Source organism: Nostoc sp. (assembly GCF_036917135.1).
Taxonomy (GTDB): domain Bacteria; phylum Cyanobacteriota; class Cyanobacteriia; order Cyanobacteriales; family Nostocaceae; genus Nostoc.
Map to the genome: position 1 here is coordinate 1 of NZ_JBALEA010000002.1, position 57,671 is coordinate 57,671.

Below are 57,671 nucleotides of genomic sequence, written 5' to 3' on the forward strand. Positions count from 1 at the left end.
TACTTATTACTTATTACTTATTACTTATTACTTATTACTTATTACTTATTACTTATTACTTATTACTTATTACTTATTACTTATTACTTATTACTCATTACTTATTACTTATTACTTATTACTCATTACTCATTACTCTTCAGAAATCTCAGTATCTTGAGACCTGAGAAGCTTAATCCAGCTTCCGTCACTGGTTAGTTACACAAGAAATACAATCTTAGTTATTGACTATTGATTAATTCCTGCAATTCTTCCCTTACAGATAAAGGCTGATACCCCAATGCAAATGCTTTGGAACTATCTAAAGAAACATCTGCTGGTCTAGGTGCTGCCATTTTCACATCTTGTTGTCGGCAGGATTTAAGTCTGCTAGCGGGGAGTTGAAATACTTCCACTAATATCTGTCCGAAATCATAACGCGAAATCCGCTCTTTGCCACCTAAATGAATGATGCCGTTAACTTTTTCTAATGCTAATAAAAGTCCTTTGGCGGCAGTTGTTCCACTTACGGGCGTGCGAAATTCATCGATAAATAAACTTAGTTCTTCTTCGGCTTCTAAAGTTTGAATAAATGGCTGAATAAAGCTTTTAGCTGTGGGTGTTGCTGCACCAAACATTAAGGGCATCCGACAGACTGCGGTCATGGGATACCTTTCTAGCATATCTGCTTCTGCGATCGCTTTCTGCTCACCGTAAAGATTGACAGGACACACGGCATCTGTTTCTTGATAGGGGGCATTTAAGCCATCAAAAACTAAGTCGGTTGAGGTAAAAGCACAAGGAATAGAATTATCTGCACAAAGTCCGGCAATATTGCAGGATGCGATGACGTTAATTGCGTGTGATTCTTTGGGGTTCGTTTGACAAAAATTTGGTTGCGAATGTGCAGCAGTATGAATAACTGCTTCTGGGTTGACATCATTAAAGATACGTTTCAATTCCTGAAAATTTGTTAAGTTTGCTTTTAACATTTTCATATCAGGAATCTCTAAAGGATGGGATAAATAAGTGCCATAAATCTCCCATTCTGGTTTGGCAAGCTGGCAAAGATGCCATCCTAAAAAACCACTTGCTCCGGTGATTAACAATTTTTTCATGTCTAATCGTAAACCGCTCAAGAAAAAATCCTTGCTACAGCAAGTTTATATTTTACACTGAGTGGTAATGACAAAATACTATTGCAGTAATTCCTGAAACTGCTTTTCACTACGCACTTTGTTAAAGTCGGGGTCAGTTTTTGCTAATTTTTTATATTTATCAGGAACAAGCTTGATTGCTTTGTCTAGATTCTCAATTGCTAATTCTAGATTGCTTTGTAAAGCATAAGAGCAAGCTTTGTTGTAATATGCTTGGTGCAAATCCGGCTTAATGGCGATCGCTCTATTATAAGATGCGATCGCATCTTGGTAGCGGTGCAGCTTTGTCAGAGCAATGCCTCGGTTAATTAAGGCTTCGTATTTGTCGGGTTTGATGGCGATGGCTTTGTTGTAAGATGCGATCGCGTCTTGGTAGCGTTGCAACGATGTTAAGGCGATGCCACGGTTATACCAGGCTTCATCTTTGTCGGGTTTGATGGCGATGGCTTTGTCGTAAGATGCGATCGCGTCTTGGTAGCGTTGCAACGATGTTAAGGCTATACCACGGTTAATCCAAGCTTCTGGATTCTCAACTTTGATGGCGATCGCTTTATCATAAGCTTTTATGGCATCTTCATAATGTTGTCCATCTAATAAATGATTGCCTTGATGAAAGAAATCTTCTGCTTTTTGGGTAGCCTTTGCTTCTATGAAAAGTTGGGTTACATTATTTTCTTGGACGACTTGTGTAGTATTTTCTATCGATGAGTTTGCCCCACTACTACAGCCAAATGCGAAGAAAACTATTAAGTTAGATGCAACGAAGCAGCGCCGAAAAACCATGCTGTACCTACAAAACTTATAAAATGATGTTAAAGTCCGTTTGTTTTTTGAGTATTATCAAAATACACTAGTTTTCAGCCATTAATTTACTTAATTTTTTCAGAAAGAACTTTGTTGACAACCCACAGATGCTTATTAAAATAAAGCGTACATTACAGTATCATACTAAATATACACAAAGCAATTGCTTAGGGTCTATTTCAGCACAAACTGGTTAGAGCCGGACATAAATAGAATTGCTATGACATAGGATATATCGCAAGTCAGATGTAAAATCATGGCAGTCAATGGACACTAAAATAAAAAGGACATTGATTTGTGATTGTCAACGCTACACCTTATGGTTGGAAGGTTATTTACCATCGCGCCCATGCTTTGTTAGCCGCTCAACTGGCAGGACACTGGAAACGTCAAGATGCGCCAGTACGGTTATATGAAACAATAGCTGCAATTTCTCATCATGATGACCTAGAAAAAGAGTGGGAGGAGGACAGCCTTACCGAAGCAGGAGCGCCAAAGGACTTCACCCTCAACACAGATAACGATCAAAATAACGGTTTTCAGAAATTAGCTAATTTGGCAAAGAATGCTCGCTACCGGGGACGCTGGGTGGCTCTATTAATTTCCATGCACATCAGCCGTTTAAATGAGCCAAGCCGGGGTAAGTCTCCAGCATTTGATGACTTCCTAGATGAGCAACTTCAAAATCAGCAACATTGGCGCTCCGAACTGGGGATTAAAAAAGATGAAGTTGATTCAGCCTATGCATTTATGCAATGGTGCGATCGCCTTTCCCTCATTCTTTGTCAGCAGGAACTACCTGCCGATGAGCGGTTTTTAGAAATTAGCAAGGGGCCTGATGGTGAGCGCTACGACATCATGCAGCGCCGTGATCAGTTGGTTACTGTCAAACCTTGGCCGTTTCAGGAAAAACAATTTACGGTCAACGTTGAAGCCTGTGACATATTGCAGGTAAAATTTGAAAGTAACGCCGAACTGACTCAAGCACTTCAATCAGCCCCTATCAAAGTGCTGGAATGGACATTTGTTAAGAGCTAGATGCATTTAGCAACCTGGTGCAAAAGGGAGCATCCCAATGCAAGCTTAAATCTTTTTCCTCACCCCCAGCCTCTCTCCGATCTTTGGGAGAGGGGAAACATAATTCTAGTTCCCCTTCTCCCATCTTTGGGAGAAGGGGTTAGGGGATGAGGGCTATCAAGGTTTTTGCACATTTGGGATGCTCTCGGTGCAAAAGCTATGAAACTGAGGTTTACGAGTCCTGATGCCTAAAGCCCCCGTGCTTCTAGCCGGGGGATATAAGCGAACAGGCTGAATAAATTCAGCCATGATGTGGATCATTAATATATTCCAAGACTTTCTGAGTGTTAACTTTTCCTGTAGTGTCAAACATATATGAATTTTAATTAACGAGGGTGCGTTCTGAGACTTTCTTCAGGCTTTAACTTTAATCTAAACAGATTTTTACGTAACATTTACTTTTATAGAGTTTAATTTAGATTAGTTTTAATGCAGACAGCAACTAAATATAATATTTCATTAATTCCTAGCGAATTAAATTAGGTAAAGTTCTGCATTAGTCTGCGTTTACTTTGCGCTCCTCTGCGTTTACAGCTATTTTCAGGTAAATAGACCACGCGGTAGGGGCACAGCATGCTGTGCCCCTACGACAGATGTGGTTCAAATACATGAAAACTGCTGTAAAAATGTGACAATTTTACGCAAAGTTGTACTAAAACTAAATTTCAACTAAAAGCATTGTTGCAAATAGAATCTAAAGGATTGTAACCATGAAAAAAAGTTTCTTTGCACTAGCATTAACCCTATCAGTGCTTCCTAATTATACATCAATTAATCCGGCAACTGCACAATCAACTCCTGTTGAATCAACTGTTTCAATACGATCATTTAATTTTCCTACCTTCTATATTCGTCATCGCAATTTCCTTGGCGAAATTAGTCCGATTTCAAATTCTCTAGACAGAGCAGACGCAAGATTTACAGTAAAGTCTGGGTTAGCGTCTTCTGACTGTGTTTCATTTGAATCCTCAAATTTCCCTGGATACTACTTAAGACATCAGAATTTTAGAATTAGATTAGATGCTAATGACAATACTGCGCTGTTCAGAAATGATGCAACCTTTTGTATAAAACCAGGTTTAGCAAGTTTAACAAATGTTTCTTTTAGCTCATATAATTTTCCTACTTACTATATACGCCACAAAAACTTTGAGCTATATATTGACCCGTACAGCACTGATATTGTGTTTTTAAATGATGCCACTTTTACATTAGTAGCACCGTTCAATCCCTAGTTAGAGTAGCTATAGCAATCCTGTCTGAGTTGTGAAAATTACTGTTTTTAACTAACCACAGTGGCACAGAGACAAGAATCAACAGAAATATTTCACAAATGATTTAGGATTGCTATATAAGCTTAACTAATGCCAAACACCGACTCGACAGTTGATTTAATGGAATCCCGCGCATCCTTCAAAGTTTGGCTAATGGGATGTTTTGCTTGCAAAAACACACGCGCACAATTGCGTCCCGGCATTCCCGAAATGGAACCACCTGGATGAGTCCCCGCACCAGTCAAAAATAGATTATCAATTGGCGTTTTGTAGTTCGCTATTTCTGGCAAGGGACGGAAAAAGATCATCTGATCTAGGGTCATGTCAATATGGTAATAATTCCCTTTGTACGCACCTAATCTTTCTCCTAGTTCTGCTGGACTTTCTACACGACGGGCGATAGTTGCACTCTTAACATTTGGTGCGTAGTCTGCCAACTTATCAATTACTCTATCTGCAACTTTGTTTTTCAATTCATCTGTCCAACCAGTACCTTTTAAACCAGTGCCTTCTGCGCCGGCAATTTGATAAGGGGCAAAAAACTCAATCCATAGCGTGTGCTTACCTGGTGGTGCTAATGTGGGGTCTAAATAACTAGGCATCACCAAATACATTGATGGGTCAGCATCAGGAATCTCTCCCAAGGTACATTTGCTATGAGCCTGTTCTACATGAGCCACGGAATCTGCAATCAAGATAGAACCGACGAGATATTCATCTTTGTGATCGTGGTTTGGAAAGTGCAATGGTTCGTCTAAAGCCAAATCTATCTTGAGGATGGTTTCGTTGTTGTTAACGATGCGGCGTTCTAATCTTTCCCATAAATCTTGATCGGCTCCATCAACATCGCTTTTATCTGTCATTTGTAAGAACAAGCGCTTGGCATCAATATTAGAAATAACCCCGTATTTAGCGCGATATTCTTTACCACCAGCAACCCGCACACCGACAGCTTTTCCATCATCAATTAAAACTTTTTCAACGTGCTGATCTGTGAGAATAACGCCACCTTTACTTGTGACTAAATTCACCAAAGCTTGCACTAGTGCGCCAGTTCCGCCGCGAGGTCTGGCCATCCCCGGATTATGACGCATTGCCATCATAATTGCACCAATAGCAAGGGTTTTTTGTGATGGCGGCGCACCCAGTTCTGATGCTAGTCTGGCTAGTGGCGCTTTCAGAAATTCCTCATCAAACCACTCGTTAACTAAATCTTCAGCGCTGGTTAACATGGTGCGAATGAAGTCCAGCGTTTTACTTGGAGAACCAATAACCGAAAATAAATCTTTCAGTTTTGTGATGTCATAGTTACCAAGGATGTCTATAATTGACTTTGGCGGTGCATTGAACATCGGAATCATTGCACCTAGCGATCGCTGCCAAAAGTCTACAAATTCTGCATATTTTCTGGCGTCGCGTTCACTATAACGAGCAATTTCTGCACAAGTCTTTTCCACTGACTTATGTGCTAAGAAATACTTGCCATCAGGATGAGGACAGAAAACAACTGGGTCGCACTCCAAATAATGCAAGCCGTATTTTTCTAGTTCTAATTCTTCAACAACTGGCCCTAAGTGAATAAATTCATGGTCAATAGCACACAAATTAAATTTAAACCCTGGAGCTTCTTGGGGTAAACACTCTTCAGTTGTTGCTGCACCACCTGGTACAGAACGCTTTTCTAGTAACAGAACGCTATAACCAGCTTTGAGCAAATAAGCCGCACAAACTAGTCCATTGTGTCCAGCACCGATTAGCACAACATCATACTCTTGCATAGTTGTAATTTAGAAACAAGTATCTTTAACAAATCTTACAAACGTTTTACTAAATTTACATCACTCCCTAGTTACAAAAATTATCATTCATTCCTGTCAATACTACTAAGGAGATAATATATCTGACGATGATGGTATTTGCTTCATTTGAGTTTCTACCATAACTATTAAACTACCAATTTCTACTTTTATATCTTTAATAGAAAACGTTATATCCTCCCATTTAAAATATGGTAGATTCATCAATTCTTTAGCTTTTTGCATGAATGCTGTAACTAATTCTATTGAAATCCCCTCTCCTTCAGTGCAGTTAAAACTCTCCAGCATTGCGGGTTGTGAATGAGTACGTGGGCGGGCGATCGCAGTGTAAGCTAAAGTGCGAGTATTTCCCATTTCCTTTAACAGCACTTTTCCCCTACATTCTATTTTGCCATCACCAGGTAAAAATACCTGAATTTGCTGCGGCTGAAAACTGACAATTTCACCATCTACATTCAACTCCAAGTTTTCTATCTGACTGCGAACAAAGTCTGATGCCAAGGCACGGTTAATATCTACTTCTGTGAGTATAATCCGAGCTATAGCATTTACCGGCTGATTGAGTTCTATTTGACCAAAAAGAGCGCTGAAGGGATTGATGGCAATACTATCGGTTTGCAGTTTGATTTCGTGTACGCGAATGCCTTCTTGGATCACTAATCCTTGACCTGCAATTGAAACTCCATCCGCCTGTCCCTGAGCTATTTTCAACAAATCTGTTTTTACATCTATTTCGATTTTTTCGACTTCATCTAGCTTTTCGGATATTCTTTTTTCAGCTTCCTGGGATATAAATTTCTCTTCCAATCGATGCTCATCAGGCATGATTTTGTAATCTCCTAAATGTCCTCTTACTCGTAACTGTAAAGGCTAATTCTGGAGAGTAAATCTATATTGGGGTATAGGTAATTTGTGATTTATAAATAAGACTGCGATCGTTATGCAGCGATTGCAAACTCTTTTAATTAATTATTCATTAAGTTTAAAATCTATCTAAATAGATATAGCGCTTCTCGTTTATATGCAATAGATTTTGATCTCACTCCAAACCTTTCTCCTAAAAGGAGAGCTTTGAATCTTACTCCCCTTCCCTTCCATTGTTCTCTCCTCTATCTCGTTCCCATGCAGAGCATGGGAATGTCCCTCGTTGGGGCTGCTGCCTCCGGTCTGGCATTGAGTCAGAGACTCAATGAATGCATTCCCAGTCGGAGACTGGGAACGAGGAATAGATGGAAGTTGAAAATTTGCGAAACGCAACCATCAAACAGTGCTTGTCTGTAAAACAGAAGACTTCACCTGACGTTGACTGGTGACAATCATCTGAATGGGACGATCTGGCCCTGTGACCAAACCACGGCGTTTAGGTCGCACGTCACCATTATTAACTAGTTCTAATTCCCTGCTAGAAAGGATTTTAGCAAGTGCTAGCTTCATTTCCAACTGGGCAAATGCTAAACCAATACAGCGCCTTGCACCACCTCCAAAGGGCAAGTATTCATAAGGAGAAAATTGCCGTTCTAAAAAGCGTTCTGGTTTAAACTGCTTAGGTTCCGGGTATAAATCTTCTCTTTGGTGGGTCAAATAAATTGAACCAATAACGCTTGTATCTGGTTCAAGTTCGTAGCCACCCAGAGATAGAGGTATTCTGACTACTCTGGGAAAGGTCAGCATCGCTACTGGGTAAATTCGCAAGGTTTCGGAACAAACAGCGTTGAGGTAGGGTAATTTAAAAATGGCGCTAGGGTCAGGGTTATCACCCAGGCCATCTAGTTCTTGCAGTAACTTTTGGCGTACTGATGGTATTTTGTGAATCCAGTAAAATGCCCATGCGATCGCTGTTGCTGTGGTTTCGTGGCCTGCTAACAACAGAGTCATTAATTCATCGCGTAACTCTTCATCGGTCATGGGTTGACCTGCTTCATCTCTAGCAGCCATGAGTAAGCTGAGGATATCTGTGCGTGATGGATCTGGTTGTTCTCGACGTTCCTGAATTTCTTCGTATATAAGTTTGTCAGCATCCTGCTGTCGGCGCATCTGCTTTCCCCAGAAATTAATCGGGCCAAAATCCCTTTGCAAAGCTGGAAAATAAAGCAAAGCGACACTTAACACAGAACTTCCTTTTTCCAGCATTTCACCCAAAAAATGCTGTAATTTTTCGGCGCGTGGCCCTTCATCTAGCCCAAAGACAGCTTGCATAATCACCCGCAGGGTAATAGCTTGGGCAGCAGACCGGATATTAAAGGGTTGCCCTATCTGGTATTGGCTAATGACTTTCTCGGTAATATCACTAATTATTTGACTATAGCTTCGCATTCTTTCACCGTGAAAGGGTGGCAATAACAACTGCCGTTGGCGTTGGTGTTCCGCACCACTGATGGTCATCACAGAACCTTTACCAAGTAAAGATTCAAACACCCGATTTCTATCACCAGGTGCTTCTAACGCCTTGGTATCGTTTGTCAAAATCTGTTCTAGCACTTCCGGGTTACTGACAAATATCAATGGCGGAGATTTGCTTACTAACCTGACAGTGAACATGTCCCCATATCTTTCGGCACAAGTTTCCATAAATGACATGGGGCTGGTAATCCAGCGTAGCATCTGTAAAAGTGCTGGGCTTTGGGGGCCATTTGGTAATTTCATAAAATTCTTTTGTTACTTTATGTATTGTTTCTACTTTAACTAACTGAAACTCATAAATTTTTGTTGATTGAAGTTACTTATACTGAGGTTGCAAAAAAGCAATAAACTGTTACAACCTGAAAGATGTAAAATTTTGGTTAAATTCAACGAGCATCTACAGTTTCACCTCATCGTCACAAGGTACTCAGCATGACTGCAATCTTCCCAAAGGCATCTTCAGCGCTTCCCGATTTTTCTGAAGGGATTCAATATTTTGGTAAAGCGTTACCAGATTTTGAAACTTTTGGTGCAACACCTGCTATAGAGTCGGGCAAAATCGCGATCGCATCTCCCACAGAACCGAATGCTGTATATCAAACTTTACTGGCTGCCGATGCCTTACGCTACCTGACTTTGCAAGTTACCGGCAGTAAGGCTTCTGGACATCCCGGCGGATTCGCTAGCCAAGCAGAAGCTTACGCATCTCTTGTCATGCTGGGATACAAGAACATTATTACCGAAGTGGGACACCACGCCCCCGGATTTTATAGTGCCATGTTCTTGGATCGTTCCCTAGAGGACATGGGAATTTTTACAGTCCAAGAATTGCGCGATCGCTTCCGAGAAAAGCACGGATTATTAGGACACCTTTCTGGTTTCATCCCTGGTATTCTCGCACCTGCGGGGCCTTTGGGACAAGGGCAACACTTTGCAATGGCGGCTGCACTGTTGCACAAAGATAAGTTATTCCCCTTTACAGTTGGGGATGGTGGATTGGGTGAGCCTTATATTGTAAGTGCGATCGCGCATTTCCATACAGCTTATCCTGCTGTCACCAACTTCTTACCGGTGTTGGTGTGGAACGGTTACAGCCAAGAACATCACAGCATGGTTTCCCTCAAAACCAACGAACAGATGCAAGCATATTGGCAAGGTAACGGTTTTGATGAAGTGGTGTTAGTGGATGCCAAAGATTTCGACGATCAAAACCAGCCAGGGGATTATGTTGATAGTACCGCCTTTTCTTTTGAGAAACGCCTAGCATTTACCCAAGCAGTACTTTCGGGTGTAGATAAAGCAGCGCGTTTTGCACTGGGTGGTAAACTTACCGTCTTCATTATTAAACAACTCAAAGGTGCAGGAGTCCATGCGCGGGGTGCAAAATCTCACAACCTCTATCCTAAAGATACGCTGGATGCAGCCCATATTATTAGTGCATTGCAAACCCGTGCTTTGTCTGCGGAAGCTTGGCAATTAGTCAGAACAAATGCCGAACGTGCAGGTGGTGGGCCAGCAGCAAAAACTGTAGTTACAGAATTTGAATTACCATTACCAGAATTAGGCGAATTACCTTTAGAAGAATATGCAGTTGGAGGTGAACCCAAAGTTTCCACAACAGCAATGGGACGGTTGGTAGGAATAGTTGGAAATAAAGATCAGAATTTCCTTGTTACCAACGCCGATGGTAATGAAGCATCAGGAATTGCCAACATCAACCAAGCATTAAAGATTATCCACCCCACAACCGACGACTTATATTTTCAAGCACCAAACGGACAAGTTTACGAACCATTGAGTGAAGATGCTTGTGCCGGTTTAGCTGCCGGTTTAGCGTTAATGGGTGCGAGAACTTTGTGGTGTTCTTACGAATCTTTTGCCATCAACGGATTACCAATTTGGCAAACTGTGACTCAAGCAATGGCAGAATTGCGCCGTCAAACTCCCTCGACTATTACTTTATTCACAGCAGGCGCATTAGAGCAAGGGCGCAACGGTTGGACTCACCAACGTCCAGAAATTGAAGCTTACTTTGCTTCGTTGATGCGAAATGGAAATGTTTTTCCATTATTTCCGCCTGATGCTAATAGTATTCAAGCTTGTTATGAGTGGGCGTTGAAAACTAAGAATAAGGGAATTGTGATTACTGCAAGTAAAACGCCATTACCAATTCGCACAACTTTAGAACAAACTCGTCAAGGGTTGCGTGATGGTGCAGTGCTATTACATGAAGTCGCTGGTGATAAACAAGTTGTATTTGCTGTCATTGGCGATCTAACATTAATACCCGTATTTGAAGCTGCTGCTTTCTTAGAAACTGAAGGTATTGGCGTGAAGATAGTTACTGTTATCAATCCTCGGCAATTGTACCGTAGCCATGATACTGCGTGGGATACCTGTTCTGAACCTGAAGGCGGCTTCTTGGATGATGCGAAATTTGCCGAATTATTTGATGGTGATGCGCTAATTGCGGTGACAGGTGGTGCGGCGGGGATGCTGGAACCAATTCTGTTACGGAGTACAGCGAAGCGTGACACCTTTGCATGGAAGCGTGGGGAGACTACAGCCAGTGCTGGCGAGTTGATGGCGTTTAATGGATTGACTGCGGAGGCGTTGACAAAGAGGGCGATCGGGTTAGTGCATTAAGTTAGAGAGAGATATTACCCCCCATCTAAATGTTTATCAGGGTGGGGGGTTAATATATAAAAGTTATCGATCCGTAAAAAGTGATAAAGGCTATAAACCTTATAAAATTAGACTTTTAGACACAAGAAACTTTCACAACTCAAATAGGATTACTCTACTCACGTACCCAACAATTTATCTGAATTCTTTGATCTTAAAGCATCTCCTAACTGCTTTATTATTTCCCTATCAGGTGACTCTAAAATAATATCAACTCTATAGCTCTTATTTCGTACAACCGTTTTCTCAATATCAAAGACTTGTGCTGTAAATGAGAAGCTTTCATTTTCTTGTTTTCCCTCGTCTATGACACCAATTTTCCAATTTTCAATTTTTACAATATCACCCTTATCTAGATGAGGATCAAAGTTATAAGTATCTACTGTAAGGTTTCCGCCCTCTTCTTTATCTCCTAGATTAATCCGCAGCACGAGCCTATAGTAAATTTCTGTAACAATCTTATCCATGTCATTCATAATTTAACCTCTAAATAAACAATCTCTTATTTTCCATCCGTACAGACATAAACTTTTATTCTTGTCTAATTAATCTAGCAATTTTAGATAGTGATTTTCTACAAATCAGTTGTATGCTTTTATTCTTTTTCACATATTTAGCTAATATTGGGCCTATTTGGTAATAGTAGGCAACTAAAAATCTTCCAATGAAGTTAGTGAGCAATACACTATCTCTAAAATCTCTAAACGTATTTATATCAGGGTGTTCTGTAGAAGAATATGCAGCTGTAGCAATAAAACAGTCTCCTTGTTGTGAGTTAGTAGCTACACTTGTACTAGTTTTAGAAGAAGAACTTCTCTGATTATAAATAGCCCTAAGCCGAGAAATATCGGGATCATTTTCTAGTAGATTTTTTGCTTCATAGCTACCAAGTTTTTCAGCTTTAATGAGGTCTTGAATAAGAGTATTTTCTTTATCTAGACTAATATGCTTCTGTGCATACTCTTTAATTAGTTCAGAGCCACCAACAATCATAGTCATAAATAATTGACTACACCCTGCTCTGCCGAGATATGCTTCAGCTAAACTTGGATCTGCTTCTATGGCTTTAGAATAAAGTTCAAATGAATAGATAGCCCTTTCCCATGCAATAGAAGAGGTTGGAACCAAAATTGTTGATAAGATATTTCTTGATGATTGTACATATTCTTTTGCTTTATCTGACCCTGACATAATCAATCCTTTTTTGTTAAAAATACTCAATATATGGGATTCTATTCTTTAATAACTATATTTTTCACCAGTATATATACGTAATATTGGGTAATTTTATCCTATTTTTTATTTGCCAACAGTATAGCCCACTATTAATGAAACTAGGTCATATATTAAAATATTATTTGGCTGTATGCCATTATAAATTCATCAGCCGCGATCGCACACTTTCTCTTCTAGCAATGGGATGAAGTAACAAACTTATGATTTGAGCGTTATATTTATTTTAGACCTCAAAGATCCAAGATTAATTTATTATGAAATTTCAAGTAATTTTTACTTTTGATTCAGAATATGAAGGTTATATTGCTGAAGTTCCTGAACTTACAGGTTGCGTGAGTCAAGGCAAAACACTAGATGAGGCAATCGAAAATATTAAAGATGCCATTACGGGATATCTCCATGTTCAAGCGAAACATGGCAAACCTTATATTGTTAAAGAATCGCAAGTGTTTATCGGGGAAGTTGTAGTATAAATGGGACGTTTATCAAATATCTCCGGTAAAGAAGCTGTCAAGATTTTTGAAAAGTTTGGTTATGTATTAGATCACCAAACGGGAAGCCATATAATACTTTGGTGTGAATCAAAACCAACTTTATCAATTCCCAATCATCGGGAATTAGCACCTGGGTTACTTAGAAGTTTGATTCGACAGGCAGGAATTACAGTTGATGAATTCCTCGAAAACAAATGAACACAGATAGAAGCATCATTATATTAGTCAAAATACCCCTCTGAAATTCTTGAATTATCGCTGTTAATCTTACAGCCTCAGCAAACTATAATGTACTTAAGATTTTACACAAGGATGGAACCATGACTAACACTCAAAAGATGGTTCGCTTAAATTTAGATTTGTCACCTGAACTAAATCAGATACTAGACGAACTAGCAAAAAAAATAGGTGGCAGTAAAAGTGATGTTTTGCGTCAGGCTATAACGTTGATGCAAATTATGGTTATAGCTAAAGAGGAAACCAAAAAATTAGGAGTTCCAGAAGCAAATCAATTGATAGTGAATGAAATCATTCTCTCATCTGAGGAGCAGCCAAAACCCAATGCATCAGAAGGTTTTTTACAAACCTTTGGAAGCTGGGAAGATACACGCACCGCAGAAGAAATTGTTGATGAAATATATTCAAGTCGTACTATAAGCGATGCCTAGGGCTGGCTACGCCTACGCAATTATAGCTTGTGAACTATTTACTCGACACTGATACGTGTATTTATTGGCTTAACGGTCGTCACCCAGTCAGAGATAAATTATTAGCAGTCGGATGGGATGAAGTATGCATTTGTGTCATCACTGCTGCTGAATTGTATTATGGTGCATACAATTCTAATCGAGTTTCAGAAAACTTAAGTAATGCAGAAGACTTTATTCAAAACTTACCCGTTGTACCTTTAACTAATCCTGCTCTGAGAAAGTATGGTGAATTAAAGGCAGAACTCCGTAGAATAGGACAAACAATTGCTGAATTTGATTTACTAATTGCTAGTGTTGCAGTTGCAGAAAATTACACTTTAGTAACAAACAATACTCGTCATTACGAACGCATAACCGGATTAAAACTAGAAAACTGGACTCTGCCTTAGAAACTCAACATTAGTTAGTCCTGTAGGCTGTATAATGCTGTCCCTAACCCAGCATTATCAGTTCAATCCCTAATAAGTAAGTAGGCAACAACAATAAATAAAACTATGTTACGTAATGCAAAATTAATTAAATTAGCTTGTAGTAAGGGCTTTAGCCCTATTTTAAGGGCTGAAGCCCTTACTACAAACCTTTAATTATTCACGCCCACTTACTTAACATCTTCTGTCCAATTGCAGAAAATGGCAAAAACTGCCATAACGTAGAAAAACAGATTCAAAAACTAACACTTGTGAAAAGTATCAATATTTCCTTACCTGACATTATGCGAGCTTATATAGAAGAACAGGTAGCTCAAGGTGGTTATAGCAGTGTTAGCGAATATTTTCGTGAATTAGTGCGACAAGATCAAAAACGAGTAGCTCAAGAACGTCTAGAAACAATGCTTCTGGAAGGATTAAACTCTGGGAATGCAACAGAAATGACTGTTCCAGATTGGGAAGATATCCGCCAAACAATCCAATAAAGAATGAACAAATATCAAGATGCAATTTAGCCGTGATGTTTGAAATAAAAAAAGACCTCAAGTTATCCGGGACTTATACCAATTTAATGTGAAGTTGCACATATCTTGATCCCCCTAAATCCCCCTTAAAAAGGGGGACTTTGATAGATGTTTTCCCTAACCCCCCTTATTAAGGGGGGTTAGGGGGGATCGAATTCTATGCAGCTTCATAAAAAATTGGTATTAATAGACTTAGCAACAACCAACATTGTGATCTTTTGTTTTCTTAATGCTGGGGGGTTCACCTTTGCTTGGTTGCTTGGTTTGCGAGACTCCCATTTCCCCCATCTGTAGGCTCCGTTACGTTTTCGCGTAACGGATAAATGTAGAATTCATTCAACGAGAGTTTAATGGAGTCCCAAAGCAGCAACCGAGAGAGTAGTAAGGTCTTTAAAGCAAATATCACAAAATGGTTTCTTGTCTTGGTAGATACAAGCAACTAGAGACAGCTAACTCATTGACCAAAAAGTTAAGGAAACTCTGATGTTAAGAATGCTCAAGTTGACCCTTCTCTACGAGAGGCTGCGCCAACGACTTCGCTCAGGGTGAACAGATATTTTTAGTTAGTTAATCATTGATTGACTTAAGGAAGACTCAATTTTCTAGCAAGATTGTATCCAACAAAGGCAACAATCTATTTTTGATGTTTCTTTTCAATTTTGTAACTAACTGTAGCCGTAATGAATGTAGCAGTAAAGTACCGCATCATACTAATTTGGGATTTTGTGTAGAGGTGGGATATATCGCACCTCTACATCTGGATTCATACTGCTTGTGAATTCTGTTCACTCCCATTGCACTCATGTCTCAATAATACTCAGAGTTATTGAATAGCCAGCTACTATAGCGTTTCTCCGTTTCAATACAGATCTAACAAGAACAGCCCCTTTCTTACTAGCGTTGGGGAGTAAGCCTCAAAGCCTTTCTCCTTTTAGGAGAGAGGAATGGAAGTGGGGTCAAAGTGTATTGCATACAAACGAGAAACACTATAGAAAAGACCATTTTGTAAAGCTATATTGAGCGTTCATCACGCAATGGATTTTAAGCCATACCCAGCTTTAAACCACTGTTGTTTGTCCTAAGCGGCTGGCTGTTGATTAAAAACCCTTTTATTTTTACTTCCATCAGCACAATTCAGGTAAACGGGCAACATATTATGTCAAGGGTGACTGAAAAGCCAAAGCCAAGTGAGCAAACACTTAATCGTGAACAACCGAAGATTTGGTGGGGTATTGCTGTAGCCGTACCAATAGTAATCGCGGCTAGCATATTAGGTACAGCTAAAATCGAGCAACTGAGAAAACTAACTACATCTGCACCCGTAATGCCATCTAGCAATAGCATTAGTGCTGTAGGGCGTTTGGAACCGCGAGGCGAAGTTGTGAAATTGTCCGCCCCATCATCAGGATTAGCACCATCGTCACGAATTCAGCAACTTTTGGTGAGAGAGGGTGAACAGGTAAGGCAAGGTCAAATTCTGGCAATTTTAGACAACCGCGATACCCAAATAGCCGCACTAGAAGAGGCAAAAGCCAAAGTGCAAGAATCCCGTGCGAATTTAGCGCAAGTCAGAGCCGGATCTCCAAGAGATATTCAAGCTCAAAGAGCAGTTATTGCTCGCTTACAAGCGCAGTTTCTTGGAGAAAGAGATGGTCAACAAGCAACGATCGCTCGGATTGCAGCCCAGTTAAGTGGTGATAAACTTGTTCAACAAGCAACTGTGAATCGCTTAGAAGCTGAACTCAGTGGGCAAAGAGAAACTTTGAGAGCAACGCTTACACGTATCCAAGCCCAACAGCGCAATGCCCAAGTCGATGCTGGACGCTATGATTTTTTATACAAAGAAGGTGCAATTTCTCAGCAAGAGCGGGATACTAGACGCTTGAGTGCAGTAACTTCTAATCAACAGGTGGCTGAAAGCCAAGCTACCCTAAAGCAGACATTGGCAACCCTGAGACAGCAACTTGCTGAGGCTAGAGCTAACCAAATCCAAAATTTAGCAACATTACAACAGCAGTTAATCGAAGCCAAAGTTAACCGAGACAAAACTTTAGGAACTTTGCAAAGACAAATCGATGAAGAAAAGGCCAAACTGAGCAAAATTTTAGATGTTAGTCCTACCGATGTGCAAGTAGCCCAAGCTCAAGTTAGTAATGCGATCGCAAATGTCAGAAAAGCCGAAGCAGAATTGAGGTTAAGCTACGTTCAAGCACCAATTTCTGGAGAGATTTTAAAGGTTTACACCAAATCAGGCGAAGCCATCGGTGCAAATGGCATTGCTGAAATTGGCCAAACCAGCCAAATGTTTGCGATCGCAGAAGTCCCCGAAGACAGTATTGGTAAAGTACGTATTGGTCAAAACGCCACTATCACCAGCGATAATGAAGCATTTAGCGGCGAATTAAAGGGAACTGTCACTGAAATTGGCAGAAAAATTGGCAAAAAAGATGTGCTGAATACAGATCCAGCAGCAGATGTGGATGCCAGAGTTGTAGAAGTGAAAATTGCTCTACCGCCAGCAGATAGCCAGAAAGTTTCTGGTTTAACTTACGCGAAAGTTGTTGTCGAAATTAATAACTAATTAGGTTGGTATCACTTAATTGATTCAATAAAAAATCTAAGATCGCTTAAAATGACTCAAAAAATCCCTCTGTCGTGGCTACAACTAACCAGAGAAAAAACTCGCCTAGCTGTAGCTTTAGCGGGAATTGGTTTCGCTGATATCTTGATGTTTATGCAACTCGGCTTCCGGGATGCTCTGTATTATAGTAACGTTCGATTTCATAACAGCTTGCAAGGCGATATTGTTTTAATTAACAGTCAATCTAGCGCTATCCTGGCGATGAGAAGTTTTTCTCAACGACGGTTATATAAAGCTTTAGAGTTACCCGCAGTCCAATCAGTACATCCGATATATTTGGACTTTACAATCTGGAAAAATCCTGTCACAGGCCGCCCTCGTAGTATCCTGATATATGGAATGAACCCAGAAACTAACATAGTTAACTTACCTGGAGTTCAGGAGAATTTAGATAAGCTGAAACTACCTGATGTAGTTCTATTTGACCGTTCTTCTCGGGTAGAATATGGCCCAATTGCTGCTAATTATGACCAAGGAAAGACTGTAACAGCAGAAGTACGAAGACGCAGAATTAAAGTAGAAGGACTATTTACATTAGGTGCATCATTTGGTGCGGATGGTAATTTAATTACAAGTGATATAAACTTTCTACGAATATTCAACAATCGTCAAAAAGGATTAATTGATATTGGGTTAATTAGATTAAAACCGGGAGCAGATGCTAACGTTGTTGCCCAAGAGCTACGAAAGTATTTACCTAATGAGGTAAATGTTTTAACTAAGCAAGAATTTATCGATTTTGAGCGGAATTATTGGGCAAATAGTACAGCCATTGGATTTATTTTCACATTAGGGACTGTCATGGGTTTCATTGTGGGGACTGTGATTGTTTATCAAATTCTTTATACAGAAGTTGCAGATCACTTAGCTGAATACGCTACTCTCAAGGCAATAGGTTATACACAAAACTATTTATTGACAGTCATTCTTCAGGAGGCTTTATTATTAGCAGTGTTAGGATATTTTCCTGGAATTATTTTTGCTTTATTTATGTATAAAAGTGCCAGAGATGCAACACTTCTACCAGTTTTCATGAGCTTTGATCGGGCGGTAATGGTGTTGTTCTTGACGATAATGATGTGTATTATTTCCGGTGCGATCGCAGTTAGAAAATTACGTTCTGCTGATCCAGCAGATATATTTTAATTAATTGAATATTAATTAAAAGATGTTGTTAATAATTCTCAGATAGAATTCTTAATTAAGAAAAGGTTGTCTTTGGTATTCGCTAGAGTTAACTTTCAAATATTCTCACTTATAGCTAACAAATTTATGATGAGACAAGAACCTGTAATTGCCATTAAAAATCTCAATCACTACTATGGCAAAGGCGCACTGAGAAAACAGATATTATTTGACATAAACCTCGAAATTTATTCGGGTGAAATTGTCATTATGACCGGGCCATCAGGTTCAGGTAAAACAACATTACTGAGCTTAATTGGTGGCTTGCGGTCTGTACAAGAGGGAAGTTTAAAATTTTTAGATGAAGAACTGGTTGGCGTCAGTCAAAACAAATTGGTACAGATGCGACGCAACATTGGTTATATTTTCCAAGCTCATAATTTACTAGGCTTCTTAACAGCCAAGCAAAATGTGCAAATGGCGGTAGAATTGAATAATAATATTTCTCAAACAGAAGCAGTGGCTAAATCAAAAGCCATGCTGGGGTCAGTTGGTCTAGAAGAACGAGTTGATTACTATCCAGACAACCTTTCTGGTGGACAAAAACAAAGAATTGCGATCGCCCGCGCCCTAGTGAATCGTCCCCCACTGGTGCTAGCAGACGAACCGACAGCAGCATTAGACAAACAATCAGGACGCGATGTTGTAGAAATAATGCAGAGCCTAGCCAAAAACCAGGGAACTACTATCTTATTAGTGACACATGACAACCGCATTTTAGACATAGCCGATCGCATCATCGAAATGGAAGATGGTATTTTAACCCGTAATTCCCCAAATGCAGCTATTCAGTCATGATTTTAGTCCTTAGTCATTTGTCCTTTGTCCTTTGTCCTTTGTCCTTTGTCCTTTGTCCTTTGTCCTTTGTGAATGACCAATAACTAATGACCAATGACCAATAATTTATTGTCTAGCCGAGCCTGATTTTTTAATTCCAGGTGACTTGGGCGGAGTTGGGGTATTTGGTTGGCGACTAGTACGAAAAGTCACATTCACCCCTTCATTCGATTGCTCTAGCACCAGTAAAGGCGTAGGTTTAGCCTTTTGATCCCAATGCATAGTAGCAATTCGCCCTTGAATTATTGGTTGCCAACTATCTTCGCCTTCTATGGGGCTTAGGTAAGTTTCTATACAGTCAATAATTTGACTAATAGTTGCAGAAGTTGCTTGCGTGGGTAACTTCATTAACCTAACTTGAATGCGAAACAGCACTCGTTTAGCAGAGTTCCCAGGACTACCAGTTTCATACTCGACATCAAAAATTTCATCTATTTGCCGTCCAGTGCTATTAGCAATTCCGACTGATCCTTGTTGGGCTTGATTTGGACGCAGGGCTTGAGAAATTTTTTCTTTGATCTGAATCTTCACTTGATTCAGGATTGCAAAATGAAACACCTCCTCTGACATCCGCATTCGCAGATAATCCAGGTTAAAATCCCGTGAGTTGACCAAATCCGGATTAGTTTCCATTTTGCGAATTGTTTCCAGCGCCAGCTTAAACTTTTTCTCTAATTCTCGCGCCCGGAATTGTTCAAACTTAATTTTTTTCTCCAGCTTATTCATCTGGAGCTTACCATATACAATCAAAGCAATCACCACTAAAGCCAGTCCTCCAGAAGTTGCCAGCAACAATACTGGTATTTGAGGATTACTTGCTGGCACTTCGTGGGATGCCTTTTTAGTCTTTGGCACGGGGTTTTGGGCAAGAAACATCGAAGTGGGCATGGTTGTAAAACTGAAAAACTTGACTCCTGATGTTTAGGATGCCCAAATATTCAATCCCATATTGCTGTATTATGGATATTTTTTACAGCTTTTTACAAACCGCCTATGTCCAGACATTTCAGCCTCCCTAACCTGTCTGAGATTTAAAGTACAAGCTTTCTTCATATTCGTCTGATAGCCACAGATATGGATGGCACCCTGACTAGACGAGGAAAATTTACTCCCGCACTGCTGCAAGCTTTAGAGGATTTAGCCGCAGCTGACATTAAAGTAATGATTGTCACCGGACGTTCTGCTGGGTGAGTGGATTGAGTGCGATGATGCCAGTAGCAGGTGCGATGCCTACGGCGGGCTACGCCTACGCAGAAAATGGCGGTTTGTACTTTCCCTCTGAAAACCAAAAACCAGTAATTATAACACCCATTGCCGATTTAGCTCAACATCGCCAGCACTTGGCTACGACTTTTGAGAACTTACAAACTAAATTTCCCCAAATCCAAGAATCTGCTGATAACCGCTTTCGCATCACTGACTGGACTTTTGATGTCGCTGGTTTGAGTCAAGATGAACTACAAACCCTAGATAATCTCTGTCAACAAATGGGTTGGGGATTTACCTGTAGCAATGTGCAGTGTCACATTAAACCCCAAGGGCAAGATAAAGCTGTGGGATTGTTGCAACTATTGCGCGAATATTTGCCCCAGTATTCCCCAGAACAAATTGTCACTGTTGGTGATAGCCCCAATGATGAAAGTTTATTTAATGATCGTTATTTTCCTCTTTCTGTAGGTGTGGCCAACGTGCTGGAATACCTGAATCAGTTGAAATATCACCCTGCTTACATTACCACTGCTGCCGAAGGCGAAGGATTTTGTGAATTATCTAGTTATATTTTGCAACACTTGCACATCTCAAGTTAGGAAGAAGTAGAGTTGTTCTAGAATAATTTCGTAGCACTGATTTTAAAACCATGACCTAAACACAAAAGGATAGAGAGCAACTGAATTTATCCCGATACTATTGAGTAATTCTATAAGTTGCGTCACTTAACAGTTAGTCGTATAAATCGCACCAATGGTACTAACCAGTAAGTTGCTGTGAAATCTGAAAACTGTTACAAATAAGTAGACAATTTGTTACCTGTGTCAAAGACACATTTATTACCTTGGAGAGAATACAATATATAAACGTCCAGAGCGTTTTAATCTCATAACTCTCAACAATAATGATTTTATTGAGAATACTGTTTTATACAGTCATTCCCAAGCAAAACTGTTCAAAGGATAAATAAACCGCCAGCCTTTTAAGCACTTAGAGACGCTAAGAGACTAAAAAATACTTCCATAACTGGTTAGCGTTTTATTTGCCACTTCCACTAGAAAGTCCAAGACCAATGTAAAGTCAAGAATTTACCTTTAAATACCGAGGTATTAAATTATGCAAGAGATTGAAAGATTCTTTAGCAACTTCTTCAGTGGCATAATCAACCGCTTTAAGTATTCGGCAATGGATGCTGCCGATCGCAAAATGAGAGAAACTATTGACGATCAGGTTGAACAACGGCGAAAAAAATCCCAACCCAAGGATCAAGAAGACCGCCAGTAGACCTTTAAAACACCAAGATTTTCATCACTAAAAAGATAGCGCTGCCTAATTGTTGAGTGGGCAGCGCTATTTTCTCGCCATCACTCTGTCAACCAACTACAACTCTTCAGAATATGCTAACCTAGTATGGTTAACTAATCTCGCACATCTGAGAATTCGGGTGTTTCCCAGTTGGGAAATGCACTTGGATGGAGGTTTAACCCGAATCGGAGTAAGAAAATATATGCCAGTCGTTTCATTGGCTCAAATGATGGAGTCAGGGGTTCACTTTGGGCATCAGACCCGACGTTGGAACCCAAAAATGTCTCCTTACATTTACACTTCCCGCAATGGTGTACATATTATCGACTTGGTGCAAACCGCCCAGTTGATGGATAGTGCCTACAACTATATGCGATCGCACGCAGAACAAGGGAAGAAATTCCTTTTTGTTGGCACCAAGCGGCAAGCAGCTGGAATTATCGCCCAAGAAGCTACCCGTTGTGGTTCCCACTACATTAACCAACGCTGGTTGGGCGGAATGTTGACCAACTGGGCAACCATCAAAACACGAGTAGACCGCCTAAAAGATTTAGAACGTCGTGAGGAAAATGGCGCACTAGATTTATTACCGAAAAAAGAAGCATCAATGCTGCGTCGGGAAATGACGAAGCTTCAGAAATACTTGGGCGGTATTAAAACAATGCGGAAAGTTCCCGATATCGTGGTAATTGTAGACCAACGACGGGAATATAATGCAGTTCAAGAATGCCAAAAGCTGAATATTCCCATTGTGTCCATGTTGGATACAAACTGTGACCCAGATGTAGTAGACATCCCCATCCCCGCAAACGACGATGCGATCAGGTCAATTAAGCTGATAGTCGGAAAATTAGCGGATGCGATTTATGAAGGTCGTCACGGTCAGCTGGATGCTGAAGAGTATGACGAAGATTACGACGGTGGTGAGTATGACGAAGACTACGAAGAAAGCGAATATACTGACGCCGTAATTCCCGACGAAGAAACAGAGGCATAGGTAAAGCCGGGGTGAAGGAAATGTCCGAGGGAGGGCAGTTGCTAGCAGAATTGCAGCAATTGCCCTAGTCTGCGGCAAATGGGAGGCGAAGGTAGAAGCGAAAAAACTCATACCTGATAATTTCATTATTTTTTCTTCCCCACCCCTGAGTAAGATAGAAATACTCAACACCCGTGAGCGATTACAACTCGAGGTCAAGTTAGGAATTGAGGCAACATGGCGGAAATATCTGCAAAACTCGTCCAAGAGCTACGCCAAAAAACTGGTGCCGGCATGATGGACTGCAAAAAGGCGCTGATAGAAAATGATGGCAACATAGATGAAGCCATCGACTGGCTAAGAAAAAAGAACTTAGTTTCAGCTGGTAAAAAAAGCGATCGCATTGCGGCAGAAGGTCTAGTAGAAACTTACATTCAACCTAGTGGTCGAGTGGGAGTACTCATAGAAGTCAACTGCCAAACCGACTTTGTTGCTCGTAACGAGGCTTTTAAAGCTTTAGTTAAGAACTTAGCAAAGCAAGCAGCGACAGCTGATAGTGTTGAGTCTTTGCTAGCTAAACCCTATATTGAGAATGAAACTGGGACTGTAGAAGAATTCATCAAGCAAACTATTGCCACCCTTGGTGAAAATATCCAAGTGCGTCGCTTTGTTAATTTTGCAATAGCAGAGGGCACACAAGGTGTAGTAGACAGCTACATTCACACTGGCGGTCGAGTTGGTGTATTGGTAGAACTGGGTACTCAAACTGAGTCAGTGGCTGCTAATTCAGAGTTCCAAATCTTGGCACGGAATGCTGCAATGCAAGTTGCGGCTTGCCCAAATGTCGAGTATGTGAGCGTAGACCAAATTCCTGCCGAAATTGCCCAAAAAGAAAAAAACATCGAAATGGGTAAGGATGATTTGGCGAACAAGCCAGATAACATCAAAGAAAAGATTGTTCAAGGACGGATTGAAAAACGCCTGAAAGAATTGGCTTTGCTCGATCAGCCTTACATTCGAGATCAGAGTATTTCTGTGGAAGACCTCTTGAAGCAAGCAAAGGCTCAATTAGGCGGAGATATCCAAGTGACTCGCTTTGTCCGTTACATACTGGGCGAAGGCATTGACAAGCAAGAAATTAGCTTTGCTGATGAAGTCGCTGCACAAATGGGCGGTAAGTAATATTAGTCATTGGTCATTGGTCATTAGTCTTTACCAACGACAAATGACTAATGACTCTTTACAAAACAGGTCAAGCAAATAGCCTGACCTGTATTTTATTTAGTACAGACGCGAAACATCGTATTTAATTTAAAATATAAAATTCTTTGGAAAGTTCTCCTCAAATAAATTCGTACATTTGTACTATGTAATAGTTCACATGGGCAATAACGAGAAGATATGGTAAGAGCAATTGAGCGAATTGAGCAGGATATTGCAGCACTGAAAGAAGCGATCCGCGCGATCGCAGTAGAACTACAAAGCGCTTATGCTAGTTATCTAGACACTTTGGGTATAGCTGTACGAAAACAGTTGATTTTGGCGAGTTACCACCTCTGTACACATGGGTATCCCGAAAAGTTTCTGTATCTGTCATTGAATCAGCGCCAGCAATTGCAACAAGCCATCCGCAAGTTAGGTCAAGTGGGAGCGGAGCAATTGCTCGTTTGTATTAAAAATGAGGGAGATGAGGGAGATGAGGGAGATGAGGGAGATGAGGGAGATGAGGGAGATGAGGGAGATGAGGTAGAAACATCCTCTTCATCTTCTGGACTTCTGAACACCCCTAATTCTCAAACTCTCAGCGCCGACACCTCTAATCCTATAGAACTGGCAAAATGGCAACAGAACTTAGAAGAGGTGACGCAAGAGATACTGAAAAAACTTTCCCATGACGCTAATCTTTTGTTACAAAAAGCTGGGGTATTACCCAAAAAATTACCAGAACCGATTTTAGCAGCTGCGGCGGCTGCGGCATCAGAAGCATCTGCCGAGGTAATGCCAGGGCCACCCAATTTATTAAACTTAGTAATTGAAATTGAAAATGAGCAGCAGTCAGAAGATTCTGGACTGACACAAATTATGGCTATTAACCTGCGGCTAGGGGAAATTGAATTTGCTGATGTAAAACTCTCCTCTGAGCGCAGGCAAATCCGCAATATCTTAGTTCAGCTAAACAAGCTAGGACGAGAGTATCAAAAAAAACATCGGGAAAGAGCGATCGCAGAAGCAGAAGCTGCATGGCGTGCTAGTTGGTTTGAATGAAGTTATGAGTTATGAATTATGAGTTATGAGTTATTTATTCTTAACTGCTAACTCCTCACTCCTTACTCTGCTGACCAATGACTAATGAAAAACCAGATTGGATACGATTGCAAAAAGCCTTGGCCATAGAAGCCGAACGTGGCTTTACAGACTTGGTGGGTAAACAATACCGCTTCAGTGAATTTCTAAGCCTAACTTTGGGCAAATTCCCAACAGGCTTACCCCAAACTGAACGCCGCCGTTGGCAAGGACTAGCGGTGCAATTTGCTAGTTATCCACATCTAGCACTGGAAGAAAGACAACATTTAGTAGCAGAGACTCGGAGGTATCTCTCACAATTACAGCAAGAGGAGCAGGGGAGCAGAGGAGCAGAGGAGCAGGGGAAAATTAATCACTTCAGAATCCCAAATCCCAAATCTCCAATTGTTGCTGAGGTGAGTCGGAGGCTTGCACCAAATATTGAGCAAAAACTCAGTGATTTGCCAGAAATAGGTTTTAAAAAAGCTGATAATTTGGCCAGGCTTGGTTTACACACCGTCCGCGACTTACTTTTTTACTATCCTCGTGACCATATTGATTATGCACGTCAGGTGAATATCCGCGAGTTACAGGCGGGTGATACGGTGACAATAATTGCTACAGTGAAGCGTTGCAACTGCTTTAGTAGTCCCAAAAATCAGAAATTATCAATTTTAGAACTAGTAGTAAAAGATAACAGTGGTCAAATCAAAATTGGTCGTTTTTACGCAGGTACACGTTTTAGCAGTCGCGCTTGGCAAGAAAGTTTAAAACGCCGTTATCCAGTGGGTAGTATTCTGGCAGCGTGTGGGTTGGTAAAAGAAAGTAAATACGGCTTGACACTAGATAATCCAGAACTAGAGGTTTTGGCAAATCCAGGAGATTCCATTGAGTCGCTGAATATTGGGCGAGTGGTGCCAATTTATGGACTGACTGAGGGCGTGGTGGCGAATACAGTGCGACAGGCGGTAATTGCGGCTTTACCTGCTGCGGCTAACTTGAAAGACCCTCTACCAAGTGGTTTGCGGAAGAAGTATGCTTTGATGGAATTGAAAGATGCGATCGCTAATATCCATTTTCCCAGTGATAGTGACGCTTTGAAAGTTGCCCGTCGTCGCCTAGTGTTTGATGAGTTTTTCTACCTCCAACTTGGGTTACTGCAACGTCAACAGCAAGCAAGAGCGATTCAAACCAGCGCCATCCTCGTCCCACGAGGTCAACTTGTAGAGAAATTCTACGAAATACTACCTTTTCAACTCACTGGCGCACAACAACGAGTCCTCAACGACATCCTCAACGACTTACAAAAACCTGCACCGATGAATCGTTTAGTGCAAGGTGATGTTGGTTCTGGTAAAACGGTTGTCGCTGTGCTAGCTATCCTCGCAGCGATTCAATCTGGCTATCAAGCGGCGCTAATGGCTCCCACAGAAGTTTTAGCAGAACAACATTATCGCAAGTTGGTTAGTTGGTTTAACCTCTTACATTTGCCAGTGGAATTACTGACAGGTTCCACCAAAGCTGCTAAACGAAGACAAATACATTCTCAGTTAGCAACTGGTGAATTACCTCTGTTAGTGGGAACCCATGCCTTGATTCAAGACCCTGTAAACTTCCAGCAATTAGGGTTAGTGGTGATTGATGAGCAACATCGCTTTGGGGTAGAACAACGGGCGCGTTTGCAGCAAAAAGGTGAGCAACCCCACGTCTTAACTATGACAGCTACCCCGATTCCCCGAACCTTAGCACTGACGATACATGGGGATTTGGATGTCAGCCAAATTGATGAGTTACCACCAGGGCGGCAAAAGATTCAGACAACAGCATTGTCAGGTCAGCAACGCAACCATGCTTACGACCTGATGCGCCGAGAAATTGCCCAAGGTAGACAAGTTTATGTGGTTTTACCCTTAGTGGAAGAATCAGAAAAACTGGATCTGCGATCGGCTGTGGAGGAGCATCAAAAGTTACAAGAAAGCGTTTTCCCCGACTTTCAAGTGGGGCTACTGCACGGTCGCATGAGTTCAGCCGAGAAGGATGAAGCGATTAGCAAATTTCGTGATAACCAAACGCAAATTTTGGTTTCTACTACTGTTATTGAGGTAGGCGTAGACGTACCTAATACTACAGTCATGCTCATCGAAAACGCGGAGCGATTTGGCTTATCGCAACTGCACCAACTGCGGGGGCGTGTCGGTCGTGGTGCAGCTCAGTCCTACTGTTTGTTGATGAGCAGTTCCAAAAGTCCTGATGCTCAACAACGGCTGAAAGTGTTGGAACAGTCGCAAGATGGTTTTTTCATCTCTGAGATGGATATGCGTTTTCGTGGACCAGGGCAAGTACTGGGAACTCGTCAATCTGGAGTGCCAGATTTTACATTGGCAAGTTTGGTTGAAGATGAAGAAGTTTTACTTTTAGCGCGGCAAGCAGCAGAGAAAATTATAGAGATGGATGTTACTTTAGAGCGCTGGTATTTGATGAAAGAAGAGTTGAAATATCGGTATGAGCGGTTGATGGGCGGGGCGATTTTGACATAATAATTATTGCAAAAATCCGAATACTACTAAATTCGTAATTCGTAATTAAGACCAAAATGAATTTTTTATAAAACATCAACTTATGCAATTGCCTATTTTTGCATACCTTCAAATTTTGGCGTTCTTCGGGATGAGTTTCAAAATTAGCTGACTTTTCACGTCATGTGGAAAAGCCAACGAAAAACCTAACCCCCTAACCCCCTTCCCTTGTAGGGAAGGGGGAAGATTCAAAGTCTCTCTCCTTGTAGGAGAGAGAAATAAAAGCGAGGTTTTCCAGATCCCGTGAAAAGTCAGTCAAAATTAGGACTTACGCAAAACTACACGCGGTAGGGGCAATTCATGAATTGCCCCTACTGTCAAATAACGGTTTCGGCTATTGTTGGCGTAAGTCCTAAAGATAATCCTTTAGTCAGTTGCAGCCCCGTTCTAGCAGTTTATCTAGATTATTGAATCCCCCCATGATTTCTCAAACACCCTCTTAGACTTAGATGGAGAATTTTTTGCACTAAATTCAAATCCCTCAGCAAATCTCATGCTCATACTATTGAGAGATGCAGCAAAAAAAGAAACAATTCACAATCAGGAGTGAAAGGGTTAATAAGCTGACTTTACGCGGATATAAATCTGATAATTTAGCGCCTGAACTCGTTTGCTGTGATTGGCGTGTAAAACTACATGACGAACAGATCAAACAAGCAATTACCTTCAGTTCAAACCCCAATCTAGAACTCAGGAGAAAAACAATGTCTAATATCAATAACCACGGAGTAGATATGAACAACAACACATTAGCCCAATTGAACTTGAGCGCAGTTAAGGAACTTAATGATGAGGTTGCTGCTACCTGTAGTGGTGGTGTTTTTTACAAAAATAGCTCTGACCCAGATGTAATTTTCTTTAGAGATATAAATTTTGGAGGGGATCGACTAGGGCTTAATGCATCGACAGGTGATGGCGATCCCAACATTGGGATAGAGAACGGTGGTGTAAACGGTTTCAACGATCAAGCCTCATCGATTCAGATTATACGGGGTAGCTGGAATTTCTTTACCGACTCAAATTTTCAAGGACAGTCTACTGGCATTCTGGGACCAGGAAACTATAATCTTGGGGCTAATAACGACGCAATCACTTCCGCCTTCCGTGTAGTATAGATTTGACTTAAGAGCAACCTTTTTAGTGATTTTTGTCTAGAGGGCAAAGCTGCCTCAGAGTATATATCTCTGAGGCAGTTGAATATCAGTAGGTTTTGGCTAAAAAATTACTCTGGTGTAAATTTGCACTAAATCCAAATCCTTCAGCAAATCTAATACTATTGGCAGATGCGGCAAAAAAAGAAACAATTAAAAATCAGTAAGGAAAGGGTTAATAAGCTGATGCAAATATAAATTTGATAATTTAGCGCATGGACTCATTTGCTGTGATTGGCGTGTAAAACTACATGATGAACAGCTTAAAATGTGCGATTATGTTCAGTTAAAAGCCTAATCTAAAACTCAAGAGAAAACAATGTCTAACATCAACAACTACGGAGTAGATATGAACAATAAAACTTTCGCAGAATTGAACTTAAGCGCAGTGAAGGAAGTTAGCGATGAGGTTGCTGCTACTTGTGGTGGAGGTAGTGCAAGTATATACCGGGATATTAACTTTAAGGGGGGCGGTATAAAGTTTTTTAACGGTGATTCCAACCTCGTTAATAACAATTTCAACGATACAACCTCATCTATCATTATTACAGGGAATGAAAGATGGAAGTTTTATAGAGACATAAACTATAAAGGACCATCTGTAATTCTCGGACCAGGACGATACTCGTTTGTTCCTAATTACGGTATTCCAAACGATTCAATTAGTTCTCTCAGACGCATCTCATAGATTTTACATCTCTGCATAGGTTCTAAGAACTTTGCTTAGGTAGTAAAATGCCTCAGAGTATTCATCGATTTCTGAGGAATTTTACGATCTCAGTCCTCTGTTAAAACTTCCCTCATCCCCTCTCTCACTTAGAAGAGAGATGCCCTACTCGAAAGGCTACCACTATGTGGTATTTTACGAGTCAAATTCGAGATCAAAGCGATCGCTCGATCCCTCTTGTCTTAAAAAATTTTTGGTTTAGTGATCAATCAAATATCTATCTAAAGTGGTAGAATGTTACAGATGAAAGTGGTAGGATATTACAAAATCAGCTTTTGTGCATTTGTAGCGTAGTCAGGGCTTCAGCCCTAATTTTATGTAACTTAAGTAAGTCGGGGTTAAAAAATCAACCTATGTAACGAAGTATAAAGTCAGGAAAGAGCTTATAAATGAATCGTTCCAGGCTTTTTACAAAACTCAACATACCTTGGTTTTACCGTGCAGACTTACTTAAATGCCGATTAGCTGACAACGCCAAAAAATAAGTATTCACACTTAACTAGGAGAAAAAAATGAAAAAGAACTGCTTTGAAGCAATTTCTACCGTCATCGAACTTAACGATGATGTTGCTGCTACCTGTAGTGGTGGTGTAGCCTATACTGGCAGCAACGACCCAGATGTAATTTTGTATAGAGATATAAACTTCGGCGGCGGTAATCCTCTGGCGGTTAATGCATCAGTAAATGATGGTGTTGCCTACGTTGGTAATAATTTCAACGATCTAACCTCATCTATTGCCATTATTCGGGGTACATGGAACTTCTATCGAGACTCTGGATTTGGGGTTTATCAGACCACTCTCGGACCAGGACTATACTCTTTTGTTCCTAATTCCGGTATTCCAAACGACAGTATAAGTTCCCTCTATCGTGTAGGATAGATTTAACTATACTCTAAGTCTCCCAGAGAGTATTCCAAACGACAGTATGAGTTCCCTTTATCGTGTAGGATAGATTTAACTATCCTACACGATAGATAGAGGAATTTTCCGCAATGGTAAAGCTACCTTCGAGTATACATTTCTCAGATAGTATTAACAATTTTTAGCTATCAGTTACTTTAAGAATATCAATAACTCAGTTAGTAGTTGTTCACTTTTGATTGATAACTATTAACTGTTTACTTACTTTAATAATTGAACAATGAAATACCACAGCATCTTGCAACACAGTGAAGAAGACTGTGGTGCTGCAAGCCTTGCCACTGTTTCCAAACACTACGGACGCACCTTTGCTCTTAACCGCGTGCGAGAAGCAGTGGGCACAGGTTCGCGGGGAACTACACTACTAGGTTTGAGACGGGGAGCAGAAACCCTGGGATTCCACGCCCGTCAAGTCCAAGCGACTCCAGAACTAGTAGAGAAATTAAATGAAGTTCCCTTACCTGCCATCATTCACTGGAAAGGCTACCACTGGGTAGTATTTTACGGGCTAAAAGGGAAAAAATGTATTATCTCTGACCCCGCAGTTGGTATCCGTTATCTCACCTTAAAAGAGTTAATGGCGGGTTGGAGTGATGGTGTGATGCTGCTGCTGATGCCAGACGACAGCCGCTTCTATGAGCAATCAGAAGATAAAATTGGGGGTTTTGGGCGGTTCATTGCCCGGATATTCCCCTATCGTTACCTTTTGATTCAGGCGATCGCTATCAACTTTGCGATCGGGCTATTGTCCCTCGCCTCCCCTTTAATGATGCAACTCCTCACCGATGACGTACTAGTGCGGGGAGATACCCAACTGCTAACAACAGTAGCAATTGGTGTCATTGCCATGAACCTAATTCAAAGTGCCATTGGTTTGGTACAATCTCACTTGATTGGTCATTTTGGTCAACGGCTGCAATACGGACTAATTCTCGAATACGGGCGAAAACTGTTGCGCTTACCCCTCTCATATTTTGAAGCGCGTCGCAGTGGGGAAGTTGTTAGCCGGATTGCAGATGTTCATACGATCAATAATCTAGTTTCCCAAATTGTCCTGGGTTTACCCAGTAAATTTTTTGTCGCCCTGGTTTCCTTGGGTTTCATGCTCTTCTATAGTTGGCAACTGACTCTAGCTTCGGTTACTGCCTTTGTCATCGTCACAGGAGTCAACCTGCTTTTTCTTCCCGCCTTGCGCCAAAAAACCCGCAGCCTCATCGTTAAAGGTACTGAAAATCAAGGCTTTTTAGTCGAAACCTTTCATGGTGTTCAAGTCCTCAAAACCACCCAAGCGACTCCTCAAGCTTGGCAAGAGTATCAGACAAATTTTGGTCGGATTGCTAACTTAGGCTGGACTACGATGAAGTTGGGGCTTTACAGTAGCACAATCACTGGCATTCTTTCCAACTTGACGAGTATTGGCATACTCTGGTTCGGTTCTAGCTTGGTGATTAATCAGACATTATCCATTGGTCAACTGCTGGCGTACAGTGGGATGAGTGGAAGCTTTCTGGGCTTTTTATCGTCAGTAGTCGGGCTAATTGATGAATTTATCACTGCTCAAATTGTCGTCCAACGCTTGACAGAAGTGATAGATGCTACCCCAGAAGATGAAAATGACTTGAAAAAACCTTGGGCAGAAATTTATGGCAACGCAGATATTACTTGTTCGCAAGTGAACTTTCACCATGCTGGTAGAACTGACTTGTTAGAAAATTTTTCTTTAACTATCCCTGGGGGAAAAGTAATCGCCTTAATCGGTCAATCTGGCTGTGGTAAAAGCTCCCTTGGCAAATTAATTACTGGTTTATATCAAGTGCAATCTGGGAATATTCGTTATGGCATATATAACCAGCAAGATTTATCTTTAGAATGTTTGCGGCAGCAAGTAGTATTAGTTCCCCAAGAACCTCATTTTTGGAGTCGTTCGATTGTAGAAAATTTTCACTTCAGTTATCCCCATATTAGTTTTGAGCAGATAGTCAAAGCTTGCCAGATTGCTGGTGCGGATGAATTTATTAGTAAATTACCGGATAAATATCAAACTGTTTTAGGCGAATTTGGTGCAAATATTTCTGGTGGACAAAAACAGAGATTAGCGATCGCTAGAGCAATTGTGACTGACCCACCTATACTAATTTTAGATGAATCCACAGGCGCTCTTGACCCAATAAGTGAAACTCAAGTTTTAGATAAGTTACTTGAACAGCGTCAAGGCAAAACCACAATTATGATTAGCCACCGTCCTCAAGTTATCAAACGGGCTGATTGGATTGTGTTGCTAGAAAATGGACGCTTAAAAATTCAAGGGACTCCAGAAGAATTACGTCAGATTCCGGGAGAGCATTTAAGTTTTATTGATGATATCTATACTTACAATAATGGGTTTAAATCTTCTTTGATTATTCGGAATTAGTTAATATTTATTGGACATTTTAGATATACTCAGCATTGATGTTATGACTAGTAACTCTCAAAAAACTTTTTTACCCCTAGTTCAAGAGAACGAGTTTCTTCCACCAATTAGCCGTTGGACTACATTCGGCGGACTATTTATCGTGTTTGCCTTGTCCTTAGCTATTCCTGTGGCTGCGGTTGTTAAATATAAAGTTACGGTGAAAGGGCAAGCTGTTATCCGTCCTGCGGGTGAGTTGTCAATTGTCCAGACGGCGACAGAAGGACAGGTAATGCAGATTTACGTCAAAGAAAATCAAACGCTGCAAAAGGGAGATAGGATTGCCACTATTGATGACTCTCGACTGCAAACCAAAAAAAACGAGTTACAAACCAATATTCAACAAGCTAGATTACAACTAATTCAAACCGTTCCGCAAATTAATGCAATCGATAGTCAAATTCGAGCTGAAAGCGATCGCAGTAATCGTAGTATCGCCTCTGCTCAAGCTGAATTGAAAGGACGCGATCGCGATCATCAAGACAAAAAGATTACCACTATCAGCGAACTTCAAGAAGCATCAGCCAACGTCAAAATGGCCCAAGAAGAATTATATGCTGGAGAAGCACAGTTACAATCAGCACTAGCTAATCTCCGCGCTACGGAGGCGGCTTTAGGAGCAGCGACATCAAAGCAGAACCGATATGAAAGTGCCGCTAAACAAGGGGCATTATCCCGCGATCAAGTAGAAGAAGTACAACTGGCTGTGAAACAGCAGGAACAAGCTGTACAGGGGCAAAAAGCTACTTATAAGTCCCAAGAAAAAACAAATGCACGCCTAAAACAAGCTGTTTTCGGGGCGATTGCTAAACGCGATCGCGCTCAAGTAGCCCTTAACCCAAGCAATGCAGAGATAGCAATGGCCATTGAACGCATTGCTCAAGAAAAAGCCTCTGGGGAAGTGAATAAAGCATCCTTAGAAAGAGAACTTCAAACACTTCTCAAACAGAAAATTGAAACTGAAAAACAATTAGAGCGCGAAGAGAACGACTTCAAGCAAGTTGAAATCGACCTGAAGCAAACTACTATTACCGCTACAGCAGACGGGATTATTTCCAAGCTAAATTTGAGAAACCCCGGTCAAACTCTGCATGCAGGGGAAGAAGTTGCCCAAATTGTTCCTAGTCACGCACCTTTAGTTATCAAAGCAGCCGTCGGTTCTCAGGAAAAAGGTCAGGTAAAAGTCGGTCAGAAGGTGCAAATGCGAGTTAGTGCTTGTGCTTATCCTGATTATGGTACTCTCAATGGCGTTGTCAAGGCGATGTCACCAGATGCTGTTAGTTTGCAAAAAAACGATGCAAATACTGATACGAACTCTACCCCCAAAGCAACTGCTGTAGGTGCTTTTTACGAAGTCACAATTGAACCAGAGAAACTTGCTATAGGTCGTACTACAAAGAAATGTCAAGTTCAATTGGGTATGGATGGCAGAGTTGATATTATTACCCGCGAAGAAACTGTACTGCAATTCTTGCTCCGCAAGGCAAGGTTAATGACAGATTTCTGACGTTAAATGTATTTTAGAGGATGTTTGAAAAGTCCTCTTAGGGACTGCCAAATAAAAAATATCCAATTAACTCCTGTGGGGTGGGCGTCTCGCCCGCCCAGTCTATATGGCAATACGGTTCAGTTAAGGATTTTTGGTATTGATTTTAGACCTGTAGAGACGCGAAATTTCGCGTCTCTACCAAGGATTTCGGGCTTAACTGAACGGTATTGGTCTATATGGCGGGCGAGACGCCCACCCCACAATATTGGATAATTTATTTCTTGGAGTCCTTTTATCAGTAGCAAAACGTTTTATGTCCCCCTAAATTCACGCCACGTACTTCAAATCGGCAAAGCCACCCAACGCAGTGGCTCCCGTTAAAAAAGGGGATCTTAATCACGATGCTTGCTGCATTTCAGCATAGGCTTGATAAACACCCTTCACGTTGTACCAGTTAAGAAAAATTCTGGCAATTTCTAAAGCCAATTGCGGTTTACCTAAGTTAATTAGCCATTGCAATAATGGAGCCATTGTCCGTTCATTAAGTCCGCCATTGAGTGACAAAATTCCCCAAAGTAACCGATGCAACCAAGTCATTTGAATCATCATTCGCACTTCCCATATAGGATGCTTTTGATAAAACAAAACTCCCATACGTCCGCGTTGAATTTCTTGGTCAATCAATCGGGGAATTTGCTCTAAGTTAAATGCTGGATGCCAGTGATATCCTACGGCTTCGGGACATTTAATTAGTGTCAAACCTAGTTTTTTCAGCCGCACACCTAGTTCTAAATCTTCCCAGCCATATAGTTGGAAACTGGTGTCAAAAAGTCCGGCTTTGTCTAGCCAATGTTTAGGGATTGCTACATTTCCCGTAGCAAAAAAAGCTGCTGAAAAATCTGTGACTTTGTAGGGTTCAGCCGTTGGGTTGTCGAAATTACAGGTATTAATAACTGCACCGTAAGTGAAAAAGCGATCGCTCCTTAATTTCTCCTGTCCCTGCAATAATGCATTAGCATGAGCTTGCAAGAAATTATCCAGCACTACTAAATCACTATCGATAAAGATAATTGTATCTCCCTGCGCCTGTTTTACTCCCAAATTCCGAGCCGCAGCAGGGCCTGCATGATCTTGCTGAAACCATCGCACATGGGGAAACTCGTCTTTGTGTACTGCTAACCACTCCAATGTGCCATCAGTAGAACCATCATCCACCAAGACAATATCGTAACCAGTAACCGAGGTTGGCTGACTTAACTCCTGCACCTCCAAAGCGCGGAGGCACTTTTCTAAAATCGGCTGGCGATTATAAGTCGGTATCACAACGCTGAAAAACACAGTCTCACCCACAACACTACCCATCTCCAGAATAGGACAGATGGGACGCTGACACTGTTCCTTACCTGATTCTGGTTGAGAAAATAGCAAGGGATATTAACAATTCAAAATTCAAAATTCAAAATTCAAAATTAAAGACATTTCAGACGAACGCGAATGCGTCTCCAAGAGTTGAGAAGTGCCAAGCGATAAGTTAAGAGCGTTGTGGCAACTTCGGGGGATTTAAACCCCGATGCTTCCTGAGCGTAGCCGTTGGCGCAGCCTCTCGTAGAGAAGGACTGAAATGGCTGCTACATATAGATTGCAGGTTCTTAAACCCTTTAGTGTACGATAATTTTGAGTTAATTAATATATAATCTAAGCTTAATTATTGTCAACTCAGAAGTTTTATCGATAAAAACCAATTACAGCAGATTTCAGGTAAATGAAGTACATATATAAAACCCAAAACCTTATAGAGACGTAGCACTGCTACCTCTCTACGTGTATTCCATTAGAGCGCAATCGGTTGTAACTCAGCTATTATTTAAAAATAATAGGTTTTTACACCAGCCCTGTCAATTAAGTGTAGTAATCAAATACTTAGCCAAAATTCCCGACTTCTTAGAAAAGTCGGGAATATTTTTGTTTAGGCTATTAACTCACCGGGTAATTGGGAGTTTTTCAGAATCTGCCAAAAATATCTTTGCTTCAAATCAACCTATACTCTAACTGCAATTTATGCAATTAAGACTGACTTTCTAGGGGATTAGCAATATATTTGAATGTTGGCTCAGAATTCCAAGGGCCACGCTCATCTTTACCATCACCGTTTGTAGATAGGTTGTAGTAGAGAGCAACAGTTTCATCTGGCTTAATATTACCAAAGAATGGATCTGTCAACTTATCCAGCGAATCTAGAGCTTTCATAAACATCTGGGTATGAGAAATTTCTCGGGTTAACAGATGGACTAAAGTCTCTTGAGTTCCTTTGTCAGTTGCCAACTTAATCAATGCTTCGTAAGTCTGACGGGCGCCAGCTTCAGCTGCAATGTTAGCTCTTAAATCACGCACTACATCTCCACCCTCATTCAAGTAATTTGCAGTCCAAGCACTACCCTGACTATCTAGAAAATGAGGCCCCATGCCTCGGACTGCAAATAGGGTACTCTTATAAGCCTCTGTTTGATCCACATTTTTGGTATGAGCTTCAATGAGCTTACCAACCATTTCTAAATGGCTGAATTCCTCGATTGCAATGTCTTGGAGCATATCTTTAATTCCAGCATTTTCGACATGGAATGATTGAACCCAATATTGCAAAGCTGCACTAAGTTCACCAGTAGCTCCGCCAAACTGCTCTAGAAGCAACTGAGCAAAACGAGGATTTGCTTCATTAACGTTAACTGCATGAATAGGCTCTTTCTTGTGGAAAAACATAGATTTACACTTCCAAAAATTATGATCTTAGAAAAGGGATTGAGTTGTCTCCTAGTATTTTTTCCAGATAGAGCTAATTTGATGTTTGATAGCTTCTAAAACTGGTAAACTAGAAGATTGATAAAATCCAGTAAGTTGATAACTGTTGATCTGCGATTAAGCATTGCTGCTTCTTCTGATTAATCCCCATAGATAAATAGCAACAATTGCGCCAAGCACAGCCACTAAAATACCAGGAATAGTTAAACCAGCGCCAGCCGCAGTAATTTGCAGAGTTCCTGTTCGTAGCAAGGTAAACACAGTTCCACCGACGAAAGCACCAATGATACCCAAAATCATTGTGGAGAGAATTCCACCGCCTTGATAACCAGGATAAATAGCTTTAGCGAATGCACCTGCCAAAAGTCCTAAAACTACCCAAGCAATAATACTCATAACTGCCTCATCAATCTCACTTGTATCTAAGTTATCAACTCAGATTCAAAATTCTTTCTACCAGATGGGATAAATGCTAAATCCAAAAGTTAGACAAATTGGATAAGAATTTATATTTCTACTATGAGAACTTTAGATGTAATAGAACATCTATGTATATAAGTTTTTTATATCCATCTGAAGATTGAAAACATTATCTAACTTTTTGGAGATGCGTCAAAATATTGGTTAATAAAAATATCAGATTAATTTAGATCCCCGACTTCTTAAAGAAGTCGGGGATCTGGGCAGCAACATTTGCAGGAGTGAAATCAAATAGCGCGGGAAAATTTTGTGTCTCGCGTTCTTGTATGAGTATCAAATATAACGGCAATATTTCTTACTAGTAATCTACCGATGTCTGTAATCTGGATCTGATTTTTTGATAAACTGACTAGGCCATCGGCTTCTAGGGGTTTTAACGCCTCTAATTCCTCGGAGAAATATTCATCAAAACTGATATGATATTTATTTTCAATGTCTTGTTTGTGCAACTGAAAGTGAGACATAATGCCCATAATCACATCCCGTCTGATGATGTCATTCTGAGTAAGCTTGATCCCTTTACTAACAGGTAAAGCACCCGATGCAAGTGTCTGATAATAATCCTTTAGTTCTTTGTGGTTTTGGGCATAAGCATCTTCTAGCATACTGATGGATGTGGCACCGAAGCCAAATAATTCTGTCTCGGCGTGGGTAGTGTAGCCTTGGAAATTGCGTTTTAGAGTGCCATTGCGTTGAGCGATCGCTAGTTCGTCATTAGTTTTAGCAAAATGATCCATCCCAATAAATAGATATTGGTTATTCGTCAATTCTTCAATGGTCATTTTCAGAATCTCTAACTTTTCTTCGGCTGGGGGTAGCGCCTCTTGAGGAATATTTTTTTGTGTAGGTTTGAGCCAGGGTACATAGGCGAAGTTAAAGACTACAATTCGATCGGGATCTAACTCAATAGTTTTTTTCAGCGTCTCTTGAAATGTCTCGCGGGTTTGATAAGGTAAACCATAAATTAGGTCTACATTCACACTTTCAAACTTAGCTTCCTTGACCCAACTCATGACATCAAAGAGCATTTCTTCTGGCTGGACACGATTTACAGCTACTTGAACTTGGCGATTAAAATCCTGAATGCCAAAACTAATGCGGTTAAACCCAATCTGTCTGAGAAAGAAAATATAGTTTTTATCGATATAGCGGGGATTAATCTCAATTGAGATTTCTGCTTGTGGATCGATGTTGAAATAGCGATTAATGTTTTTCCATAAAAATTCTACTTGGTGAGGCTCTAAGTAATTAGGAGTACCGCCTCCCCAATGGATTTGCAGCACTTTTCTGTCTGGATCGATTAAGGCTGCGGTGTTTTTGATATCTTGAACCAAAGACTCCACATAAGGTTTAGCTATATTCTTGTTGTTGGAAATTACCGTGTTACAACCACAGAAGTAGCAAGCACTTTGGCAGAAAGGAATGTGGAAATATAAAGAAAGAGGGGTTTTGCGTTGGTTCGATGCTGCGATCGCGGCCTTAAAATCAGTTTCGGTGAATGTTTCGCTTAACTCTGTAGCGGGGGGGTAACTGGTATATCTGGGTGCGCGAGTGTCGTACTTTTGAATCAAATCCAGATCAAACTTGACACCAGGTAATAGAAAAACCATTGAGTTGCTTTCCAATGAATGTATGGGGGACTGGGGACTTGTACTGAGCGTTCGCGTAGCGTCTCGTAGAGAAGCCGAAGTATTGGGGATTGGGGACTGGTAGAGAGGGGAGAATTATTGAACAAGTTTCTTTCTAATGCCCAATTCCCAATGCCCAATGCCCAATAAAAATTAATTAGCCGCAGCTATTTCAGTGCTACCTGAATTCTGAGAACGAGTGAGGCTATTAAACAGAACTTGACCGAGTGCTTTGATTAAACTTCCCTCTAACTCTTGAGCCATCTGTAAATTGAACCCAAAGGCATTATTAGCTTCTGCAACAATCCGTTCTGCTGTTATATCATGAACGGGTAAGGCATTTAATGCCTGACGATACTTATCCTTAAATGCCTTTTTATCAGGAATTTGCTCAAAGTTATAAAAGGATGTGCCTTCATAGCCAGAAAGCTTCAAGGCTGACTGAGCAACTTTTTGTAGCATTTGACCCCCTGAGAGATCGCCCATGTAGCGAGTGTAGGCATGACCTAACAATAAGGCTGGTTCAGTAGCAGAAATTTCCCGAATGCGGTCAATGTAGCTCTGGGCAGCAGGTGAGGGTGTAAGTTGCTCTCTCCAATTATCCCCATAATAGAACACCATGTCTTTTTCGAGTGAGGATTGGCGATTAAGTTCGGTAAAGTAAACTGCACTAATCACAGGATGATCTCTGTGGCTCTCTAATGTTGCTTCTAGTTCGCTGTAGACGTAATACAAGTTGCTTAAGAACTTGGCAAAGCAGTCTCTATCCACAACCCCTTGCAGAAAACATTTCATAAATCCCACATTTTCCGCCGATGTGTGGGCTTGTTGAGTTCCAGAGCGCAGTTTGATGGCTAGATTGCTACTCATTGTTGCTTCCTTAATGTTCAAGCGCAAGGTTTCTGGGCAGTCACCGACTCACTATGCCTGCCAAGACCAGCTAAAAAATTGTTATTGTAGGTTTAGAGAGGATCTGCATCATTCTATCCAGCAAGTACCACTGCCGATGCAAATCCCAGCTATTTTTATTCTCCTAAGATTATTTAACTATTAAGTTATATATAACTATGAAGATATTAATATTTATTTATGTTTTCCTGATGCTGATGTTCAGGCACATTAGACATAGGGGACTGACAAATAAAAAAATACTAAACTACTTATAGCGGTTCCCATTCAGATGCGGTACAAGATTATATCGCAAGGTGTAAGGGCACGGCACTGCCGTGCCCCTACGGGTGTACCTCACGTAAACGAGAACCGCTATATTGTGGGGTGGGCGTCTCGCCCGCCCCACAGGATTGGGTAATTTATTTCTTGTCAGTCCCTAGGAGTGAAAAAGAATTGTTTTGACGTAGCAGTGCTACGTCTCTACAAGGGTTCTGGGTAACGGATATTTAATTTGTGGAGATGTCTATTACTCGCAATTTATTTTTAATAACTTAACCGATGTCCTCAATAGTATTCCGTGCTATTGAAGGAAAAATTTAACTTAATCTTATCCTTTTTTTGATTTGTTCTTAGTTGTGCCAAGACTTTTAATAAAATATATTCTATTAAATTAGTATTAAATCTTCTATAAAAATCTGATTTTTTTGGAAAAGCCTGAGTGCTGGTAGCTTTGGGTGATGTAAATTAGAGCTTCAGTATACTTAACAAGATTCATACCGGATTCTTAAGAGTTCTATGTGATATCGTCAAAGTAGGTTTAAGGATTCAGCCCGACTGTTTGGTATCGTCATCACGAAATCAGGATAAACTCTATGTATCGATTCCAGATCAGTGCATACACGCAAACGGGTGAATCTATCGGTCTTGTCGGTTCGACTCCAGAGTTGGGATTGTGGGACATTACCAAATGTGTCCACCTGCGTACAAGTGGCGATCGCTATCCCTTATGGTGGACAGATATAGACATTCAAGAGTCAGGCGATCGCCAAAAAGTTGAATATAAATACCTGCGTCTTGATGCAAATGGTAACGCCCAATGGGAGAGCTTACTAGATACCAATCGCTGGATTCCCATTGAGGCTAACAATCATTCCAGCACGATTATTGTGGATGATGGCGCATTCGGTTATTTACAACCTTACCCTTTTGGATACATTGAGGAGCCTGTTGTCAAGATGCCCCTGGATGAAGGGAGGGAGAGGCTCAAAATTGTGGTCATTGGTAGTTCCGTCGCATTAGGTCATAAAGCCTGGTTTTTGAAAGGTTGGGTCTGGCTGTTGGGGCAAGCTTTGCAGCAAAAATATGGGCATAAACTGGTGAATGTGTCGGAAGTGGGGGCGAATGTCACCAGAACCATCGCCCGATTTCCCTCAGTTGTCACTCCAGAACAACCAGATATTGTAATCATTGCCCTCTCCCTGGGCAACGAAGGGCTAGCCTACTGTCCCCCTCACGAACGGCGGGCAGTACAGCGACGGTTTGAAAGTGGGTTGCAGCAGCTTGTGAAAATGACACGAGACATGGGAGCAATTCCCATTTTGGGCGGAGTCTATCCCAATGGCGACTATTCCCAAGAACATTACTCGCTGATCCGAAACACACACAACCGAATGCTAACTTGGGGCGTGACTATATTAGATTGGTTGGCAGCTGTAGATGATGGTCAAGGACGATGGAAAGCGGGGATATCCTTCGATCCGGCTCACCCAAACACCCTCGGTCATAGCCTGATGTATCAACAGATTGACCACAATCTCTTCGACATCAATAAAGGCGCATTAGCAAAAGAAAAACAACGCTTCCGACAACCAAGTGAATTCCCCATCTACTTTGACAATGCCGGCTTTCGGATCTCTGTCGGTATGGAAGAGAAGCGTTTACGAATCATTAATCCATCACAATACAGCTACACCATCGCTCCCTATTGGCAGGAACTACAAACTGTACTGCAAAGTAAAGCTGGATTGATACCGGGTATCTATATTGCCAAGGATACCCAGCCAGGAACGCTCCCCTTTTTTGCCGTGCAGGAGGATGGCGCGATCGCAACGACAGTAAAAATCCCCCCTGGTGCCGACCTAGAATATAGCACCGCCTTCAATCTCTTTTCGCCGAAAAACTCACAAGTTTTTTTCTATGACGGGGATCTGGGGATTTTGCAAGGGGGCGAACGCCAACTCTGGGTGATCAACGAATCAGACAACGAGTACAACATCCAACCAATGTGGACGGAGGTTTGCAACGCACTTAAGGCTATGCCATCGGGTGTCTATGAAGATCCGCTTCATCCCAATGCCCCCTTTCACACCATGATGATTGGTAACAATGGGCTAGAAAGTCGGGTGAAAGCACCACCTAAATCTGCGCTGTTTTTCCAGTATAAATGCAAATTATCAGATATCAGCCGCGTGGCCATTCTTCCCCTTGGCGATCGCTGTGCCATCCGCATGATGCTATATAAAATGGAGTACGATGGACCCGCCTTTCCCTTTGATCTAACCCGTACCACCAATATTGCAGATGTTGCCGATGCCATCGAACACGGTTTTGATGATATGTGGAACCCTGCCTTTCTACACTACAGTCCCGATGAAGGTAGAATTTACCACAGTAAGTGGTCAGGCTTATCTTTTGCCCATGAAGTCGAAGAGACAGACGACCCCACGAGCGAGATGTCTCCCGTCTATGAACGGATGCGCGTTCGGTACACAGCACGCTCCCAAAGGTTTTGGTACGCACTGCGACACTGTGACCAAGTGCTTTTCGTCCGTACAGGAATTAGCGATCGCAATGGTGTCATTGATCTGCTCAACAAGCTGCAAAAACAATGCCAGGGGAAACCATTTAATCTCTTGCTTCTTTCTCCCCAAAGCGATGATGAGTTTTTAGACCTTCCCAACCTGCTGCACTACGATGTCGAGTTTAATCCCGATCGGATGTATGACGATTTGGGACACTGGATGTACTGTACAGAGGTGATGCGAGGAATTTTGGAATCCCTTGGGGTGTCCAGCAAAAACCTCTTCTGGTGTCCACCGAAAATAAGCTAAAACACATCTAATTTGCAGATTAAAATTTTCTCAACATCTTGTGGGGTGGGCAACATGAGCGCCTTGGTTATGCAACTTCAATGCCGATTAGCTTACCGAAGGAGTGAGAGGCGATCGCCTTCTTGCTAACGAGAACATCCCATTTTGATGAGTTTCCCTTGCAAACGATAAGTCAGTGTCCCACAAGCAAAACCTGCCGATTTCGGCTCTACATAAGTCCGCGTTGGCGGATTTTGTTTATCTAGCCGCGATTTCCAATCACTAGACATTTTTTCGAGAGTGGGATACTTCCTTAAAAACTCTGAGTCTGCAACAATATCGTGAGGACCCTTAACACTTATCTTAGAAGTATTCATATAGATATTATAATCATAAGTAACGTTTTGGTTTCTAGTGTTAATATTAATATCCTTACCAGGAAAAGCATAGAGAATATTGTTTAGAATTTTTACGTCAGATGACATCCGAGCAAATATTTGTCCTCCTTTAATTTCTGGACTTTGATTATTTAAAACGGCTGTGTTATTTACAATATCAACATGATCGCTTAGAAATGCATGAATACCCGACCCACCATTATTAAATGTCAGATTGTTTTTAACTAAAGTCCGTCCTTTATATGCACCCAATTTGGGATTGTTCTCATTTCTTGAACTATCGATAATAATCCCATTGCCGTCTGTGATCTTTCCAACTGCAATCCAAGGGATGTACATCCGATTGTTGTAGGCCTTGTTGTTGGTGACAAACATCTTGTATCCCTGGTTGTTGTCAAAATTCCAATTGCTCAACATCGAAATGCCACTGCAACCATAAACGCTATACCAGGCATTATTGAACACCACGTTATTATCTACTGTCACATAGTCCGATTGAATCGCTGAAATGCCTCCACCTCCACAATCGTGTACCTTGTTGTTGAGAATACGTATGTGGTGACTATGACCATTTTTTCGTCCATCCACGGTGATGCAGTTTCCGCTCGTCAGGGGGTTTGCTTTGTTAGTCTTCTGACTCATCGCATAATCAAGGGTTATATTGGCATTGTTTCCCATAACCTCCAGCCCGTTGATCTCGATATATGAAGCTCCATTTAAAGTCTCGATCCCGTTCCATGTATTATGCTGAATTTTTGGGGAATTCCCAGGATATGCTTTATATCTAATCCATGCATTTGCAGTTCCAGAACGTTTAATACTTAGTACACTCCCAGCTTTGGGTGAATTTGTGTATAATCCGTTCATAATCAATACTGTATCGCCAGGATTGGTAAGGTCTGCTGCCTTTTGAATTGTCCTAAAGGCGGATGAAGTAGAGAGTCCGCTATTATTATCCTTTCCAGTACCACTAACATAGTATGTTTTCCCAGTCACTTTAGCGCTGATTAACTCGCGGCTGGATGGGATTATTTCCTGGTTAGTAGTGGATACCTGACGGGCGTTTTCAACTAAAGATACTTTTATCCTTTGTCCCTGAGCTAAAAGACTTAATACTATGGGAATTGCAAGATATGCACTTAAACTGAAACCTTGAATTACCACAAGCAAAGGCTCCTTGATCGCCACTACTTAACAAAAATATCAGGATATTCCGTAATTTTGAATACTCTTTTAGATACAGAATACATATAAAGCCAACTTTCCTAGCTCCCCCCATTTCTATCTTGTCCATAGGCTTGCCAAGCCAAGTCTACCAATCCATCAACGATCGCAGCTGCAACAACTGCATTACCTTTGCGACTGTCAATTGTAATGTGAGGCACTAGAGAGTCTTGTAAGCGCTCCTTAGCTTCATCAACATTTACAAATCCCACTGGGGTAGCAATTATTAAAGCAGGTCTAATTTCCTCAGCTTCAATTAAATCCACCAGTGCCGTCAGTGCTGTTTGCGCTTGACCTACCACAAAAATGCCCTCTGGATAACGCTTTGCTAAGGTTTCTATTCCCCAGGCTGCGCGAGTTTTTTCTTTTTGAGGGCGTGTTAGAGCTTCCATACTGCAATACACCGGATTAGCAAAGGTGTTTTGAATGTCGTAGGCAATACCGACTTGTACCATTGGGACATCTACCACAATCGTAGTACGCGCCGCTAGTGCTGCTGCTCCAGCTTGCAAGGCACGCTCAGAAAAACGAATCAAAGACTTATACTCAAAGTCAGCCGTGGCGTAGATTACCCGACGCACAATCTCATATTCTGCGGGTGAAAAAACATGAACGTCAATTTCACTATCAATGATTGCTAAACTTTGAGCATCAGTTACGTGCCATTCCATTTTTGTTGAGCTTCTCAAATATTAGCTTTCAGCTTATCAGCTTCAGAGAGTTAGAAGTTAGGAGTTATAAGTTAATTAAAAACTCCTAACTCCTAACTCCTAACTCCTTACTCCTTACTCATAACTCATTACCAGAAGAAGACCGACTGAAAATAGGAGATAGGTAGGCAACCAAGACACCAATGAGAAACCCAGAGATATTGCGAACTATAGGTACCCAGTCGCTTGTGCGTGTCACCACTGGCCCAATGCCAAAGGCAATAAACAAGATTCCCCACAAAGGGGAAAAAATTAAAGCCCATTGCCAAGCAAAAATTTGTCCTTTCTCGCGGGGTTGAGCGGCAAATCCACAAATCACCCCACCAATAATCGAGCTAATCAAGGTGAGAATCCACTGCTCTCGTGGCAGTCCGGGGACAACATTGCAACCACCCTTGAGTAAACAACCTTTAACCGATTCTAAGGCTTGGAGAATAGCTTGGTCTTCGCCTTGTTCGCGGACAAAGTACAAATTACCGAAGCGGGTTTGCAATTCTATCCAGAAAGTCCGGGGTAAAAGTTCATAAACAGCATCGCCGACGCTAAAGCTGAGGATGTTACCGCCACGAGAATCGGCAACTAGTAGAATGCTTTTGTCATCCAAACCCCAATATTTTATGACTGCCCGACCTGGGGTGCGGTCATACTGGGTCAATACTCGCAGTTTCCAGCCCGTATCAAGTTCAAACTGCTCTAATTCTTTGACCAGCTTTTCTTCTTGCAGCACAGGCAGAGATTTAGCTAAATCGACAACTGGGGTAAAGATGTCAGGGAGTAGCTCAGGATTGTCATAAGCCAGTGCTGGGGGAGAATGCATAACCCAAATTGACCCAGCCAGGAAAAATACTGCAATAGATAGCAGAATTCGTCGCCAAAAACAAGATTGCATGGACGTTTTTATATAATTATCAACGGTAGAAGTGAACAAGTTGTTTTAAAAGAGTACTGTAAAAATGATAGTTCTTTACACTTGTTTACTTTACTCTAATGTAGGGGATCAAAGCAAAGGGTTTTTGGGAGTGGGTAGTTGTGACTGTAAAATTAAGATAATGTGTATTTTGTCAATCAGTTAAAATACTCAAAATATCCTTAATAAAAATGATCATCGTGACTGGGTAGAGGAGTAGGACTCAAAATTGACTAAGCCATAGTGGAGTTACCCATACAATAAAAGGGGAATGATTAGAGGTGAGAGATGACTAACAAAGAATTATTAATCCAAGAAATAGAAAATTTACCGCAGGAGTTGCTAACAGAAGCACTCGATTTAATACGTTCTATTAAGGTTAACTATACAAAAAAGGAGTTGGAATCAGGTAAGCTTGAACTTATGCCTTTAAGCGATTCTATAGAAACTTCTAGCGTTCAAGAGCAACTTACATACCGTCCCGCTTCTGGACGCTCCATTCTTCGACATGCTGGCACTTGGGAAGGTGACGACTTTGAACAATGCCTTCAAGCAGTATATGCTACCCGTGGTCAAGCTAAATTTGATGACGAAAACCTATTTTAATAATGTATTTACTCGATACAAATCATTGTAGTGCCATTATTTTAGGCGAACCAAATGTTATCCGTCAGGTAAATGAAGTTGGAGAAAATAACATTGCCACTTGCGTAATTGTCCAGGGTGAACTGACATTCATGATGGAAAAATCCCAATGCAAGGAAAATAATCTGGCTCGCTTGACAGAATTTTTAGAAGATATTCGTATTTACCATATAACAGAAGAAACAGCAAAAATTTACGGTCAAATTAAGGCAGCTTTATTCAATCAATTTGCACCCAAAGATAAAAATAAGCGGCGAAAAACTAAAATTGTTGATTTGGGTTTTGATGAAAATGACATTTGGATAGCTGCTATTGCACTGCAAAATAATTTAACTGTTGTTTCCAGTGATAGTGACTTTTTGCGAATTCAACAGGTGAGAACCTTTTCGCTGTCATCTTGGGTTTGATTTATTCTTCATCATCAAAATTGTTTTCCCAGTTAGCAGCGTCGTTGTAACCGTCATTAGCACGGTACACTTCTGCTTTGTGTCGGCGATTTTCTGGACTCAGCACTTCTCGTTCTCGCAACGTTAGTGGTGGTTTTTCATTGCTTGGCAAGCGATCGCCTGTTCGTCTCGCAGGTTTTTGGCGCGTGAAGTTTCTCCAAGCAGCTTTCACGCCAACAAAAATAGTCCGTGTACCTACTTGCAGATTTTGAGCCTGTTTTTTGGCACTATCAAGACTTTGGTCAACTTGTTTGACAACTTGACTAGCACTTTTTACACCTTCACTGACATCATCAGTTAAGTCAGCGATTTCTAAGCCAGTGACGCGGATAGCTTCTAGAGTGGGGGGTAACTCCCGTGAGAGGGTATCAAATAGCTTTTCGGCACTGCGAGCCGCCCGTGCTAACTCCTGCAAAGCCGGTATTGCCACCACTAAAACCGCAGTCAAGCTTGTGGCGACAAAAAGTAAGGAAAGTCCCAACCAAAACAGGGGTTCAATCACGGTTGTGTCATTTATGAGCGTTCTAATTGCTGGGGAAGCGAATCTGAGTCTTCAACAGATATTTGTCGATTCAAGACTTGGTTTTCTTGCTGACTGGCATCTACACCTGCTGCGATCGCTTCTCGTAATCGATCTAAAGTCTCATCCCAGTTTTTTAGTGCGATCGCAGAAAGACGATCTGCTTGGATTTGCACACTCGTTGATAAATCTTCTGCCAACTCTGGGATAGCATTGGCAGATTTTTTCAAAATTTTACGCGTTTCGCGCCCTGTGCGTGGAGCCACGAGCAAACCGGTCAAAGCACCGATGGTAGCTCCCAGCATCAACCCGCCAATAAATACTCCAGAACGGTTATTAGACATCTTGTTGTTTCTCTCCTTACACCCATTTTAGGTGGGTTTTCTCCCCTTGCAAGACTGAACCGATTTTATCCAGTTAATCCATAGTGACATAACTCATTTTGCAACTGTTCTTTTCCCAGGTGTTAACTCTAGCTTCGGAAAATAACGCTGCCAGATTTGCCGTCCTAGCAAAAGTAGACTGATAATTTGCCGCACTTGTTGGATTTGCATTTGTAGCACTTGATTTCTTTGCCGTAAGTTATAAATATTTTGCTGGCTGAGATAAATATTTTCGGGTGCTTTCTTCAGTGCTGCATGGCTACAACTTTGATATGCGGTTAATCTATCTGCTATGTATGCTAGCTGCTGCTTGAGTTGCCACACCCGCCAAGCCACATAGAGTAGTATCAGCGAAACGAGGGTGTTAATGAGGATAACTAAAATTACCATTGTTTATCTTCACCGAGACTAGCTTTGAGGAATTTTTCTATATACTTGATTTGGCTCTTATTTAATGATGAACAAACTAAAGGATGAAAATTATGGCATCAAGTACAGCCTGGGTTATGGTAATAAAGAGTAGTTAGATGATGCTCTGAGCACTATTGAAAGGCTTTACTAGGTGAAAATTAGTGTAACAAAGGTTGATGCCTAAAAAATCGCCAATTTGCCAATTTTGTCACAACCATATATCCACACCTCGCAAAACCACAGCTACAATTGCCTTAGATTCACGACTCGGTTTGCGAAATCAACCCGTATGCTCAACAAGCCCCATGATTACTACATCCCACTCCTTAACCTGATAATTTTAGTCAATTTGCGACTTTTGAGTATGTAAGCACAATGGTATAACCCCTTCAACAGACGGTGAGAGAACTACACTACAGTCCTTAGACGCTCCCTAGCATCGCCTTTATTCTTGTGCTTCTACCTCTACCACTTTTTCAGCCTCTCGCGTGAAGTTAACTGATATTTTGCCTGTAAAAACCTCACTGGTGATTTACCAACCAAAAATTGCTGGGTGTGGACTCAATACGGTTCAATTAACGTTTTAATTTTTTGAAGATCCCTCAACCCCTCTTAAAAAGGCTTGCTGATAATCCTCTTTTACCCCCTTTTTAAGGAGATCGTCGCAGGCGGGGGGATCTTAACCGAACCGTATTGGGTGTGGACTGGAGAAATGGGAGAGTCTATCAATTCTTCCGTCAACCTTTACCCTTTTCTCAGCCGAAAGCTTCCCCCTAATATTTCACTAATACTTTACCGATAATGATTATCTTTTTTATACATCCAGTAGGAGATGAGGATGTCAAAAAAATCGCCCTTAAATAATTTCTTCCCAGCTATTCTTGTTGTCTTAACAATTGGATTTGTCGGGTGTGGAAATCAAGCTGCAAGAACTACATTCACTCAGACTAGCACTCAGGTAAATGAAAATCTTCCCCAAGTCGTAGCGACTACAAGCGTATTGTGTGACTTAGCCAGACAGGTTGCCGGAAATACTGTTAACCTCACCTGCTTAATTTCCCCTACTGCCAATCCGCAATTTTATAGACCAAAACCGGAAGATCGTAAAGCCATTGAGCAAGCTAATCTTATTCTCTATACTGGTTACAATTTTGAACCAAATCTGATCAAATTAATTAAAGCGACTAAAAACCCTGCACCAAAAATAGCGGTCGGTCAAGTAGCAGTACCTAAGCCACAAAAATTTCAGGTAGGCGCTAAAAATCTGACTGATCCTCATCTTTGGCACAATACCAAAAATGCTATCAGAATGGTGGAGGTAATTAATAGTAACCTGAGAAAATTACAATCTAGTGATGCTGGGACTTATAGCAACAATACTAAAAGAATCACAAATGACCTCACTCAACTAGATAGCTGGATTAAGTCAAGAATTGCCAGTATTCCTGCCAAAGAACGCAAGTTAGTTACAACCTCGGATGCACTGGGTTATTACGCCAAAGCATACAGTATTTCATTGGTAGGGGGATTGCAAGATATTAGTACTGAGAAACAACTGACAGCAGTAGGAGTCAAAAATTTAGCTACAAACATTAAACGGGCTAAAGTGTCAACAATTTTTACTGAGGCGGCAATTAACCCTAATTTGATTCAATCTGTAGCCACAGAAGCTGGAGTGAAAATTTCTGAGAGGAAGCTGTATGCTGAGGGACTTGGTGAACCAGGAAGCGACGGGGATACTTATCAGAAAATGATGGTTGCCAATACACGCACAATTGTAGAAGGACTAGGAGGAACGTACTTGATGTTTGAAGCGAAAGCTGCTAGGTAGCTAAACTGTTGCGCCTTTAATTTGCACTAATATTTTTTCAAGATGATTGTGGGGTGGCCATCCTGCCCACCCTGATCATGCAAGTTATATAGGTAACAGCTTAACAGTCTATCAAGTTTAAATTGATGGGTAAGCAAGTTTGTAGTAAGCACTTCAGTCCTTATATCCTAAGCACTAAAGTGCTTACTACAAACCCTCAAAGCTAGCTGGAGAAAGTTAAGAATATTTGTAGGTTGGGTTGAGGCGATGCGTTACCCAACAAATCCCGCAAATGTTAGGTTGAGACTTTGCAAAACCCAACCTACACCTTTTTATTTTTTAGGAAAAATCTACGCAGTATCGAATGCTTTCCTTTCTATCTCTTTGATGAACCCATCTTTTCCATCCATATATCCGATGATATCGTTAGGATACTGCTTCGCTAACTTACATTTTAATTCACTATATTTATGTGCGTCTTCGGGATTTGCAATCATGTAATCCCGAAACGCTAAGTGTCGTTCTACTTCCGATGATCTGGCCGCGAAGGTGTGGATATGATGCGTTCTTGTGCCTGTTTCATTATCTTTACGAAAAAAACGGCGGCCTGGTATGCCAAACTCGCCCATTACTTCATAACCTAACGCTTCCATACCCAAACTACAATCATCTACTTTGGCGATGTTTTCAACTTCAACCAACAAATCAATAATGGGTTTCGCATATATATGTGGAATTGCTGTACTGCCAATATGGTGAATAGCAACTAAATTTTCACCTAGTGTCAGCGCAACACGCTTTGATTCATCATCAAATTTGCCGCGCCATTTTGGATCATGCGCTACTACTTCTACTTTCATAGGGATTTAGTTACTTTGAACCCAAAATTTAAAATCCAAAATTGACTCACCATCCCCAAGTACCCGGAGCGCCTTTGAATGGTCCAACAATATCACTGGTAATCCAACCACCGTAGAAGTTACCTGGTTGTGGTTGCACCTCTTCACCATTTACATAGCATTTATCCATGACATGAGCGTAAAAAGCTACATATTCCTTCATAGATTCAAAGGCTGGTGTGGGGTTGGGGTAGAACCAAGCAACATTATGGACTTCTTTATCGCCAACTCTGATTGTGTAGTAACCAGCACTTCCCTTCCACTCACAAAAGCTAGATTGCGGAGTCAGCCGCAAATATTCCATTTTGATATCCGCAGGGGGGATGTAGTAAGAAGGAGGATGACTAGTTTCTAAAACACGTTTGGCGTTGTCGGTATCTGCAATTATTACTCCGTTAAAGATTATTTGGATATGTTTGCTTGTATCTTCCAAACGAGGAGGACGGGGGTAATCCCAAACTGATTCTTGTCCGGGAGCGGGTTCTATGCGTTGAGAATGCACCATCGTAAAATCTAGACGTAAGTGGCTCTGAAAGATTTACTTTTAAGCTTTATGATAAAGCGATCGCTCTATCACATCAAGTCCTAGCTGCAAGCAGTGATCAATTAGCGTCGATAGCGCTATATTGCTTTTAACGTACTTCTTTAAGAACATCAACTTGCTTGGTAAATAACTCAGTGAATAAACTAAGAACAGTCCGTTCTTCGCGTACTTTTATATTGGCACTGATAGACATACCTGATTGCAAGTTAACGGTTTTACCCTTAATCACTAAGGATTGTTTATCCAATGAGACTTTTGCCGGAAATCTGTAAAACTGATGGGTTTGGTCTGGCGGTAGTGCGTCTGATCCTATCCCAATCACTTCTCCTTTTATATCGCCAAACTCGCTGTAAGGAAAGGAGTCAATTCTGACATCTACTTTCATGCCTTTTCGCACAAATCCAATATCTTTGTTAGTGATGAAAACTTCACCTATATATTTTTCATTGGGGACAATTTGCAGCAGTTTTGTAGTCGGAGTCGCTACAAATCCAGGGTTTTTTGCTTGTAAATCGAAAACTATCCCAGCTACAGGTGCGCGGAGTTCTTGATATATAACGTTTAACTTTGATTGAGCTATTTTACTATTTACATCTGCCAAACGCTGCTCATTATCTAGCAAAACTTTCATGAATTGGCTATCGATTGTGGCAATACGCTGTTTGTTATCAGCGATCTTATCCAAAATGTTTTTATCAGAAACAGCCACCGTATTGTTTGCCTCTTGTTGTCCTTTTTCTATATCAAACTTGAGGCGTTTATCTTCCTCACCGAGTTGCGCTACTTCCGCCGTGCGGTTTTGCACTTCTTGTTTCTGATTGAGATACTGAAGTTGAGAAACACCACCTTCTTCTGCTAATACCTTCAGCTTCTGTAGAATTCCCTGTTGAATAGCTAAACTTGCTTTGCTATCTTCCAGCTTAAATTGATTTTGAGAAAGTTGTTTTTTGGTTTTTTCTACTTCTAACTGTGCTGCTAAAGAGCGAGAATCTAATTCTTTTTTGGCAACTTGTAGAAGTTTTTGCTCATCAATTCCTAGTCCCGAGTCTTGACCAGAATTTTTTAATTGAGTTCGGAATAATTCATTTTCTGCTACTAATGCTGCCCGACTTTTTAGCAGAAAAGCTGTTTCTGGTGGCAAATTGCCGCGCAAATATAACAGTTCTGCTCCTGTGGCTGTACTGGCACCCATCAATCGGCGATAAATCTCGTTTTCTTTGATTAATGCAGCGCTAATTTTATTCAAAGAGTTTAATTCAGCAACAGGGGCGATGGAATCAAAAGTTAGTAACAAATCTCCTGCCTTGACTTGTTCTCCATCTTTAACATTAACCGTTTTCACTACTCCACTAACAGGAGCCTGAATATCTTTGACTGTTCCTTGTGGCTTTAATTGCCCTGTTGCGGCCACTACTTGCTCAATTTTGGCAAAATAAGCCCAACCAATTCCAAAACAGGCTAGCAGAATTAGAGTAACCATGATTGTACGCGACCAAATTGGAGATTGGCGCAAGACAACGGATTGCTCAAAGTCTTGAGTGTTTGTGTTATTAAAAGACTCTTGAGCAGCTTTCTGTTGTTTCGTAAGTGTAGGTGAATCTTGCTTTACTCCGTTTTTCTGATTGCCGTTTTTCTGATTACCGTTGAGGTGATTCCCATTAAGTTGAGTCATAAGGATTTTGGATTTTGGATTTTGGATTTTTTATAGTGTGGGCAATGTTCACGGATGCCGAAAACCTTTGCCCACAGTTAATGACTAAGTTACAAATTCACATCTTGTTGCTGATACAGGTAAGAATAATGACCTTTAAGAGCCATGAGTTCTTGATGGCTGCCTTGTTCTATAACTCTGCTATTATCCATGACAACAATCATGTCTGCATTACTGACAGTGTTCAATCGGTGGGTAATAAAAAATACTGTCTCACCCTTGAATGCTTTGGCTAAATTGAGACATATTTGCCGCTCTGTGGGATAATCTAATGCGCTAGTTGCTTCATCTAGAACTAATAATTTTGGTCGTTGTAAAACTGAACGTGCGATCGCAATTCTTTGTCGTTGTCCACCTGAAAGTGCAGAACCCCGTTCTCCTACCCGCGTGTTGTAACCGTTGGGTAAGCTCATGATAAACTCGTGGGCGCACGCAACCTGAGCCGCTTCGATAATTTCTTCGGTTGTCGCATCAGGATTGGTGAGGGCAATATTTTCCTGAACGTTGCCGTCAAACAATAATGTCTCTTGGGGAACTACGCCTATTTGTCGTCGCAGTGAATAAAGTTCTACTTTGGAAATATCATAACCATCAATCAAAATTCTGCCGGACTCAATTTCGTAAAGTCTCAGCAGTAATTTCATCATCGTACTTTTACCAGATCCACTTTGTCCGACAATGCCGATAAATTTACCTTGAGCAAATTCGAGGTTGACATTAGAAAGTTGCAAAGGACCAGTTGTGCCAAAACGGAAGGAAACATTTTCGTATTTCACTGATCCCTTGATCGTCGGTAAAGGTATATTGTAGCGGTCTGTTTCTCCTTCTTGTGGGGTATCAACAATATCGCCTAAACGCTCTAGAGACAAGGCAGTTTCTTGGAAGCTTTGCCAAAGTTGAGCCAAGCGCAAGATTGGGCTGGTGACGTAACCTGATATAATCCTGAAGGCAATTAGTTCGCCTAAAGTTAATTCTTGTTTCAGTACTAAATAAGCTCCCACCCACAGAACTAGTAAACTGCTGAGTTTGTTAAGAAAGTTGCTGGTAGAGTTAGCGAGGGTGGAAGTCACAACTGTTTTAAAACCAGCCGCGACAAACCGGGCATAACGCTCTTGCCAGGAAAAGCGCGATCGCAATTCGATATTTTGCGCTTTGACTGTTTGAATGCCTGACATCACCTCCACTAAATAAGATTGAGTTTCGGCGTTGCGTTCGGCTTTGGCGCGTAACTGTCTGCTAATGGTGGGAGAAGCAATTAAGATGACAATGATAAACACCGGAATTGTGCTTAAGGCTACCAAGGTGAGTGGCCAACTGTAAATCAGCATCACACCGATATAGACCACCGAAAACAGAGCATCTAACCCCACTGTTAAGGCAGTACCCGTGAGGAATTGGCGGATATTTTCTAGCTCATTGATGCGAGTGGAAAGTTCACCCACCGGTCGGCGTTCAAAATAGCGCAGTGGTAGACGTAGTAAGTGGTCGATGATTTGCGACCCTAAACCCATATCGATCCGGTTGGTGGTATCGACAAATAAGTAGGTTCGTAAGGTAGTCAGCACTGCTTCAAATATCCCAACTACTAATAGCAAAACCCCCAAAATATGTAGGGTGCCAATACTATTTTGAGTGATAACTTTGTCAATAATTAGCTGGACGACTAGCGGATTTGCCAAGGCGGCCAACTGCACGAAAAAGGAAGCAACAAAGACCTCGATCAGGACTCGCCGGTGGCGCGATAAATAGGGGATAAACCACCGTAAACTAAAGCGTTCTTGGGGTGTTTCTTTGGTAGCACTGAGGAGTAATACTCTAACTTGGGGCGGAAAGTTGGTTGGATCAACATCTAATTGTTCAACCAATTTAGCGGGTTGGCAGCGCACCATTCCTTGGGATGGGACGCCGACAACTACGGTATTGGCATCTGCTTCGTATAAAACGGCAAAACTATCACCATAGCGAATCAACGCCGGTGTGGGAATGCGCGTGATTGAAGCGACTGGTAGCTCTACCAACTGCGCCTTCAGTCCGATTGATTCTGCCAGGTAAGCTGTAACTTGAAACGATATAGTACCTTGGCGTTTGACTTGCTCAGTTAAGACGCGGCGAACCACTTCTCGACGAAAGGGCATTTCTAGGTGCTTCGCGATCATTTGGAAGCAGGCGAAGGCTGTATTTAGTTCTCCCTTACCACCATAAAATGGGTATTTGTGTTTTACCGAATTGGTTGAGGATTGAGGGGTTGTCTGTGGAACTAATTCGTTGGATGCGTAGGGGATATCTATTTCCTCTGCGCTATGTGATTTGGTCTCACTAACTACAAGTTCTATCTGATGACTCTGACTATCTTCCAAGACCAAATCTGACGGATGTATACCAAGCAACCGGGCGGGGTTTTGGCCTATAACCTGGATTTTCTCTCTGTCATCCTCTGATTCTAGGCGATCGCCAGGTGATAAATTCGTGACTGTACCACCGCCACTGACAAACCAGGCACTTTGGCTATCCAGTTGGTTAAATGTTGTTTTTCCTGGAGAGAGGTATTGTACTTTCGCCTGTGGTAGGGCTTTTTCTGCTAGTTCTCTAAGATTTAAGGTGGCGATGGCTTGCTTTTGCCAATGCAAACTGAGAATATCGAAAACTTCGATCAAATAACTGCGGTTTTTCCGAGCATCCCCAAAAGCTGGGTAGGATGTCAGAAAGTTAAAGTATGCTGATGCGCTCAAGGTTAAACATACGACTTCGGTGGAAGCGATCGCTGTCTCACAAGCTAAATCGCGTAACAAACCAATTTCGCCGATAATTTCCCCAGGTTGTAGTAATTTTAGGGTGATTGGCATTTGCGTCTGGGGGTCGTATCCCAACAGCCGCACTTGTCCTTCATAAATTATGGTGATGTGGTCTGGGAGACTTTCTTTGCCGATGATTTTTTGACCGATGCGATAGCGCCACGCTTGCAGTTGTTCTGATAGATTAGCGATCGCACCATCTGGTAACTGATCAAACCCTTCTAGGGTGGTGAGAAATTCGGTAAAAGTGTTCTTAATATAAGTCATATCAAACAAGTCGAAGGTAAATGTGAAGAATAAAGTCGAGAATATTTAGGCAGTATCTCTTTTACTAACAGTGGCAGTGTTTTGTTTTATGCAAGCAGCACCAATACTTCTGTGGCATTCAGTGCGCCTAAATTTATCAAAGCACAGATGGCAGTTCGCCTAATTGCATACTTGCATTTACATCACAGAGTTATTACTATCATTCCTTGTTCAAAACAAAGATGGTCTAATCTAGATCGAAGATCAGTTATCAGTTGGTTAATTGCTACATACTTTATACAAGTTTAAAATTAATATTTACCATTGCAAGTATGCAAGATGGATACTCATCATCAACCAAAACACCGAAACCCGGTTGTTAAACTTAGCCTCGCTTATTTTAATTTATCATCATGAAAATATCACAGATACTTTCCTAAGTAAATGCCCTAGTTAAGAATTATGTAATAAAAAAAACTTTAAATTTCTGAATGATTTTTTACAAATTCTTTAATATAGGGAGTGACAATATCACTTATGGCGAAAGATAGTCAGCTTTCTTCGTTAAAGATTATCCATAGCCGATTATGAAAGAATTCTCCATAACTTTTTTGATAGCTTAATTTAATAAAAATTAACTGGAATAGGACTTACGCAAAACTGCACGCTATAGGGGCAATTCATGAATTGCCCCTACCTAAAAATCAGGATTTTAGCTATTGTCTGCGTAAGTCCTGTAGAAAAGTCAAGGCGAAGATTTTTGTCACCCTAGAGGAATCAACTACTAAATTTATGAAGGAAA

At 41.2% G+C, this 57,671-nt stretch carries 48 protein-coding genes and 2 pseudogenes; 26 read left to right on the forward strand and 24 right to left on the reverse strand.

Annotated features, from left to right (window positions below; genetic code table 11):
• Positions 1 to 221 precede the first annotated feature (221 nt).
• Together V7K50_RS00010 and V7K50_RS00015 are read right to left on the reverse strand one after the other, a co-directional pair.
• Entirely contained in the window at positions 222 to 1,097 is an 876-nt protein-coding gene (locus V7K50_RS00010; protein WP_334956056.1) for an SDR family oxidoreductase, read from the reverse strand.
• 78 nt (positions 1,098 to 1,175) lie between these two features.
• Positions 1,176 to 1,919 carry a tetratricopeptide repeat protein gene (locus tag V7K50_RS00015; RefSeq protein ID WP_334956058.1) on the reverse strand — a complete coding sequence of 248 codons (744 nt, stop codon included), beginning with the start codon at positions 1,917 to 1,919 and terminating at the stop codon, positions 1,176 to 1,178.
• A gap of 318 nt (positions 1,920 to 2,237) precedes the next feature.
• Here V7K50_RS00015 and V7K50_RS00020 point away from each other — a divergent pair, with 318 nt between their 5' ends.
• Complete coding sequence (locus tag V7K50_RS00020) at positions 2,238 to 2,978, forward strand: DUF3891 family protein (protein ID WP_334956060.1); 741 nt, start codon at positions 2,238 to 2,240, stop codon at positions 2,976 to 2,978.
• A 280-nt stretch (positions 2,979 to 3,258) separates the two neighbouring features.
• On the opposite strand, the pseudogene V7K50_RS00025 reads toward V7K50_RS00020, so the two are convergent.
• Positions 3,259 to 3,339: pseudogene (locus V7K50_RS00025) on the reverse strand (IS200/IS605 family transposase); the annotation flags it as partial.
• Between the two features lie 388 nt (positions 3,340 to 3,727).
• On the opposite strand from V7K50_RS00025, the gene V7K50_RS00030 reads away from it, so the two are divergent.
• The gene (locus V7K50_RS00030) at positions 3,728 to 4,252 is read left to right on the forward strand and encodes an AbfB domain-containing protein (RefSeq protein WP_334956062.1); all 525 of its coding nucleotides are present in this window, start codon (positions 3,728 to 3,730) and stop codon (positions 4,250 to 4,252) included.
• A 122-nt stretch (positions 4,253 to 4,374) separates the two neighbouring features.
• Here the strand turns inward: V7K50_RS00030 and crtO are convergent, their stop codons facing one another.
• From crtO to V7K50_RS00045, 3 genes are all read right to left on the reverse strand, one after another.
• Positions 4,375 to 6,069 (reverse strand): beta-carotene ketolase CrtO, encoded by a 1,695-nt coding sequence (gene crtO / locus V7K50_RS00035; protein ID WP_334956064.1) that lies wholly within the window; start codon positions 6,067 to 6,069, stop codon positions 4,375 to 4,377.
• A 105-nt stretch (positions 6,070 to 6,174) separates the two neighbouring features.
• Complete coding sequence (locus tag V7K50_RS00040; RefSeq protein ID WP_334956066.1) at positions 6,175 to 6,933, reverse strand: LmeA family phospholipid-binding protein; 759 nt, start codon at positions 6,931 to 6,933, stop codon at positions 6,175 to 6,177.
• Between the two features lie 435 nt (positions 6,934 to 7,368).
• Complete coding sequence (locus tag V7K50_RS00045; protein ID WP_334956068.1) at positions 7,369 to 8,751, reverse strand: cytochrome P450; 1,383 nt, start codon at positions 8,749 to 8,751, stop codon at positions 7,369 to 7,371.
• Between the two features lie 189 nt (positions 8,752 to 8,940).
• Between V7K50_RS00045 and V7K50_RS00050 the strand changes: the two genes are divergently transcribed.
• Positions 8,941 to 11,154: a phosphoketolase gene (locus V7K50_RS00050; RefSeq protein ID WP_334956070.1), complete on the forward strand. Its 2,214-nt coding sequence runs from the start codon at positions 8,941 to 8,943 to the stop codon at positions 11,152 to 11,154.
• A gap of 158 nt (positions 11,155 to 11,312) precedes the next feature.
• On the opposite strand, the gene V7K50_RS00055 is transcribed toward V7K50_RS00050, so the two are convergent.
• Positions 11,313 to 11,669 carry a hypothetical protein gene (locus tag V7K50_RS00055; protein WP_334956072.1) on the reverse strand — a complete coding sequence of 119 codons (357 nt, stop codon included), beginning with the start codon at positions 11,667 to 11,669 and terminating at the stop codon, positions 11,313 to 11,315.
• A 55-nt stretch (positions 11,670 to 11,724) separates the two neighbouring features.
• On the reverse strand, positions 11,725 to 12,384 hold the full coding sequence (locus V7K50_RS00060; RefSeq protein WP_334956074.1) for a CFI-box-CTERM domain-containing protein: 660 nt from the start codon (positions 12,382 to 12,384) through the stop codon (positions 11,725 to 11,727).
• A 299-nt stretch (positions 12,385 to 12,683) separates the two neighbouring features.
• On the opposite strand from V7K50_RS00060, the gene V7K50_RS00065 reads away from it, so the two are divergent.
• From V7K50_RS00065 to V7K50_RS00100, 8 genes are all read left to right on the forward strand, one after another.
• Entirely contained in the window at positions 12,684 to 12,902 is a 219-nt protein-coding gene (locus V7K50_RS00065; protein ID WP_334956076.1) for a type II toxin-antitoxin system HicB family antitoxin, read from the forward strand.
• Positions 12,903 to 13,121 (forward strand): type II toxin-antitoxin system HicA family toxin, encoded by a 219-nt coding sequence (locus V7K50_RS00070; RefSeq protein ID WP_196527181.1) that lies wholly within the window; start codon positions 12,903 to 12,905, stop codon positions 13,119 to 13,121.
• 122 nt (positions 13,122 to 13,243) lie between these two features.
• Positions 13,244 to 13,591: a CopG family transcriptional regulator gene (locus tag V7K50_RS00075; protein ID WP_334956079.1), complete on the forward strand. Its 348-nt coding sequence runs from the start codon at positions 13,244 to 13,246 to the stop codon at positions 13,589 to 13,591.
• Positions 13,592 to 13,620: 29 nt separating this feature from the next.
• Positions 13,621 to 14,022 (forward strand): type II toxin-antitoxin system VapC family toxin, encoded by a 402-nt coding sequence (locus tag V7K50_RS00080; RefSeq protein ID WP_334956081.1) that lies wholly within the window; start codon positions 13,621 to 13,623, stop codon positions 14,020 to 14,022.
• 290 nt (positions 14,023 to 14,312) lie between these two features.
• Complete coding sequence (locus V7K50_RS00085) at positions 14,313 to 14,546, forward strand: type II toxin-antitoxin system ParD family antitoxin (RefSeq protein ID WP_334956083.1); 234 nt, start codon at positions 14,313 to 14,315, stop codon at positions 14,544 to 14,546.
• 1,195 nt (positions 14,547 to 15,741) lie between these two features.
• Positions 15,742 to 17,166 carry an HlyD family efflux transporter periplasmic adaptor subunit gene (locus tag V7K50_RS00090; protein WP_334956085.1) on the forward strand — a complete coding sequence of 475 codons (1,425 nt, stop codon included), beginning with the start codon at positions 15,742 to 15,744 and terminating at the stop codon, positions 17,164 to 17,166.
• 51 nt (positions 17,167 to 17,217) lie between these two features.
• The gene (gene devC / locus V7K50_RS00095; RefSeq protein WP_334956087.1) at positions 17,218 to 18,372 is read left to right on the forward strand and encodes an ABC transporter permease DevC; all 1,155 of its coding nucleotides are present in this window, start codon (positions 17,218 to 17,220) and stop codon (positions 18,370 to 18,372) included.
• Positions 18,373 to 18,498: 126 nt separating this feature from the next.
• A complete protein-coding gene (locus V7K50_RS00100; RefSeq protein WP_334956088.1) occupies positions 18,499 to 19,209 on the forward strand; it encodes a DevA family ABC transporter ATP-binding protein in 711 nt (236 codons plus the stop codon).
• Between the two features lie 105 nt (positions 19,210 to 19,314).
• Here the strand turns inward: V7K50_RS00100 and V7K50_RS00105 are convergent, their stop codons facing one another.
• On the reverse strand, positions 19,315 to 20,136 hold the full coding sequence (locus V7K50_RS00105) for a hypothetical protein (protein WP_334956090.1): 822 nt from the start codon (positions 20,134 to 20,136) through the stop codon (positions 19,315 to 19,317).
• A 186-nt stretch (positions 20,137 to 20,322) separates the two neighbouring features.
• On the opposite strand from V7K50_RS00105, the pseudogene V7K50_RS00110 reads away from it, so the two are divergent.
• The 11 genes and pseudogenes from V7K50_RS00110 (at position 20,323) to V7K50_RS00160 (ending at position 34,357) form a co-directional block, all read left to right on the forward strand.
• Positions 20,323 to 21,056: pseudogene (locus tag V7K50_RS00110) on the forward strand (HAD family hydrolase).
• 517 nt (positions 21,057 to 21,573) lie between these two features.
• On the forward strand, positions 21,574 to 21,741 hold the full coding sequence (locus tag V7K50_RS00115; protein ID WP_334956092.1) for a hypothetical protein: 168 nt from the start codon (positions 21,574 to 21,576) through the stop codon (positions 21,739 to 21,741).
• 223 nt (positions 21,742 to 21,964) lie between these two features.
• Positions 21,965 to 22,759 carry a 30S ribosomal protein S2 gene (gene rpsB, locus V7K50_RS00120; protein WP_334800409.1) on the forward strand — a complete coding sequence of 265 codons (795 nt, stop codon included), beginning with the start codon at positions 21,965 to 21,967 and terminating at the stop codon, positions 22,757 to 22,759.
• Positions 22,760 to 22,975: 216 nt separating this feature from the next.
• Positions 22,976 to 23,920: a translation elongation factor Ts gene (tsf, locus tag V7K50_RS00125; protein ID WP_334956094.1), complete on the forward strand. Its 945-nt coding sequence runs from the start codon at positions 22,976 to 22,978 to the stop codon at positions 23,918 to 23,920.
• Positions 23,921 to 24,139: 219 nt separating this feature from the next.
• Positions 24,140 to 25,003: a hypothetical protein gene (locus V7K50_RS00130; protein WP_334956096.1), complete on the forward strand. Its 864-nt coding sequence runs from the start codon at positions 24,140 to 24,142 to the stop codon at positions 25,001 to 25,003.
• A gap of 77 nt (positions 25,004 to 25,080) precedes the next feature.
• Positions 25,081 to 27,558, forward strand: coding sequence for an ATP-dependent DNA helicase RecG (recG, locus tag V7K50_RS00135; protein ID WP_334956098.1), 2,478 nt, complete (start codon positions 25,081 to 25,083; stop codon positions 27,556 to 27,558).
• Between the two features lie 743 nt (positions 27,559 to 28,301).
• Entirely contained in the window at positions 28,302 to 28,712 is a 411-nt protein-coding gene (locus V7K50_RS00140) for a beta/gamma crystallin-related protein (protein ID WP_334956100.1), read from the forward strand.
• Positions 28,713 to 29,067: 355 nt separating this feature from the next.
• Positions 29,068 to 29,436 (forward strand): beta/gamma crystallin-related protein, encoded by a 369-nt coding sequence (locus V7K50_RS00145; RefSeq protein ID WP_334956102.1) that lies wholly within the window; start codon positions 29,068 to 29,070, stop codon positions 29,434 to 29,436.
• A 551-nt stretch (positions 29,437 to 29,987) separates the two neighbouring features.
• Positions 29,988 to 30,356: a beta/gamma crystallin-related protein gene (locus tag V7K50_RS00150; protein ID WP_334956104.1), complete on the forward strand. Its 369-nt coding sequence runs from the start codon at positions 29,988 to 29,990 to the stop codon at positions 30,354 to 30,356.
• Between the two features lie 262 nt (positions 30,357 to 30,618).
• A complete protein-coding gene (locus V7K50_RS00155; protein WP_334956106.1) occupies positions 30,619 to 32,811 on the forward strand; it encodes a peptidase domain-containing ABC transporter in 2,193 nt (730 codons plus the stop codon).
• Between the two features lie 43 nt (positions 32,812 to 32,854).
• On the forward strand, positions 32,855 to 34,357 hold the full coding sequence (locus V7K50_RS00160) for an HlyD family efflux transporter periplasmic adaptor subunit (RefSeq protein ID WP_334956108.1): 1,503 nt from the start codon (positions 32,855 to 32,857) through the stop codon (positions 34,355 to 34,357).
• 378 nt (positions 34,358 to 34,735) lie between these two features.
• On the opposite strand, the gene V7K50_RS00165 is transcribed toward V7K50_RS00160, so the two are convergent.
• The 5 genes from V7K50_RS00165 to V7K50_RS00185 all read right to left on the reverse strand — a co-directional run bounded on the left by V7K50_RS00165 (position 34,736) and on the right by V7K50_RS00185 (position 40,113).
• Entirely contained in the window at positions 34,736 to 35,701 is a 966-nt protein-coding gene (locus V7K50_RS00165; RefSeq protein ID WP_334956265.1) for a glycosyltransferase family 2 protein, read from the reverse strand.
• A 702-nt stretch (positions 35,702 to 36,403) separates the two neighbouring features.
• Positions 36,404 to 37,096, reverse strand: coding sequence for a manganese catalase family protein (locus V7K50_RS00170; RefSeq protein ID WP_334956110.1), 693 nt, complete (start codon positions 37,094 to 37,096; stop codon positions 36,404 to 36,406).
• A 156-nt stretch (positions 37,097 to 37,252) separates the two neighbouring features.
• Positions 37,253 to 37,531 (reverse strand): GlsB/YeaQ/YmgE family stress response membrane protein, encoded by a 279-nt coding sequence (locus V7K50_RS00175; RefSeq protein ID WP_334956112.1) that lies wholly within the window; start codon positions 37,529 to 37,531, stop codon positions 37,253 to 37,255.
• Between the two features lie 311 nt (positions 37,532 to 37,842).
• Positions 37,843 to 39,225 (reverse strand): oxygen-independent coproporphyrinogen III oxidase, encoded by a 1,383-nt coding sequence (gene hemN / locus V7K50_RS00180; protein WP_334956114.1) that lies wholly within the window; start codon positions 39,223 to 39,225, stop codon positions 37,843 to 37,845.
• A 171-nt stretch (positions 39,226 to 39,396) separates the two neighbouring features.
• Complete coding sequence (locus tag V7K50_RS00185) at positions 39,397 to 40,113, reverse strand: biliverdin-producing heme oxygenase (RefSeq protein ID WP_334956116.1); 717 nt, start codon at positions 40,111 to 40,113, stop codon at positions 39,397 to 39,399.
• An 893-nt stretch (positions 40,114 to 41,006) separates the two neighbouring features.
• On the opposite strand from V7K50_RS00185, the gene V7K50_RS00190 reads away from it, so the two are divergent.
• A complete protein-coding gene (locus V7K50_RS00190) occupies positions 41,007 to 43,244 on the forward strand; it encodes a DUF1796 family putative cysteine peptidase (protein WP_334956118.1) in 2,238 nt (745 codons plus the stop codon).
• A 125-nt stretch (positions 43,245 to 43,369) separates the two neighbouring features.
• Here the strand turns inward: V7K50_RS00190 and V7K50_RS00195 are convergent, their stop codons facing one another.
• The 3 genes from V7K50_RS00195 to V7K50_RS00205 form a co-directional block, all read right to left on the reverse strand.
• A complete protein-coding gene (locus tag V7K50_RS00195) occupies positions 43,370 to 44,785 on the reverse strand; it encodes a right-handed parallel beta-helix repeat-containing protein (protein WP_334956119.1) in 1,416 nt (471 codons plus the stop codon).
• Between the two features lie 101 nt (positions 44,786 to 44,886).
• Positions 44,887 to 45,516, reverse strand: a complete 630-nt coding sequence (locus V7K50_RS00200) for a precorrin-8X methylmutase (RefSeq protein ID WP_334956121.1) — start codon at positions 45,514 to 45,516, stop codon at positions 44,887 to 44,889.
• A gap of 118 nt (positions 45,517 to 45,634) precedes the next feature.
• The gene (locus V7K50_RS00205) at positions 45,635 to 46,444 is read right to left on the reverse strand and encodes a TPM domain-containing protein (RefSeq protein WP_334956123.1); all 810 of its coding nucleotides are present in this window, start codon (positions 46,442 to 46,444) and stop codon (positions 45,635 to 45,637) included.
• A gap of 306 nt (positions 46,445 to 46,750) precedes the next feature.
• On the opposite strand from V7K50_RS00205, the gene V7K50_RS00210 reads away from it, so the two are divergent.
• Both V7K50_RS00210 and V7K50_RS00215 read left to right on the forward strand, forming a co-directional pair.
• On the forward strand, positions 46,751 to 47,068 hold the full coding sequence (locus V7K50_RS00210; protein WP_334956125.1) for a DUF2281 domain-containing protein: 318 nt from the start codon (positions 46,751 to 46,753) through the stop codon (positions 47,066 to 47,068).
• A 2-nt stretch (positions 47,069 to 47,070) separates the two neighbouring features.
• Complete coding sequence (locus V7K50_RS00215) at positions 47,071 to 47,514, forward strand: type II toxin-antitoxin system VapC family toxin (protein WP_334956127.1); 444 nt, start codon at positions 47,071 to 47,073, stop codon at positions 47,512 to 47,514.
• Between the two features lies 1 nt (position 47,515).
• On the opposite strand, the gene V7K50_RS00220 is transcribed toward V7K50_RS00215, so the two are convergent.
• The 3 genes from V7K50_RS00220 to V7K50_RS00230 form a co-directional block, all read right to left on the reverse strand.
• Positions 47,516 to 48,055 (reverse strand): DUF948 domain-containing protein, encoded by a 540-nt coding sequence (locus V7K50_RS00220; protein ID WP_334956129.1) that lies wholly within the window; start codon positions 48,053 to 48,055, stop codon positions 47,516 to 47,518.
• A gap of 11 nt (positions 48,056 to 48,066) precedes the next feature.
• The gene (locus tag V7K50_RS00225; RefSeq protein ID WP_334956131.1) at positions 48,067 to 48,417 is read right to left on the reverse strand and encodes a YtxH domain-containing protein; all 351 of its coding nucleotides are present in this window, start codon (positions 48,415 to 48,417) and stop codon (positions 48,067 to 48,069) included.
• A 93-nt stretch (positions 48,418 to 48,510) separates the two neighbouring features.
• A complete protein-coding gene (locus tag V7K50_RS00230) occupies positions 48,511 to 48,846 on the reverse strand; it encodes a hypothetical protein (RefSeq protein ID WP_334956133.1) in 336 nt (111 codons plus the stop codon).
• Positions 48,847 to 49,705: 859 nt separating this feature from the next.
• Here V7K50_RS00230 and V7K50_RS00235 point away from each other — a divergent pair.
• On the forward strand, positions 49,706 to 50,698 hold the full coding sequence (locus tag V7K50_RS00235; RefSeq protein ID WP_334956135.1) for a metal ABC transporter solute-binding protein, Zn/Mn family: 993 nt from the start codon (positions 49,706 to 49,708) through the stop codon (positions 50,696 to 50,698).
• Between the two features lie 329 nt (positions 50,699 to 51,027).
• On the opposite strand, the gene V7K50_RS00240 is transcribed toward V7K50_RS00235, so the two are convergent.
• The 4 genes from V7K50_RS00240 to V7K50_RS00255 form a co-directional block, all read right to left on the reverse strand.
• A complete protein-coding gene (locus tag V7K50_RS00240) occupies positions 51,028 to 51,537 on the reverse strand; it encodes a GrpB family protein (RefSeq protein ID WP_334956137.1) in 510 nt (169 codons plus the stop codon).
• 46 nt (positions 51,538 to 51,583) lie between these two features.
• The gene (locus V7K50_RS00245; RefSeq protein WP_334956139.1) at positions 51,584 to 52,081 is read right to left on the reverse strand and encodes a DUF427 domain-containing protein; all 498 of its coding nucleotides are present in this window, start codon (positions 52,079 to 52,081) and stop codon (positions 51,584 to 51,586) included.
• Between the two features lie 127 nt (positions 52,082 to 52,208).
• Positions 52,209 to 53,792, reverse strand: a complete 1,584-nt coding sequence (locus V7K50_RS00250; RefSeq protein ID WP_334956141.1) for an HlyD family efflux transporter periplasmic adaptor subunit — start codon at positions 53,790 to 53,792, stop codon at positions 52,209 to 52,211.
• 89 nt (positions 53,793 to 53,881) lie between these two features.
• A complete protein-coding gene (locus V7K50_RS00255) occupies positions 53,882 to 56,890 on the reverse strand; it encodes a peptidase domain-containing ABC transporter (RefSeq protein WP_334956143.1) in 3,009 nt (1,002 codons plus the stop codon).
• Positions 56,891 to 57,671: the final 781 nt, after the last annotated feature.

What these genes read in the sequence shown, in the direction of transcription:
- V7K50_RS00160 (WP_334956108.1), top strand. Translation starts at nt 32,855, where the DNA reads ATGACTAGTAACTCTCAAAAAACTTTTTTACCCCTAGTTCAAGAGAAC.
- V7K50_RS00245 (WP_334956139.1), bottom strand. Translation starts at nt 52,081, where the DNA reads ATGGTGCATTCTCAACGCATAGAACCCGCTCCCGGACAAGAATCAGTT.
- crtO (WP_334956064.1), bottom strand. Translation starts at nt 6,069, where the DNA reads ATGCAAGAGTATGATGTTGTGCTAATCGGTGCTGGACACAATGGACTA.
- devC (WP_334956087.1), top strand. Translation starts at nt 17,218, where the DNA reads ATGACTCAAAAAATCCCTCTGTCGTGGCTACAACTAACCAGAGAAAAA.
- V7K50_RS00170 (WP_334956110.1), bottom strand. Translation starts at nt 37,096, where the DNA reads ATGTTTTTCCACAAGAAAGAGCCTATTCATGCAGTTAACGTTAATGAA.
- V7K50_RS00105 (WP_334956090.1), bottom strand. Translation starts at nt 20,136, where the DNA reads ATGCCCACTTCGATGTTTCTTGCCCAAAACCCCGTGCCAAAGACTAAA.
- V7K50_RS00090 (WP_334956085.1), top strand. Translation starts at nt 15,742, where the DNA reads ATGTCAAGGGTGACTGAAAAGCCAAAGCCAAGTGAGCAAACACTTAAT.
- V7K50_RS00185 (WP_334956116.1), bottom strand. Translation starts at nt 40,113, where the DNA reads ATGAGTAGCAATCTAGCCATCAAACTGCGCTCTGGAACTCAACAAGCC.
- hemN (WP_334956114.1), bottom strand. Translation starts at nt 39,225, where the DNA reads ATGGTTTTTCTATTACCTGGTGTCAAGTTTGATCTGGATTTGATTCAA.
- V7K50_RS00055 (WP_334956072.1), bottom strand. Translation starts at nt 11,669, where the DNA reads ATGAATGACATGGATAAGATTGTTACAGAAATTTACTATAGGCTCGTG.
- V7K50_RS00060 (WP_334956074.1), bottom strand. Translation starts at nt 12,384, where the DNA reads ATGTCAGGGTCAGATAAAGCAAAAGAATATGTACAATCATCAAGAAAT.
- V7K50_RS00115 (WP_334956092.1), top strand. Translation starts at nt 21,574, where the DNA reads ATGCAAGAGATTGAAAGATTCTTTAGCAACTTCTTCAGTGGCATAATC.
- tsf (WP_334956094.1), top strand. Translation starts at nt 22,976, where the DNA reads ATGGCGGAAATATCTGCAAAACTCGTCCAAGAGCTACGCCAAAAAACT.
- V7K50_RS00145 (WP_334956102.1), top strand. Translation starts at nt 29,068, where the DNA reads ATGTCTAACATCAACAACTACGGAGTAGATATGAACAATAAAACTTTC.
- V7K50_RS00075 (WP_334956079.1), top strand. Translation starts at nt 13,244, where the DNA reads ATGACTAACACTCAAAAGATGGTTCGCTTAAATTTAGATTTGTCACCT.
- V7K50_RS00205 (WP_334956123.1), bottom strand. Translation starts at nt 46,444, where the DNA reads ATGCAATCTTGTTTTTGGCGACGAATTCTGCTATCTATTGCAGTATTT.
- V7K50_RS00215 (WP_334956127.1), top strand. Translation starts at nt 47,071, where the DNA reads ATGTATTTACTCGATACAAATCATTGTAGTGCCATTATTTTAGGCGAA.
- rpsB (WP_334800409.1), top strand. Translation starts at nt 21,965, where the DNA reads ATGCCAGTCGTTTCATTGGCTCAAATGATGGAGTCAGGGGTTCACTTT.
- V7K50_RS00250 (WP_334956141.1), bottom strand. Translation starts at nt 53,792, where the DNA reads ATGACTCAACTTAATGGGAATCACCTCAACGGTAATCAGAAAAACGGC.
- V7K50_RS00230 (WP_334956133.1), bottom strand. Translation starts at nt 48,846, where the DNA reads ATGGTAATTTTAGTTATCCTCATTAACACCCTCGTTTCGCTGATACTA.
- V7K50_RS00015 (WP_334956058.1), bottom strand. Translation starts at nt 1,919, where the DNA reads ATGGTTTTTCGGCGCTGCTTCGTTGCATCTAACTTAATAGTTTTCTTC.
- V7K50_RS00030 (WP_334956062.1), top strand. Translation starts at nt 3,728, where the DNA reads ATGAAAAAAAGTTTCTTTGCACTAGCATTAACCCTATCAGTGCTTCCT.
- V7K50_RS00255 (WP_334956143.1), bottom strand. Translation starts at nt 56,890, where the DNA reads ATGACTTATATTAAGAACACTTTTACCGAATTTCTCACCACCCTAGAA.
- V7K50_RS00130 (WP_334956096.1), top strand. Translation starts at nt 24,140, where the DNA reads ATGGTAAGAGCAATTGAGCGAATTGAGCAGGATATTGCAGCACTGAAA.
- V7K50_RS00050 (WP_334956070.1), top strand. Translation starts at nt 8,941, where the DNA reads ATGACTGCAATCTTCCCAAAGGCATCTTCAGCGCTTCCCGATTTTTCT.
- V7K50_RS00140 (WP_334956100.1), top strand. Translation starts at nt 28,302, where the DNA reads ATGTCTAATATCAATAACCACGGAGTAGATATGAACAACAACACATTA.
- V7K50_RS00240 (WP_334956137.1), bottom strand. Translation starts at nt 51,537, where the DNA reads ATGAAAGTAGAAGTAGTAGCGCATGATCCAAAATGGCGCGGCAAATTT.
- V7K50_RS00165 (WP_334956265.1), bottom strand. Translation starts at nt 35,701, where the DNA reads ATGGGTAGTGTTGTGGGTGAGACTGTGTTTTTCAGCGTTGTGATACCG.
- V7K50_RS00225 (WP_334956131.1), bottom strand. Translation starts at nt 48,417, where the DNA reads ATGTCTAATAACCGTTCTGGAGTATTTATTGGCGGGTTGATGCTGGGA.
- recG (WP_334956098.1), top strand. Translation starts at nt 25,081, where the DNA reads ATGACTAATGAAAAACCAGATTGGATACGATTGCAAAAAGCCTTGGCC.
- V7K50_RS00200 (WP_334956121.1), bottom strand. Translation starts at nt 45,516, where the DNA reads ATGGAATGGCACGTAACTGATGCTCAAAGTTTAGCAATCATTGATAGT.
- V7K50_RS00190 (WP_334956118.1), top strand. Translation starts at nt 41,007, where the DNA reads ATGTATCGATTCCAGATCAGTGCATACACGCAAACGGGTGAATCTATC.
- V7K50_RS00210 (WP_334956125.1), top strand. Translation starts at nt 46,751, where the DNA reads ATGACTAACAAAGAATTATTAATCCAAGAAATAGAAAATTTACCGCAG.
- V7K50_RS00045 (WP_334956068.1), bottom strand. Translation starts at nt 8,751, where the DNA reads ATGAAATTACCAAATGGCCCCCAAAGCCCAGCACTTTTACAGATGCTA.
- V7K50_RS00070 (WP_196527181.1), top strand. Translation starts at nt 12,903, where the DNA reads ATGGGACGTTTATCAAATATCTCCGGTAAAGAAGCTGTCAAGATTTTT.
- V7K50_RS00155 (WP_334956106.1), top strand. Translation starts at nt 30,619, where the DNA reads ATGAAATACCACAGCATCTTGCAACACAGTGAAGAAGACTGTGGTGCT.
- V7K50_RS00175 (WP_334956112.1), bottom strand. Translation starts at nt 37,531, where the DNA reads ATGAGTATTATTGCTTGGGTAGTTTTAGGACTTTTGGCAGGTGCATTC.
- V7K50_RS00065 (WP_334956076.1), top strand. Translation starts at nt 12,684, where the DNA reads ATGAAATTTCAAGTAATTTTTACTTTTGATTCAGAATATGAAGGTTAT.
- V7K50_RS00100 (WP_334956088.1), top strand. Translation starts at nt 18,499, where the DNA reads ATGATGAGACAAGAACCTGTAATTGCCATTAAAAATCTCAATCACTAC.
- V7K50_RS00150 (WP_334956104.1), top strand. Translation starts at nt 29,988, where the DNA reads ATGAAAAAGAACTGCTTTGAAGCAATTTCTACCGTCATCGAACTTAAC.
- V7K50_RS00040 (WP_334956066.1), bottom strand. Translation starts at nt 6,933, where the DNA reads ATGCCTGATGAGCATCGATTGGAAGAGAAATTTATATCCCAGGAAGCT.
- V7K50_RS00235 (WP_334956135.1), top strand. Translation starts at nt 49,706, where the DNA reads ATGTCAAAAAAATCGCCCTTAAATAATTTCTTCCCAGCTATTCTTGTT.
- V7K50_RS00010 (WP_334956056.1), bottom strand. Translation starts at nt 1,097, where the DNA reads ATGAAAAAATTGTTAATCACCGGAGCAAGTGGTTTTTTAGGATGGCAT.